This window comes from Modicisalibacter radicis (genome assembly GCF_900961225.1).
Lineage (GTDB): Bacteria > Pseudomonadota > Gammaproteobacteria > Pseudomonadales > Halomonadaceae > Modicisalibacter.
The window spans coordinates 1-57,414 of the sequence record NZ_CAAHFN010000044.1 but is presented as its reverse complement, the minus strand read 5'-3'; the positions used below and the strand labels follow the sequence as shown (position 1 = coordinate 57,414).

The following is a 57,414-nucleotide window of genomic DNA, read 5'->3' as shown; positions in this document are numbered from 1 at the left end:
CAGCCGGCCGGGGATGCGGGTCATCCACGGCGCCAGGCCGTTGAACATGTCCTCGGCGAGTCGCGAGCGAAACAGGATCTCGCCCATCCAGATGAACATCGGCAGCGCGGTCAACTCCCAGCTGTAGCTGGCGCTCCAGATGTTCGAGGCCATCACGTCGCCGGCGGGGATCGCGGTGAACTGGCTGATGCCCAGCCAGCCCAGCGCCATCAGCGAGAAGGCGACCCACACGCCGCTGCCCAGCAGCACGACCAGGGCGACGAGCAGTACCAGCACGAGGGTCAGCATGAATGGGGTTTCCGGTCGGTCATGGCGCTACTCGTGGCCGCGATCGTCGATGCGAAACGCCGACGGGCGGGTGACGGCGGTGCGCGCGGTGCTCAGCCAGGCCTCGAACAGCGCCAGGGCGAGCAGTGCGATGCCCGCCAGCATGGCGCTCTGCGGAATCCACAGCGGTACCGGCACCATGCCGTAGGAAACCTCGCCGAAGGCGATGCTGTCCTGGACCAGCACGATGACGTACCAGCCCCAGTAGAGGCACAGTCCGAGGGCGACGCTCAGGCACCAGAGTTCGACGAACACGCGTATCCGCGGCGGCAGTTGCCCGGTCACCAGGGTGACCCGGATATGCCCGCCGTGGACGTAGGTATAGGCGAGTCCCAGGAAGCTGGCGCCGACCAGCAGGAAGCCCGAGATCTCCGAAAGGCCGGGGATCGACAGGTTGAGCCCGCCGGCGCCGAGCGCCACGGACAGCTTGTCGATCAGCCGGCCGATCACCTGGAAGGCGATCATCGCGCCGATCACCCCCAGGCAGAGCGCCGCGGCGTAGCCGCCCAGGGTGTAGAGCGCCAAGAGCCGGAATCGCATGATTGACGCCTTACTGCTGCATCTGGCGATACGTTTCCAGGATCTGCGCGCCCTGTTCGCCGGCGCGATCCTGCCACTCCCGGGTCATGGTCTCGCCGACGTCCTTGAGCGTGGCGGCCAGCTCCTCGCTGGGTTCGCTGACGGTGATGCCGTTGTCGCGCAGCACCTGGAGGGCTTCATCGGTTTCCTCGCGGCTCATCTGCCAGCCGCGGGTCTCGGCGGCTTCGGCGGCATCGAGAACCGCCTGCCGGGTGGCCTCGTCGAGCCGCGAGAAGGCCTTGTCGCTGACGATCACCATGTTCTTGGGCAGCCACAGCTGGGTGTGGTTGAAATGGCCGAGGTAATCCCAGGCCTTGGTGTCGGCGCCGGTCGCCGGCGAGGTGACCATGGCGTCGACGCGCCCGGTGCTGAAGGCGGTGGGAATGTCCGGCACCTCGATCTGGGTGGGCACGGCGCCGACCAGCTGGGCGAGGCGCTCGCTGGACTTGTTGTAGGCGCGCATCTTGAGGTTGGCGAGGTCCTCGGCGGTCTCGATCTTCTCCTGGGTGTAGATGCCCTGGGGCGGCCACGGCACGGCGAACAGCAGGCGCAGCTGCTGCTTGGCCAGCTCGTCGGCGATGACCTCGCGGGAGGCTTCCCACAGCGTCTGGGCCTCCTCGTAACTCGAGGCCAGGTAGGGCACTGAATCGACCTCGTAGATCGGGTTCTCGTTGGCCAGCCGCGACATGATCAACTCGCCGATGGGCACGATGCCGCGACGCACCGAGTTCTTGATCTCGGGGTGCTCGATCAGCGAGCCGTTGGGGTGCACGGTGATGTCGAGTTCGCCGTCGGTGCGCTCGCGCACGTCGTCGGCGAACTCGCGGATGTTGACGGTATGAAAGGTCCGGTCGCCGTAGGGTGTGGGCATGTCCCACTCGGTGGCCGCCTGGGCGCTGCCGGCCAGACCCGGGGTGGCCGTCGTGGCGGCGATCAGGCCCGCCAGCGCGAGCGGGGCAGGGGCGAGGAGAGTCTGCAAGGCGAGTCTGACTGTCATGCGGGTGTCCTTTCGTCGATTGTTGTGTTGACGCTCGTTGTGCGTTGTCGGTCCACCGCGTTCTTTCGTTCGGTTGTCGCGCCGGTTGTCGGTGACGCGTCTGGTCTTGAGCATAGACGCTCGTCGCATCTTGCAGCGTGGTGGAGCATTCCGCGCCCCGTCAACGCAGTGGCGGCGTCGATTCGTATTTTGCCGGCCGGTTGCCGATAATGCGGGGACCGTTTCGCTAGGAGGTCTGCCATGCCCGCGCTGCGACTCAATGCCGATATGGGTGAAAGCTACGGTGCCTGGACGATGGGCGCCGACGATCGGCTCATGCCGCATGTCGATCTGGCCAACGTCGCCTGCGGCTTTCACGCCTCGGACCCGGACGTGATGCGCCGCACGGTCAGGCTGGCGGTGGCCAACCGGGTCGCGGTGGGGGCCCATCCGGCCTACCCGGATCTGCAGGGCTTCGGTCGCCGCTCGCTGGCCTGTTCGCCGGACGAGATCGAGAATCTGGTGCTCTACCAGCTCGGGGCGCTGGCGGCGATCTGCCGGGCCGAGGGCACGCGGCTGCACTACGTCAAGCCCCATGGCGCGCTGTATAACGACATGATGCGCGACGAGGCGCGTCTCGATGCGGTGCTGCGCGCGGTGGCGGCCTACGACGCCGGCCTGCCGGTGATGGTCATGGCGACCCGCGATCCCCGGCCCGCCAGGGATATGGCCGAGGCCCGTGGCGTGACGCTGTGGTTCGAGGCCTTCGCCGACCGCGCCTACGATGGCCAGGGGCGGCTGGTGTCGCGCCGCGAAGCCGGGGCGGTGCACCATGACCCCGACACGATCGTCGATCAGGCGCTGCGCATCGCGCGCGGCCAGCCGCTGACCGCCAGTGACGGCAGCGACCTGGTGCTCGAGGCGCAGACGCTGTGCGTGCACGGCGATAATCCCGAGTCGATTGCCGCCGTCAGGGCGATCCGCGATGCGCTCGGCGCCCGGGAGCCGCTGACATGACGGAGGGTTTGCCGCGACTGGAGTCGGCCGGGCTGGATGCCTGGCTGGTACGGCTGTTCGCGAGCATCGACGAGGCCAACATGCCCTGGATCACCGCGCTGATGCGTGATTGCGAAGTGGCCTTCGGCGCGGCGCTGATCGACCTGGTACCGTCGTACACCACCGTGCTGGTGCACTACGACGTGATGTGCCTGGATGGCCGCGAGGCTCGCGACAGGCTGGCCGGGGTGCTCCGCGGGCTGGCCCCCGACGGCGAGGGTGCCCTGGGCGAGGTCAAGGAGCTGCCGGTATGGTACGACGCGTCGGTGGGCCCCGAACTCGAGCGACTCCAGGCCGCGAGCGGGATGGAGCGCGAAGCGGTCGTCGCCGCGCATGGCGAGCCCGAATATCGTGTCTTTGCGCTGGGCTTCGCGCCCGGATTCGCGTTCCTGGGGCGGCTCGCCGAGGCGTTGGTGCTGCCGCGCCTGGACACTCCGCGCAAGCGGGTGCCGGCCGGTAGCGTGGGCGTCGCCAATCGCCAGACGTCGGCCTACCCGCGGGTCTCGCCGGGTGGCTGGAACCTGATCGGACGCACCTCGGCCCGGCTGTTCGATCGCCGGCGCGAGGGTTTCAGCCTGTTGCGGGTCGGCGATCGGGTGCGCTTCGTCGCCGTCGGCCGCGACGAATTCGAACGCCTGGGCGGCGATGTCTCGCCGCTCGTGGAACGGGATGCAGGTAAGCCATGAGCGAAACGACGGCTTTGCATGTCGAGCGCGCCGGCCCGTTGGCGCTGCTGCAGGATGCCGGGCGCTTCGGCGTGCGCCGGCTCGGCGTGACCCAGGGCGGTCCCGCCGACCTGCACGCCTGGGCCTGGGCCAATGCGCTGCTGGGCAATGGCTGGGGGGCGCCGGTCCTGGAGATCGCTCTGGGCGGCGGGCTGACCCTGGTCGCCGAGGACGACAGCACGCTGGCGCTGGCCGGGGCGGATCTTTCGGCGACCCTCGACGGCGAGCCGCTGGCACCGTGGCGGAGCTTTTCGCTCCGCGCCGGACAGTGCTTGGCGTTTGCCGCTCCCAGGGCCGGGCTGCGCGCCTACCTGGCCGCGCCGGGCGGTTTCCAGGCCGAGCCGGTACTGGGCAGCGTGGCGAGCGTGGTGCGCGAGGAACTCGGCGGCCTCGACGGTTACGGCCATGCGCTCGAGGCGGGCGATCGGCTGGAGTTCGTGGCGGCCCGGCGCACGCTGCGCGAGGTGCCCGTCGACCAGCGCCTCGATTACCCGGGCATGCCGTGGCTGGCGCTGATCCCCGGTGCCCAGGTCGGCGATTTCCCGGGCGAGAGCCTGTATCGCGCCTTCAACCAGACCTGGCGGGTCGACGAGCGGGCCGATCGCATGGGCGTGCGTCTCGCCGGCGCGCCGCTGGCCTGCGCAATCGACGGCATGATTTCGGAGGGCATTGCGCTGGGGGCGGTGCAGGTGCCGCCCGACGGCCAGCCGATCGTGCTGCTCAACGATCGCCAGACCATCGGCGGTTATCCACGGCTGGGGGCGTTGACGCCGCTGGCCTGCTCGCGGCTGGCGCAGTGCGCGCCGGGGCAGGCGGTCCGTTTCGTCGCGCAGTCCCGGGAACGCGCGCAGCGCGAGCATCGTCGCTTTCTGGCCAGCCTCGCGGAGGGCGCGCCATTCAGCCGCGGCGGGTAAACAACCGCCCCTGGTCGTCGATGTCCAGCTGACGTTGTCGCCCGGCGAGCAGCGAGCAGACCGCTGCTGCGCCGATGAAGCCCAGCAGCACCAGCGTCAAGAGTTCCATGCTGTCGCTGAACTCGATCAGGATGCCGACCAGCAGCGGGCCGGTGGCGGCGAGGCTGTAGCCGATGCCCTGGGCCATGCTGGAAAGCTGGCCGGCCAGTTGCGAATTGGCGCTGCGCAGTACGATCAGCGTCAGCGCCATGCTGAAGCTGCCGCCCTGACCGAGGCCGAGCAGCATCGCACCCCACCAGCGCCACTCCAGCGGCGCCTGCAGCAGGATGATGACGCCCGTCGCGGTACACGCCAGCAGGGCCAGGATGGTCGGACGCTGGTCGCGACCCAGCCGCGCCAGCCAGGGCGCGCCGAGCGCGGTGACCAGCTGGGCAATGACCGAAGCGGCGAGTAGCCAGCCGGCGGCGGCTTCGTCCATGCCACGCCGCTGCAGAAGCGTCGGCAGCCAGCCGAAGACGATATAGGCCAGCGCCGATTGGCTGCCCATGTAGCCGGTCACCTGCCAGGCCAGGGCCTGACGCGTGAGGCGCGGCCTCGGACCGCGCCGCGGCAATGCCGAGCGCTCCGGCCGGGGATGCGGCATCTGCAGGCGCCAGGCGAGCAGGGCAATGAAGGCCAGCGCGGCCCAGCTTCCCAGCGCCAGTCGCCAGCTGCCGAGCAGTTCGGCCAGGGGCACGCTGAAGCCGGCGCCCAGCGCACCTCCCAGGCACAGCGCCATGGTGTAGACGCCGGTGACCAGATCGGCGCCCTGGGCGAGTTCGCGCTTGACCAGTGCCGGCAGCAGCGTGCCGGCGATACCGATCGCCGCGCCGACCCCGAGCGTACCCAGGTACAGCGGTAGCGGGTGCGAGTTGGCACGCACGATCAGCGCGACGCCGAGCAGCAGCAATGCCACGCTGAGCGTGCGCTCGGCCCCCAGCAGCCGGGTCAGCCAGGGCGCCAGCGGGGCGAAAACACCCAGGCAGAGCACCGGCAGGGTGGTAAGCACGCCGATCGACAGTCCCGACAGCCCCAGGTCCTGCTGGATGCGGACCAGCATCGGCGCCATCGAGGACAGCGCCGGGCGGAGGTTGAGCGCGACCAGGATCATCAGCGCCAGAAAGGGCAGCAGCCGACGCCAGGCGAAAGTGTGGGACATGCGGTTCCTTAGCGAGAGCGATCGTTTCTGGAGCCTTGGTGCCCGGGCGGCGTGGGCCCGTCGCGCCGGATGGAGTCGAGTGACTCGAGCGCGAAATAGGGTGCCGGTGTATCGGACGCTTCGGCCTTGGCGCGTATGTCGCTGACGTCCTCGCTGCTGACCAGGCAAGGGTGGCCATCGACCTGGCTCGGCAGGGTGACCAGCCGTCCCTCATGCAGCCAGCAGCGTTGCGGCGTCCAGGCGACATGCCACTGGCGACCGCGCCAGTTGGCGTCACGATCGCTGTAGAGCTGGAAGTCGTCCTGCGGAATCAGCGCGGCGAACTGACCGGCATTGAGCAAGGCGCCGGTTTCCTTCATGCGCACGGCGCCCCGGTATTCACCGTCACGCAGTCGCTTCAGCAACTGCGCGGCATCGTCGGCTTCGACGGCGCCTTCGCCACAGAGATGCAGCAGCGCCTCGTCCGCCTCGTCGACTTGCTTGACGACCCAGATCTTTTGCCATTTCTTGTGCCGGCGTTTCAGCCAGTTGCCAAGAACCACGGGCTGTTCCCCTATCGGTTGCGCATGCCAGGTCGCGCTGCGCGTTAATAACCGTACGGATCGAGAGGCCCCCCGCTCCGGCGCTTGTCAGGGATTTTTGGCGCTTACGCGTCTTGTTGACGGGGCCTCATTCTACGCGCCCCAGCTGACTTTGCCACCCACCGCCTGTGGCTGGCGATGGCACAAGCCATCAGAGTTCGTGGCCGAGAATCACCTGGCAGATGGAGGCGAAATTGCGTGCTTCCGGCGGGCGGTCGAGGCTGATGCCCAGCGCCCGTCCGACATCGGCTGCCGAGACCATCCCGCGCAGACACTGGCCGTCCTGGCCTTCGGTATCGGTGATCAACAGATGCTGGTCGCCAAACGCCTTCAGGGCCTCGACCAGTTCGCCGACGGTGATGCGCTCCAGCTGATTCAGCGGCAGGGCATGCAGTTCCTGGCGCGGCGTCTGGACCATATCGACGGTAACCTCGGAGCGGTCGACCTGGTGTTGGTGCATCGCCATCGTCACCCGGCGTCCGCCGATCAGTTCCCGGGCCGTGACGACACCGGTCAGGTTGTTGCTGGCGTCGATGACGAACAGCAACCGCACGCCGCCCTGTTTCATCAGGTCCAGCGCGTGCGATATGGAGCTCGAGGCGCTGATGGTGAAGGCGCCGGTCTGCGAGAAATCGGTCAGCAGGGCGCGAGCCGGGCTGTCGACGTCAAGTCTGGAAACCGCCGTGGGACGGCGTATGGTGACCTTGCTGTCAAGGGTCTCCAGTTTCAGCGTCGGGCCGGCGAGGTTGGGTGAAGCTGTGGACATGGGGCTACTCCCTTGTTGTTTCGTACAGTGAATGGACGGCACCGGGGTGCTGTGAGTGACGCCAGCTCGAAGCCACGGTGTCGTCGGGACGGTCGTACTACTTCATGTGTTTGGCCAGGTCGCCGCGCACGCTGTCCAGGAAGGTGACGAATTGCGTGTCGCGATCATCGTCATGGCGGTCGATACGGCAACCCAGCGTCATGTCGCGTTGGACCAGGATTTCGTCGAAAATTTCCAGCGTCACTTTACTTGGTTTGCTCGGCGAGTCTTTCGCCGGATCGACGCTGCCCCCTTCCAGGGTGAAGCTTTCCAGCAGGGTGGCGCGTACCCGGGTGGTGCCGCCTTCGGCGAGCACGCGGCGTATGAATAGCCAGCCCTCGCACGTCAGCGAGGTGGTGTCGTCGCGCTGGCGGCGAAACAGCGTGCGGTAGCAGGCGCCTTCCTGAGCGCCCTTGTCGGCCATGCTGCGATAACCCTGCGTTACCCGGGATGCCATCGCGCCCGAGTCGGCGAGCTTGCGCAATGCCGCCGCATGCTCTCGCTCCAGTTGGTCCTGGCGCTGAAAGCGCTGCCAGCGGCGGTATTCGGCGATAACGGAGGTCGCGTCGTCCATCGGGTGTCCTTGGCTGAAATGTCTGCGATCGAGCGAGGCCGGGCTTGGCGATCGCCCGGTTCGGGCGCAAAATGAAGCGAGAAGGCCGACCATGATGACCCAGCGTGCCAGTCATGACCAGCCGGGGGAGCCTCGCCGGTAGCTGTCGAACTGACCCTAAAGTCCCGACGAAGTTCGCCGATACACTGAATAGATAGCCTAAACCCCGCCTTTTCGCTGAGTCGTGGGGCGGGCGGTACTGGTTAAATGGCGCAGACATCGGGGGACTACCATGGCGAGCATTTCATCACTGGGTATCGGTTCGGGATTGCCTCTCAACGACCTGCTGGATCAGCTTGAAAGTGCCGAGCGCAAGCAGCTCGAACCGATCACTATTCAGCAGTCCAGCTACAAGGCCAAGATTTCCGCCCTGGGCAAGCTCGAGTCGGCGCTGGACAAGCTCCAGCAGGCCTCCGCCAAGCTGACCGAGCCGGAGAGTTTTCAGGCCGTTTCGTCCAAGGTGACCGGCGAAGGGGTGACGGCCAGCGCGGAAACCAGTGCCGTGCCGGGCAGTTATGAGGTTAGCGTGTCGCAGCTGGCGCAGGCCCACTCCGTCGCCAGCGGTCAGGTGAGCGATACCACCAGTGCCCTGGGGGCGACCGGTTTCACCATCACCCAGACATCCAGCGACGGGGAAACCACCTCGATCGACCTGGCCTTGACGGGCGACGAGTCCCTGGAAGATCTGCGCGACAAGATCAACGAGCAGGACGGCGATGTCGCCGCGTCGATCATCAATGACGGCTCGGGCTACCGTCTCACGCTCAATGCCAAGGACACCGGTGCTGCCTCCGCGATGACGGTGGCAATGTCCGGGGCCGATGCGGCCACCAATGACAAGTTCACGTTTGATCCTGGTGCAGCTGCGGGTAGCACCACTCAGATGTCCGAGACCGTAACGGCACAGGACGCCGCCCTCAAGGTGAACGGCATATCCATCACCAGCGCTTCCAACTCGGTCGAGGAAGCCATTCAGGGGGTGACCCTGGACATTTCGGCCCTCGTCGATGAGGCCGAGCCTGCAACGGTCAAGGTGACCCGGGACGAAGCGGGCATCCAGGATACCGTGCAATCCTTCGTGGATGCCTACAACTCGCTGCAAAAGACCATCGACACGCTGTCCTCGTACGACAGTGACAGTGGCGCCGCCGGTACCCTGCTGGGCGACAGCACGCTGCGCAGCGTCGAGACCCAGCTTCGCCGGGTGATGAGCGACAGCGCCGGCGAGGGCACGTTCAGCATGCTCTCGGAGATCGGCGTCGAGCTGTCCCTGGAAGGCACCCTGGAGGTCGACGAGGACAAGCTGTCCGACGCCGTCAGCAATAACTTGTCGGGGCTGCAGCAGTTCTTCCAGGGTAGCGGCGAAGAGGGCGAGGGGCTGGCCGGCAAGCTGGATGGCGCGCTGAGCACGATGCTGGATGACAAGGGACTCATCGACTCCGCCACCACCGGCTATGAAGATCGTATCGATGCCTTGAAGGAGCGTTACACGCGCACCGAAGAAACCATCAATAACACCGTCGAGCGTTACCGCCAGCAGTTTGCCCAGATGGATACGCTGGTCTCCCAGATGAACTCCACCATGAGCTACCTGACCCAGCAATTCGACGCCATGGCAGCACAGACGTCGCAGTAACCGAACAGGGGATCGAGAAACGATGAGTACGATGCGTGGCGCAAATGCTTATGCGCGCATGGGGGTCGAGACCGGGGTCATGGCGGCCAGCCCTCACCAGTTGATCGTCATGCTGTTCGACGGAGCACAGGCGTCGCTGCGGGCGGCGCGGCTGCACTTGCAGCAGGGCAACATGGCCGAGAAGGGCAAGGCGCTCTCCAAGGCCATCGATATCGTCAACAATGGCCTGGCGGCGTCGCTGGACCCTGAAAAGGGCGGCGAGATAGCGGGTCAGCTGGCCTCGCTATACGATTACGTGGTGCGCCTGCTGTTGCAGGCCAACCTGCACAATGATGAGAAGCGAATCGATGAGGCCGCTCGGCTGCTCGATGATATTGGAACCGCCTGGCGTGAAATAGCGCCGGCGGCAAGGAGCTAACGACGCATGACGGCGGCTAGAGATGTGATTGCGGAATACGAGCGATTGTTGTTGCGCTCGACGCAGATGCTGGGGTTGGCGCGCGAAGGCGATTGGACGCGCCTGGTCGAGGAGGAGTCGGCCTATGTCGTGGCTGTGGAAAACCTCAAGGCGTGCGATGCCAATGGTCTGCTCGACGAACCGGGCATGACACGCAAGGCGGAACTGCTCGAGCGAATCCTCGAGCAGGATGTGGAGACGCGCCGTCGGCTCGAGGCGCGACGTGAGGAGCTCAGTGAATTGATCGGCAGCAATCGCCGCCAGTTCAACGCCAATCGTGCCTATCGCGCGAGCGCAACGGCGGTACCGATCGGCCAAGGGCGTAAGTGAGCGGCGTCGTCACTCCGATACTCGATACCCTGCTCCATCAAGTGCTGGGTAAGCGAAGCGATGTGCCGATCAACCGGGACATGCTCGAACCGGTAAGGCCGATGACGCCGGGTAGTGCCCCCCAGGCGTTGCAAAGCGATTCCCGGCTGGAGTCCGGGCGCGCGGGTGGCGCCCTGCTGCAACCCGCGTTCAAGGAAGGCGAGCCTCAGACCGCTCCCCGCCAGGCATTGACGCCGCCGCCGTCCTCGACGGCGACTCATTTCAGCCCCGCGGCACGCACCATCGCCGATATCCTCGTCAAGTTTCCCGCGCCGCCCTCGGTCATCGCCCCGGCCGGCCCCTTGCTGACAAAGCCGGACATGAGTCATGTGCCATTGGTGGCGTCGAGCCTGCAGAACAGCATCGAAAGCAGCGGTCTGTTCTATGAATCGCACCTTGCCCGCTGGTTTCGCGGCGAGCTGCCGAGCGCCGCGCTGATGCGCGAGCCGCAGATGCAGGCCCAGTTGCAAGGGGGGCTCATGACGGGTACCGGGCGCGAGTCGCGGGCTGACGCGCCGGCCCTGGCGCAGTCGCGCCTGGTGCCGACGACGACCCAGCGAGGAAGCGAGCAGGCGCCCTTGTTGCCGCCGCCGGCAGCGAGCACAGTCGCCGGCGGGCCTGGCACGCTGGCCAGGCCCGCTGGCGAAGCGGACGATGCGCTGCGGATGGCCTCCAATGCCGGGTTGGCGCAGGATGCGGCGGACAACATTCGCGCCAACGAATCCACCGAGGATGCGCTGCAGCGCGTGGTGCGTCACCAGCTCGAGTTGCTGGTGACGCCGACGCTGCGCTGGGAGGGCGATATCTGGTCGGGGCTGTTCATGGCCTTGACGCTGCAGTTGCCGGCCGGGCTTCAGGAGCGCGACGCCCAGGGCGGGCAGGGCGGCGATGAAGAGGACTTGCCTTGGCACAGCCGGCTCAGTCTGCGGCTTGCCAACCTCGGTGAGCTCGACGTCCAGCTGCATTTGCGCCAGCGCTCCCTGACGCTGACGATCCATGCCGATCAGGAAACCTCCCTGACGACCCTCAAGCGCTCGCAGGCGGCCTTCGAAGAGCGCTTGTACCAGTGTGGCTTCGAAAGCGTTCGGGTCAGCGTCCTGCCCGGCTCGAACGACCCCGCGAGCCATTCCGATTCCTGAGCGTGCCGGGAGGCCCCGATCATGAGTTACAAGCGAGATTCCGACGGCCGCCGTCAGGCCGTGGCACTGGCCTACCGGGAGGGCGACCAGGCCCCGCATGTCATCGCCAAGGGCTACGGTGAGTTGGCGGAGCGCATTGTCGCCGAGGCCAACCGCCAGGGTATTTTCGTGCATGACGCGCCGGAGCTGGTCGGTCTGCTGATGCAGATCGATCTCGACGAGCGGATTCCGCCGATGCTCTATCAGGTCATCGCCGAGTTGCTGGTCTGGGTCTACGAGCTCGACCAGGACGCTGTAGCGACCCGCCAAAATCGTTGAAAACGTTACACGATTTCAACGAAGCGCTACATCGAGACGCTTTACCTAGTTCCTTCATCACAAATGGCTCGCATTTCCTCACTAAATCGCTTGTACTAGCAAGTAGTTAACATTTAGTTACTTATCTAGTTACAAGCGCTCACCAAGTCTTAATATTCTACTCCGCGGATGTTGATGTTCGTCATAAAAACGCCTCACAATATGGTTACGATAAATGACGAATCGGCCGGTTAACGCTCGAGCCGATTCGATAAAAAGTCGATGGCCTAGACCTATCGACACTACGCAAACGCAGGGAATGTTCTATGACGATGCCAATCGACAGTCTCCTGAGCGACATTCAGGACACCAATCTCTCCTATCTGCTGCTGGTCCAGCGGTTGCTCAACGAGGACCGGGCCACCGCCATGTTCCGTCTCAAGCTCGACGAGGCGATGGCCGACTTGCTGGCCTCGCTGTCGGTCAAGCAACTCAGCCAGCTTGCCCGTTCCAACCAGCTGTTGTGCCGGCTGTGTTTCGACGAGCCCGAGCAGCTCACCCGACTCATCGAGGATCCGCGTGACCAGGGATTGGGTCAGATCCACGCTGCCTTGCTGATGGCTTCGTCATCGCAGCGGCAGGGTGCCTCCCCCGTTCGCATGAACCGGAGGTGAGTCATGGCTGACAAGAGCCTGGTTACAGAGATGCATCAGGTGCAGATGGCCATCGAACTGATCGAGCTCGGCGCCCGCCTGCAGGTCCTGGAAACCGAAACCGATCTGAGTCGTGCCCGACTGATCAAGCTCTACAAGGAAGTTCGCGGCATGTCGCCGCCCAAGGGCATGCTGCCGTTTTCCACCGACTGGTTCATCACCTGGCTGCCCAACATCCATTCATCGCTTTTCTATAATATTTATCAGCGCCTGATCGACGATCACGATTGCGAGCGCATGGGCGCTTTCGTGCGCGCCTTCCGCCTCTATCTGGAACAGCTTTCCCTGGAAAACGCCGAACCGGTTCTCGGGCTGACGCGTGCCTGGACGCTGGTGCGCTTCTTCGAAAGCGACCTGCTCGAACTTTGCGAGTGCACCAGTTGCCAGGCCAGCTTCGTGGTGCATGCGCATACGCCGGCGCAATCGTTCGTCTGCGGCATCTGTCAGCCGCCGTCGCGCGCCGGCAAGACGCGCAAGCGCCGTGAGGCGGCTAGCCATGCGGTGGCCAAGCAGGCGGACAGGCTGACCATCACGTCACTGGTCGAACTCGAGGAAGCGGCCGATAGACGCAGCGCCTGAGACCGGATTTTCTCGCCATCCCCTCAAGCTACCGGGGCCTCTGCCGATAACAGGTTAGAGGCCCCGGTTCTTTTCAGGCGAAGGAAGTTAATGTGTTAATTCCCCTTGGTTATCTTATTGTTGTCGGCTCCGTGTTCGGTGGCTACATGATGGTGGGCGGGCACCTGGGTGCGCTGTATCAGCCCGCCGAAATCGTGATGATCGCTGGCGCCGCCGTGGGGGCCTTCGTGGCCGCCAACAACGGCAAGGCGATCAAGGCGACCCTGCGGACCTTCTCCAAGCTCAAGCGTACTACCAAGTACAACAAGGCCATGTACATGGAATTGCTGGCCTTGCAGTACAAGCTGCTCTCCAAGGCGCGTCGCGACGGCATGCTGGCCATAGAGCGCGATATCGACGACCCGCAGAACAGCGCCTTGTTCGGTGAATACCCCAAGCTGCTCGGCGATCCGATGATCATGGCCTTTCTGACCGATTACCTGCGCTTGATGGTCAGCGGCAACATGGATCCCTTCGAGATCGATGCGCTCATGGAACATGAGATCGAAACCTTCCAGCACGAAGCCGAGATTCCCGCGCATGCCCTGCATGCCGTGGGCGACGGCCTGCCGGCGTTCGGTATCGTCGCTGCGGTGATGGGGGTGGTGCATGCGCTGGGCTCCGCCGACCAGGGCGCAGCCGAGATGGGCATCCTGATCGCTAACGCGCTGGTCGGGACCTTCCTGGGCATCCTGCTGGCCTACGGTTTCGTCAATCCGGTGGCCGGGCGGATCCTGCATCAGGTCACCGAAGCGGTGAAGATGCTGCAGTGCATCCGCGTCACGCTGATGGCCAGCCTCAATGGCTACGCGCCTCAGCTGGCGGTGGAGTTCGGACGCAAGGCGCTGTTCACCGCCGAGCGGCCGACCTTCACTGAACTGGAAGATCACGTTCGCTCGACCAAGAGCTCGACGGGTGGCTCATGAGTGACCATCGCCCAATCGTCGTCAAGCGCAAGAAGGTCAAGGCCGCGGGGCACCACGGCGGTTCCTGGAAGATCGCCTATGCGGACTTCATGACCGCCCTCATGGCGCTGTTCCTGGTGCTGTGGATTCTTTCCACCGCCAGCGAGTCGGAGCTGTCGAGCATCGCCGAATACTTTCGCACCCCCTTGCCGGTGGCCATGGCGGGCGGCGACAAGTCGACCGCCAGTACCAGCGCGATCCCCGGCGGCGGTCCCGATCCGACACACAGCGACGGCGAGCGTCAGCGCATCGACCAGCGGATCCAGACCCGGCCAAGCGATGAGCAACGTCGCCTGCTGGGGCTGGAGCGGCGTATCGAATCGGTGATCCAGAGCAAGCCGAAGTTGCGCGATCTTCGCTCGCAGTTGCGCATGGAACTGACGCCGGAAGGGCTGCGCATCCAGATCGTCGATACCGAGAAGCGGCCGATGTTCAAGCTGGGCAGCGATCAGGTCGAGGACTACATGCACGATATCCTGCAGGCGATCGCTCCGGTGCTCAACGAACTGCCCAACCGCATCAGCCTGAGCGGGCACACCGACAGCTTGCCGTATTTCGGCGGCGAGCAGGGTTACAGCAACTGGGAGCTGTCGGCCGATCGTGCCAATGCCTCCCGTCGGGAATTGGTGGAGGGCGGTCTGGACCCCGACAAGCTGTTGCGCGTGGCCGGCATGGGTTCGCGGGTGCCATTGAACGCCGAGGACACCACGGACCCGATCAATCGCCGCATCAGTATCGTGGTGCTCGATCGCCAGACCGCCGACGCCATCGAATTCCAGAGCGGCGCGCCCGCTGTGTCGTTGCCCGATACCGGGGAATCCATTCTGCCCGAAGAGCTGAATGTCGAGCCCGCCCTGAACCCGGCGTTGCGTGGCGCTGAACCAGCGCCCAATGCCCCTTGACCCGAGTGGATTAGAGCATGGATATCACTGATTTCTATGACACCTTTTTCGAAGAGGCCGAGGAGCTCCTGAGTGACATGGAGCGCCACCTCCTGGATTTGGATGTCGATGACCCGGACCCGGAACTGCTCAACGCGATCTTCCGCGCCGCGCATTCCATCAAGGGAGGGGCGGGAACCTTCGGCTTTGTCGTGCTGCAGGAAACCACCCATATCCTCGAGAACCTGCTTGACCATACCCGGCGGGGCGAGCTGACCCTGCGCCGGGACATCGTCGATACCTTTCTGGAAGCGAAGGACATGTTGCATGAACAGATGGACGCCTATCGCAATGGCGCCGAGCCCGATCCGGTGGCCTTCGAGCGTATCTGCAATACGCTGAAGCAGCTGGCACTCGATGAGCTGGGCAAGTCGATGGGCGAGCCCACCGAGCAAGCCGCGGCGACGCCGGAGCCCGAAGCGGCCGCCAGCGACGCCGACAGCGGAAAATCGCCTGCCGCGGAGGCTGGCGATGGCGGCGACGTGCTGCGCGTGTCGCTGCTTGACGTCGGCGAGAAGGATCGCCAGCTGCTGGTCGAGGAGCTGGGTCAGTTGGGCACGATCGTCTCCCAGCAGGGCGATGCCAAGCGCTACGAGGTCGACCTGACCGCCAGCGTCAGCGCCGAGGATATCGAGGCGGTGATGTGTTTCATCGTCGAGCCCGAGCAACTGGCCATCGAGCGTGTCGCCAGACCGGCCGCGAAGGCGGCGGAGGTGCAAGCGCCGGCCCAGTCCGAGCCGGCCGACCAGGCCGCCGCCAAGCCGGTCGAGGAGCAGCCCGTGGCGAAGCCGGCCACGGCCGGGTCCGGCGCGTCGACCGACAAGCCCGCAAAAGCCGCCGAGAACAAGGCCGCCGCGGCCAAGAACAAGGCCAGCGAGTCGAGCTCCATCCGGGTGCCGGTCGACAAGGTGGATCAGATCATCAATCTGGTCGGCGAGCTGATCATCACCCAGGCGATGCTCGACCAGACCGCCAGTGAAATCGACGGCGTGACCCACAGTTCACTGCACAACGGGCTCAACCTGCTGCAGCGCAACGCCCGCGACCTGCAGGAAGCGGTCATGTCGATCCGCATGATGCCCATGGATTATGTCTTCAGTCGTTTCCCGCGGCTGGTACGCGATCTGGCCGCCAAGCTCGGCAAGGACATCGAGCTCGTCACCGAGGGCAAGTCCACCGAGCTCGACAAGAGCCTGATCGAGCGCATCATCGACCCGCTTACCCACCTGGTGCGCAACAGCCTCGACCACGGCATCGAGATGCCCGACGCGCGCGAGGCGGCCGGCAAGCCGCGCGGTGGCAAGCTGACGCTCTCGGCGCAGCATCAGGGCGGCAATATCCTGATCGAGGTCATCGACGACGGCGCCGGGCTGTCGCGCAAGAAGATCCTCGCCAAGGCGGAAAGCAACGGTATCGCCGTCTCCGACAGCATGAGCGACGACGACGTCTGGCAGTTGATCTTCGCGCCGGGGTTCTCGACCGCCGACCAGGTCAGCGACGTTTCCGGGCGTGGCGTGGGCATGGACGTGGTCAAGCGGAACATTCAGGCGATGGGCGGTCATGTCGAGATCATGTCCCGGGAAGGCCACGGTACCACCACGCGTATCGTGCTGCCGTTGACCCTGGCGATCCTCGACGGCATGTCGATCAAGGTCGGCGAAGAAGTCTTCATCCTGCCCCTGGGCGCGGTGCTCGAGTCGCTGCAGCCGTCGCGCGACGAGCTGTACTCGATGGCCGGCGACGACCTGCTGCTCAAGGTGCGCGATGAATATCTGCCGGTGATCGCCCTGCATCACGTGCTCGACGTGGCCGATGCGCGGACCGACATCACCGAAAGCATCGTGGTGATCGTCCAGGGCGAGGGGCGGCGCTATGCCCTGGTCGTCGACGATCTGGTCGGTCAGCAGCAGGTCGTCGTCAAGAATCTGGAAACCAATTATCGCAAGGTGCCCGGGATTTCCGCGGCCACCATCCTCGGCGACGGCAGCGTCGCGTTGATCCTGGACATCGCCGATCTCCACCGTCTCAGCCGGCGCAAGAGCACACCGCGCTCCGCCGTCACCAACACGCCTATTCAAGAGGTGATTCCATCATGACCACCGTTCCCCAAACAGCCTCGCCGATCGACAAGGCCCAGGCCCTCGACGCCCATAGCCGCGAATTCCTGGTGTTCTCGCTGGGCAGCGAAGAGTATGCCGTGGACATTCTCAAGGTTCAGGAGATTCGTGGTTACGAAAACGTCACCCGCATCGCCAACGCGCCGGACTTCATCAAGGGCGTGACCAACCTGCGTGGCGTGATCGTGCCGATCGTCGATCTGCGCATCAAGTTCCACCTCGACAACGTCGAATACGGCGGTCAGACCGTGGTCATCGTGGTCAATGTCGGCGAACGCGTCGTCGGCATCGTGGTCGATGGCGTCTCCGACGTCATGACCCTGACGCCCGAGCAGATCAAGCCGGCCCCCGAGTTCGGGGTGACCCTGTCCTCGGATTACCTGAGCGGGCTCGGCAGTCTCGAGGATCGCATGCTGGTGCTGGTCGATATCGACAAGCTGCTCACCAGTGAGGAGATGGCTCTGGTCGATACCGTCAAGGCCAAGTAACCCCTCCAGGCCACCGGCGACGAGCGCCCGGGGCCGGAGCATGGGGCGAAGTTGTCCGCCGACCCCCGTCGCCATGGGCGACGGGGGTCTTGCGCGTGGGTGGCTTGCCGCTCACGGCATGCGGCAACTCCGGCCTGCCCCCCGGCGGGTAGGCAATGATCGTCCGCGCTATCAAGGATCTGCCGCGCCTGCCGATAGCCTCTAACAGGAGGGGCTCGGCGGTGAGCAGGGTATCGATCAGCCCGCTCGCCTATACAACAAGCTGCTCGAGCCGGAACGAGGCCTGGCCCGGGCCTCGACGTTGCCATTCGATCGCTCTATTAAAACGATAGAAGAAGCAGGGGAACCATGAAGCTACTCGATAACATGACCGTCAAGGTCAGCTGGCTGCTGGTGCTGTTGGTATTCAGCACCTTGCTGGTCGGCGTCAGTGCGCTGGGCTGGTATGCCGTGCAGTACAGCCAGCAGGCACTGGGCACGCTCAACCGTGTCAATGTCGAACAGCAGTCGACGCTCAACCGGGTCAACAGCCAGTTGCTCAATCTGCGCCTGACCATCAAGGACGAATACGCGCGGATGACCGGTTCGACCTGGGGATCGCAGGCTTCCCAACTGGAAGCGTTGCCGGCCAGGCTCGGCGAGGTGCGCGATACCTTCGCCAGCTTAAAGGCGATCCCGATACAGCCCGAGCATCAGGCCCTGATCGACCAGCTCGAGGCCGACTTCCATGCACTGGTCGACGAAGCGCTGGCACCTCAGGTGGCAGCACTGACCGACATGGATCTTGCCGCCTACAGTGAACATGCCGGGGCCTCGCAGGAACTCAGTGATGCGTTCTACGCCAGCTCCGTGGCTTTCTTCAGGACCGCCGAGGCCGAGGGCCGTTCGCTCTACGATGAATTTCACGACATGGCGGTGGCGCTCAAGATCGCCATCGGCGTCGCCCTGTCGCTCGCCCTGGCAATGATCCTGGTGGTGCTGTGGGGCATCACCAAGAACGTCATCCGCCCGCTGGAGCACATCGTCGATCATTTCGAGCGCATGGCCGAGGGCGATCTTTCCGCCCCGGTCGAACGCCGCGGCAACAACGAGATCGGCAAGCTGTACGCGGCGCTCTCGCGCATGCAGCAAGGCCTGTCGCGCACCGTGGGGAACGTGCGCCGCAGCAGTCAGTCGATCTATCGCGATTCGCAGAGCATAGCCAATGGCAACAACGACCTGTCGGCGCGTACCGAGCAGCAGGCCGCCTCGCTGGCCGAAACCGCCTCGAGCATGGAGCAGTTGACCTCGACCGTCGATCAGAACGCCGACAACGCGCGCCAGGCCAGTCAGCTCGCCGAGAGCGCGGCGCAGACCGCCGAGCGCGGCGGCAGCGTGGTCGGCGAGGTCGTCGACACCATGCGCGATATCAGCGGCAGTTCGCACAAGGTCGTCGACATCATCGACGTGATCGATTCGATCGCCTTCCAGACCAACATCCTCGCGCTCAATGCCTCGGTGGAAGCGGCCCGCGCCGGCGAGCAGGGGCGTGGCTTCGCGGTGGTCGCCGATGAGGTCCGCAACCTGGCCAGCCGCAGTGCCAGTGCCGCCAAGGAGATCCGCGGCTTGATCGAGGATTCGGTGGCGCGGGTCGATACCGGCTCCCAGCTGGTCGACCAGGCCGGCAACACCATGAACGACATCGTGACCGCGGTGAAGCGCGTCAACGACATCATGGAAGAGATCGCCGCGGCCTCGCAGGAGCAGAGCAACGGCATCGGCCAGACCAACCAGGCGATCAGCCAGATGGACCAGGTCACCCAGCAGAACGCCTCGCTGGTACAGGAGTCGGCGCGGGCCGCCACCACCCTGGCTCAGGAGGCCGACCGGCTGCGCGAGTCGGTGTCCCAGTTCCGGCTCGCCCAGGGGCAGGAGGAGGATGGGGAAACCAGACCGCACCAGGCCGATCACCGGACTCATGCGGTCGCCGGCGGGCAGGCCGCCTTGCCGGCGCGGCGTCAGGACAGTCCCGCACCCGCCAAGAGCGAGGAGCACGACTGGGAATCCTTCTGACCGCTAACGCGTAAACCACAGAATCGGACGACCAGAGCATAACGATAAGCGGCGGCCCGCCCGCCGCAACAACAACCTGCAGGGAAATACACATGCGCAACAATCAGCCCGTCAGCCAACGTGAATATGTGCTCGATGACGAGCACTACCTGATCTCGCGGACCGACCTCAAGGGTCGCATCACCTACGCCAACCCGGCCTTCGTCGAGGTCAGTGGCTTCAGCCGCGACGAACTGATCGGCTCGCCACACAGCCTGGTGCGTCACCCGGACATGCCCGAGGCGGCCTTCGCCAATCTCTGGGAAACCCTGGAAGCCGGCGAGTCGTGGCAGGGCCTGGTCAAGAACCGGTGCAAGAACGGCGATCACTACTGGGTCAACGCCAGCGTCACGCCGATTTTCGAGAACGGTGAGCTGCAGGGCTATGCCTCGGTGCGCGTCAAGGCCGACCCCGAGGCGTACGCCCATGCCGAGCGTGTCTACGCGCAGCTGCGCAGCGGCAAGGCGCGCGGCGTCAAGCTGGTGCGCGGGCAGATCGTCCAGCGCGGCCTGTGGGGGCGGTTGAAGCGCATCCAGTTGCGCTCGCTGCAGGGGCGCATGGTCAGCATCGTCGTCCTGGCCTTGCTGCTGCTGGCAGCGAGCGGCGGGCTGGGGCTGTACGGCCTCGACAAGGCCGGTGAACGAACCCAGTCGCTGCAGCGCGATGGGCTCGAGGACGTGGCGAGGCTCCAGCAGATCGACCAGCTGGCTACCCAGGGCTATCAGCTGCTCTCCAATTCCGATCGCATGGCGCTGATGGAAGCGCGCCTGGACTACGCCGAACGGCTCGAGCAGACCGCTGCGCGCATCGAGACCATCTGGGGCGAATTTACCGCCCGCGACGTCAACGACACCGAGCAGGCCGCCGCCTTCGGCGAGCAGCTCGACGCCTACCTGCAGCAGGGCCTGATGGGCATGGTGTCGGCGTTCAACGGCGCGGAGGCCTTCGATGCCTTCGTGGCGCTGCGCGACAATCTCGAGGCCCTGCAGGATCAGGGCGCCGCACTGTCGGCGCAGGTCAACGAGCTGATCCAGTCGAAGCAGGCCGCCGCCCTCGAGATGGCCCGGCAGGCGCAGGCCGAAAGAGATGACATGCTGCTCTTCCAGAGCGTGCTGCTGGCGACCGGCATGCTGCTGCTGGTGGTAATGGGCTTGCTCAGCGTGCGTGCGATCCGCCGGCCGCTCAATGAGTCGATGCAGTTCACCCAGCAGATTGCCGCCGGCAACCTGGGTGCCACCCTGCCCGAAAGGCGTAGCGGCGAGATGGGTCGTCTTATGGGCGCGCTGGATGTCATGCGCAAGAGCTTGTCGAGCATCGTCAAGGACGTCGATCACAGCGTGGGCATCGTGCGTCCGGCATCGCGGGACATCGCCGACGGCAACGAGGACTTGTCGTCGCGCACCGAGCAGCAGGCCGCCTCGCTGCAGGAAACCGCCTCGAGCATGGAACAGATGACCGCCACGGTGAAGCAGAACGCCTCCAACGCCCGCGAGGCCAGCGGTCTGTCCAGCAATGCCGCGAGCTCGGTACGCGAGAGCGGCGAGGTGATGGGCGACGTGGTCGACACCATGGGCCGGATCACCGACAGCTCGCGCAAGGTCTCCGAGATCATCGGGGTGATCGACTCGATCGCCTTCCAGACCAACATCCTGGCGCTCAACGCCTCGGTCGAGGCGGCGCGTGCCGGCGAGCAGGGGCGTGGTTTCGCGGTGGTTGCCAGCGAAGTCCGCAACCTCGCCGGCCGCAGTGCCGATGCCGCCCGCGAGATCCGCGCGCTGATCGACGGCTCCGCCCAGGAGATCGACAACGGCGCCGCGCTGGTCAAGCGCGCCGAGACCTCGATCGAGGGCGTGGTCGGTGCGGTGCTCAAGGTCAACGACATCATGGGCGAGATCGCCTCGGCGTCGGACGAGCAGACCGGCGGCATCGACCAGATCAACCAGGCGATCGCCCAGATGGACGAAGTGACCCAGCAGAATGCCGAGCGGGTGCAGAGTTCGGCACGCGCGGCGCAGAGTCTCGACGAGCAAGTGAGCAAGCTGGCCGATGCCGTTGCCGTGTTGCGCCTGGCGGGCAGCGGCAGGGAGAGCGTCGACCGGGCGACCCGTTTCAAGGCGGCTCAGGCGCGGCGCCAGATCGGGCAGTCAACGTCATCCTCGCCGGCTGCACCCAGCAAGCCTTCGTCATCATCCACCGTCGCCGACGAACAGGAATGGGCGGCCTTCTAGGCAAGGCAACAACAGTAATCGGTTCGCCTCGACGGTCATAATACTCAGCAGGAATATAAAAGATCATGCGCAACAACCAACCCGTGACCCAACGCGAGTATTCGCTGGATGACGAGCATTACCTGATCTCGAGGACCGATCTCAAGGGGCGTATCACCTATGTGAACCCGGCTTTCGCCGAGGTCAGCGGCTTTGCACGCGAGGAGCTGATCGGCTCGCCGCACAATCTGGTCCGTCACCCGGACATGCCCGAAGCGGCCTTCGCCAATCTCTGGGAAACGCTGGAAGCCGGCGAGTCGTGGCATGGCCTAGTCAAGAACCGGCGCAAGGACGGCGATTACTACTGGGTCAGCGCCAGTGTCACGCCGATCTACGAAGCGGGCGAAGTCCAGGGGTACGCCTCGGTACGTGTCAAGGCCGCCCCCGAAATGTGCGCCTACGCCGAGCGCGTCTATGCGCAGTTGCGTGCCGGCAAGGCTCGCGGGGTCAAGCTGGTGCGCGGGCAGATCGTGCGTCGTGGGCTGATCGGCTGGCTCGGCCGGGTGCGCCTGCGTTCGTTGCAGGGGCGCATGGCGACGATGATCGTGGTGTCGATGCTGCTGCTGGTCGCCAGCGGCGCACTGGGCTTCTACGGGTTGCAGACCGAGGCGGCGCGCCTCGATGCGGTCAATGACAACGGCCTCAAGGATGTCGCCCGCCTGCAGCGGGTCGAACAGTTGATGAATCGCAGTCGATCGCTGCTCGCCGATCCGGTGGGCAATCCGATGGCCGGTGGCCACGAGGAGGCGATCGTCAAGGTCGAGGAGATGGCTGCGGAGGTGAGGACGGTGTGGGACGCCTACATGGCCAGGGACATCAATCATGGCGACGAGGCGGCGACTTTCGCCGCGGGGCTCGAGAACTACGTCGAGGCGGGACTGCTGACGACCGCCCGGAGCCTGACCGACGGCGAGTATTATCAGGCCTTCATCGCCTACAACGACGTGCTCGAACCGGAAGCCGAGCGGCTGAGCGGTATCGTCAGCGGCCTGGTCTCGGCCAAGCAAGACACTGCCCAGGACCTGGTCGAGCGGGCACATGAGACTGAGAAACAGATCCTCACCGCCCAGTTGATCCTGGGCGTGACGGGGCTTTTGCTGCTGATCGTCATGGGGGCGCTGAGCATGCGTGCGATTCGCCGGCCGCTCGACGAGTCCAAGCGCTTCACCCTGCAGATTTCCGCCGGCAACCTGGCGGCGACGATGCCCAGCAATCGTAACGACGAAGTCGGCGAACTGATGGCCTCGCTGAACGTCATGCGGCTGAGCCTGTCGAGCATCGTCAAGGACGTCAATCACAGCGTGGGTATCGTGCGTCCGGCGTCGCGGGACATCGCCGACGGCAACGAGGACTTGTCGTCGCGCACCGAGCAGCAGGCCGCCTCGTTGCAGGAGACCGCCTCGAGCATGGAGCAGATGACCGCCACGGTGAAGCAGAACGCCTCCAACGCCCGCGAGGCCAGCGGTCTGTCCAGCAATGCCGCGAGCTCGGTGCGCGAGAGCGGCGAGGTGATGGGCGACGTGGTCGACACCATGGGCCGGATCACCGACAGCTCGCGCAAGGTCTCCGAGATCATCGGGGTGATCGACTCGATCGCCTTCCAGACCAACATCCTGGCGCTCAACGCCTCGGTCGAGGCGGCACGTGCCGGCGAGCAGGGCCGTGGCTTCGCGGTGGTTGCCAGCGAAGTCCGCAACCTCGCCGGGCGCAGTGCCGACGCCGCCCGCGAGATCCGCGCGCTGATCGACGGCTCCGCCCAGGAGATCGACAACGGCGCCGCGCTGGTCAAGCGCGCCGAGACCTCGATCGAGGGTGTGGTCGGTGCGGTGCTCAAGGTCAATGACATCATGGGCGAGATCGCCTCGGCGTCGGACGAGCAGACCGGCGGCATCGACCAGATCAACCAGGCGATCGCCCAGATGGACGAAGTGACCCAGCAGAACGCCGAGCGGGTGCAGAGTTCGGCACGCGCGGCGCAGAGTCTCGACGAGCAAGTGAGCAAGCTGGCCGATGCCGTTGCCGTGTTGCGCCTGGCGGGCAGCGGCAGGGAGAGCGTCGACCGGGCGACCCGTTTCAAGGCGGCCGAACACCGCCGCGAACTCAGCCATGTGACTTCGGAAACCGCCGCGACGTCGGCGAAGCCGGCAAGAACGCCAGCCGGCAGTGAATCCGAATGGGAGGCCTTTTGAACACCCGAGTGGACTATTCCGAAAGTATGAGTTCCGGCACCGCGGGCGCCTCCCTGGAGCGCGATCTGACGATGACCGACATGGACTTCGATCGCGTGCGCAAGCTGATCTACCAGCGCGCTGGCATCGTGTTGGCGGAGCACAAGCGCGAGATGGTCTACAGCCGCCTCGCGCGGCGCCTGCGTCACCACAAGCTGACGCTGTTCTCGGAGTACCTGGCGCGCCTCGAGCGTCACCCCGATTCCAAGGAGTGGGAAGCATTCACCAATGCGCTGACCACCAACCTGACGGCGTTCTTCCGTGAAGCGCACCACTTCCCGCTGCTCGCCAACCATGTCGCGGCCAGCACGGGCCCGGTGCGTGTCTGGTGCGCGGCGGCGTCGACCGGGGAGGAGCCGTACTCGATCGCCATGACGCTCCAGGAGACGCTGGGCGCGCGTGCCCGCGAGGCGCGGATCGTTGCCACCGACATCGATACCGAGGCGCTGGCCAAGGCGCGCGAGGCGGTCTATCCCCTCGAGCAGGTGCTCAAGCTGAGCGAGACGCGGCGCAAGCAGTTCTTCCTGCGCGGTGGCGGCGCGCGTGCCGGGCTGGCGCGGATTCGTCCCGAACTGACCGCCATGATCGAACTGCGCCAGCTCAATCTGTTGTCACCGAACTGGGGGCTGGATGGTGGCTTCGATGCGATCTTCTGCCGCAACATCATGATCTATTTCGACAAGCAGACCCAGGCGAAAATACTCGAGCGTTTCGTGCCATTGCTCAAGCCCAACGGGCTGCTGTTCGCCGGCCATTCCGAGAATTTTTCCTATATCAGCCAGGCATTCCGGTTGCGCGGCCAGACCGTCTACGAGTTGGCCTCGCAACCCTCAAGTCGTTCATCGGCAAGCCGATAACTTCAAGACTAACGCAATTTCCCGCGCGGTGCGTCCGCCCGGGAAAGGAGAGGAGAGAGCCCTTGAGCGCCCCCAAGATCAAGGTACTGTGTGTCGACGATTCAGCGCTGATCCGTGATCTGATGAGCGAGATCATCAACTCGCAATCGGACATGGAAGTGGTGGCGACCGCCCCCGACCCGCTGGTGGCACGGGACCTGATCAAACGCACCAACCCCGATGTCCTGACGCTGGATGTGGAAATGCCGCGCATGGATGGGCTCGACTTCCTCGAGCGGCTGATGCGACTGCGTCCGATGCCGGTGTTGATGGTATCGTCGCTCACCCAGGCGGGTTCCGAGATCACCCTGCGTGCGTTGGAACTGGGCGCCGTGGACTTCGTCTCCAAGCCGCAATTGGGCATTCGCAGCGGCATGCTCGATTACAGCGAGATGATCGCCGACAAGATTCGCGCCGCCGCACGGTCGCGACCGCGGGCCGCGCGGCGTCAGCAGGACGCGCCGGCAGAGCCGATCAAGGCGCCGTTCATTTCCAGTGAGAAGCTGATCATCATCGGCGCGTCCACCGGCGGCACCGAGGCGATCCGCCATGTGCTCGAGCCGCTGCCGGCCAATACCCCGGCGATTCTGATCACCCAGCACATGCCCGGCGGCTTCACCCGCTCGTTCGCCGAGCGGCTCGACCGCCTGTGCCGGATCAATGTCAAGGAAGCTGAGGATGGCGAGCGGGTGCTGCCTGGCCATGCCTACATCGCCCCCGGGGATCGTCACCTCAAGCTGGCGCGCAGCGGTGCCAACTATGTCGTGGCGCTCGACGACGGCGAGCCGGTCAATCGTCACCGCCCTTCGGTGGATGTGCTGTTCAACTCGGCCGCCAAGAACGCCGGCCGCAACGCGATCGGCGTGATCCTGACCGGCATGGGCAAGGACGGCGCCCTGGGATTGCTGGAAATGCGCAAGGCCGGCGCGCATACGCTGGCCCAGAGCGAGCCGACCTGCGTGGTCTACGGCATGCCCCGCGAGGCGGTCGCGGTGGGTGGCGCCGTCGAGATCGTCGACCTGGAGCAAATGGCGGGCAAGATCATGCAGCAAGTGGCCTCTTCGGGACGTGCCCAGCGTGTCTGATGTCCGTGCGAGCGCTGCAATGCCAACAACGCTGAAAACCGAGAGAGGTCTATGAAACGCCTGTTCGCCAATCTGTCCATAAGCTCGCTGTTGAGTATCGCCGTGGTGATCTTCGGCGTGCTGATCCTGGTCGTCGCCGCACTGGGCTACCGGGCCGATCGCATCAGCGAAGCGTCGATCGGTACGCTCAACCGGATCAACGTCGAGCAGCTCAACGAGATCGGCCGTGCCGAATCGTTGATGTTGTATAGCCGCATGCGCACCAATGATGTCGTGTCAGCACGCATGATGGGGCGTTTCGGCGAGGCCAAGGACTATCTCGGCGAGGCCCAGGGCTATCTGGAGCGGGCGCGGGCGCGTTTCACCAACTTCCAGACGGTGCCCAAGACGGCGGCAGGCACGGCTTATGTCACGCCCCTCGAAACCAGCATGACGGCATTGTTCGACAACCTCGACCAGCAGATGGCCGCGCTCGAGCAGCTCGACATGGAAACCTTCGATACGCTCAAGGCGCAAGAGAGTGACATCAGTGCGGCTTTCGATCAGGCCATGACCGACTTCGTGCATTACGCCGGCGACCGTGGCGACCAGATCATCGCCGGCTTTCACGCCGAGACCCGCCGCAGCGAGATGATCGGCCTGGGCGTGGTGATTTTCGCGCTGCTGCTGCTCGCCGCGCTGCGGCTGGGACTGGCGCGCCTGGTGGTCGGGCCGCTGCGCGAGGCGGTCGAGCACTTCCAGCGTATCGCCCAGGCGGACCTGTCCCACGAGATCAAGTCATCGACGCGCAACGAGATCGGCAAGCTGTTCGCCGCCATGCGCGACATGCAGCAGGGGCTTTCGAAAACCGTGCGCACGGTGCGCGACAGCAGTGGCTCGATTCACCTGGGTGCCCGCGAGATCGCCGGCGGTAACACCGACCTGTCCTCGCGTACCGACCAGCAGGCGGCCTCGATCGCCGAGACCGCGGCGAGCATGGAAGAGCTGACGGCGACCGTAAAGCAGAACGCCGACAATGCCCGCCAGGCCAGCACCCTGGCCAACGAGGCATCGTCGACGGCCGGCCGCGGCGGCGAGGTGGTCGACCAGGTGATCACCACCATGCAGGGGATCTCGGCGAGCTCCAAGCAGATCGCCGATATCACCGGGGTGATCGACTCGATCGCCTTCCAGACCAACATCCTCGCGCTCAACGCCTCGGTCGAGGCGGCGCGGGCCGGGGAGCAGGGCCGCGGTTTCGCGGTGGTCGCCGGTGAAGTCCGCAACCTGGCTAGCCGCAGCGCTTCGGCGGCCAAGGAGATCCGCGAACTGATCGACGGCTCGGTCACCCAGGTCAAGCAGGGCTCGACGCTGGTCGAGGAAGCCGGCACCACCATGCGCGATGTGGTTTCCGCGGTGCATCGGATGACCGACATCATGGATGAGATCTCGGCCGCCTCGCAGGAGCAGAGCGATGGCATCACCCAGGTCGGCACTGCTGTCTCGCAGATGGACGAGGTCACCCAGCAGAATGCGGCACTGGTCCAGCAGGCCGCCGCCGCGGCCGCCTCGCTGGAAGAACAGGCCGATCGTCTGGAGCGGGCCGTGTCGCTGTTTCGTCTGTCCGACGACACTCGTTCGCCCCAGGATGCCGCTACCGCCGCTTCGTCGCTGCCACAGACCGGCGCGACGGCCGGCCCGACACATGCCTCCCGCCGTCCCGCCAAGCCCGAGCCGTCGCTCGAGAGCGCAGACGACTGGGAAGAATTTTGACAACGTGTTGCCCAACCCGATCGAGATGAGGAAGCAAGATGGCCGACAAGAACATGAGCATTCTGGTGGTAGACGATTTTCCCACCATGCGCCGTATCGTACGTAGCCTGCTGAAGGAACTGGGCTACACCAACGTCGAGGAGGCCGAGGACGGCCAGGACGCGCTGGGCAAGTTGCGTGCCGGTGGTTTCGAATTCGTGGTCTCCGACTGGAACATGCCCAACCTGGATGGGCTCGAGATGCTCAAGCAGATCCGCGCCGACGATGCGCTCAAGTCGCTGCCGGTATTGATGGTGACTGCCGAAGCCAAGAAGGAAAACATCATTGCCGCTGCCCAGGCAGGCGCCAACGGCTATGTCGTCAAGCCCTTCACCGCGGCCACGCTGGAAGAAAAGCTCAACAAGATATTCGAGAAACTGGGCAAATAAGATCAATTTCGTGGAGGAGGGCAAGCAATGAGCGTTCAAGCGCAGCATGCCGGCACTCAGCAGGGGGAAGACCTGGTCCAGCGGATCGGGCAGGTGACGCGCATGCTGCGAGACAGCATGCGGGAACTGGGGCTGGACAAGGAGATCGAGAAGGCCGCCGAGGCGATTCCCGACGCACGCGACCGGTTGAGCTATGTGGCGACGATGACCGAGCAGGCGGCCGAGCGGGCGCTCAACGCCATCGACCGCGCGCAGCCGATACAGGACGCCCTGGAAAGTCGTGCCGAGGAGCTCGACACGCGCTGGGCGCAGTGGTTCGCCGAGCCCAAGGAGCTCGACGAGGCCAAGGAGCTGGTGACCGATACCCGTGCCTATCTGAGCGCGGTACCCGCGCAGACCCGGGCGACCAACGCCGAATTGCTCGAGATCATGATGGCCCAGGACTTTCAGGACCTGACCGGCCAGGTGATCAAGCGCATGATGGACATGATCAAGGAGATCGAAAACCAGCTCGTTCAGGTGTTGCTGGATAACGTGCCCGATAGCCAGGATCGTCAGGAACTGCGCAAGTCGTTGGTCAACGAGCGTGAAGCCTCGCTGCTCAACGGGCCGCAGATCAAGCCCGAGAGTGCCGACGTGGTCAGTGACCAGGGCCAGGTCGACGACCTGCTGGACTCGCTGGGCTTCTGATTCGGAAGGCGGCGTACGGCTGATGCCGGCGCTGCCTTGACGTAACCTTCCCGCACGCTTGCGCTTCCTGCAGCGCGACAATCGTGGATTAACGCCCGATTCGTCGCGCTTTTTGCGTGTTTGTTGACCGCCGCTGCCGCGCAGAATAAGCCTCGTTCGAATTTTGCCGAAAACTCGGCGCGGGGACCATGGCCGACGACAGCAGCAGCGACGAGGAAAAGACCGAAGACCCCACACCGCGACGCCAGGAAAAGGCCCGCGAGGAGGGGCAGGTCGCGCGCTCGCGCGAACTTTCCACCTTTCTGATGCTGCTCGGCGGTGTCATTGGCCTGTGGACGATGGGCGGCATGCTCTACGACCAGTTGGGTCTGGTCATGGAGCAGTCGTTCCTGTTCGACCGCGGCATCCTCTTCGACAGTGCGCGGATGATGGCGCATGTCTGGAAGCTCGGCAGCACCACGCTGTTCGCCCTGATTCCGTTGTTTCTGCTGCTGGCGGTCATCGCGCTCGTCGCCCCGGGGCTGCTCGGCGGCTGGCTGATTTCAGGCAAGTCGCTGCAACCCAAGTTTTCCAAGCTCAATCCTGCCAAGGGCTTGAAGCGGATGGTCTCGTCCCAGGCCCTGGCCGAGCTGGCCAAGGCGATTGCCAAGTCGCTGCTTACCGGCAGCGTGGCCTTCGTCTTTCTGTGGTACAAGCGCGACGAGTTTCTGGGGCTGATGAACCAGCCGATCCAGCAGGCGCTCTATCACGCCATGCAGCTGGCGGCGCTGTGTTGCGGCCTGATCGTGCTCTCGCTGGTGGTGGTGATCCTGATCGACGTGCCCTATCAGCTGTGGAGTCACAACAAGCAGCTGCGCATGACCAAGGACGAGATCAAAAAGGAACACAAGGAGTCCGAGGGCGACCCGCAGGTCAAGGGGCGCATCCGCCAGCAGCAGCAGGCGATGGCGCGCGGACGCATGATGAGCAAGGTTCCCGAGGCCGACGTGATCGTCACCAACCCCACGCACTATGCGGTGGCGCTGAGCTATCGCGACGGCGAGATGGGCGCCCCGCGAGTCGTCGCCAAGGGGGCCGATGCGGTGGCGGCGCGAATCCGCGAGATTGGCGACGAGTACCGTATTCCGCGGCTGGAAGCCCCGCCCCTGGCCCGGGCGCTGTATCGACATGTCGATCTCGACCGCGAGATCCCGGCCGATCTGTACACCGCGGTCGCCGAAGTCCTGGCGTGGGCGTTTCGCCTGCGTCAGGTGCGCCAGGAGGGGGGCGACGCACCCGAACCGCCGCGCGATATCCAGGTGCCCGTTGAAATGGCGGACAGCCCCAACGATGCCTCTTCCCACGAGGAAACGCGATGAACCTGATGAATTCCCTGGGCCAGAACTGGCTGGGCAACGTCCCCTTGAAGCTACTGGCCGGGCCGGTGCTGATCATCATGATCCTGTCGATGATGATCCTGCCGCTGCCGCCGTTCGCCCTGGATATGTTCTTCACTTTCAATATCGCCCTGGCGATCATGGTCCTGCTGGTCAGCATGTTCACCAGCAAGCCGCTGGATTTCGCGGCCTTTCCGGCGGTGCTGCTGTTCACCACGCTGCTGCGCCTGTCGCTCAACGTCGCCTCGACGCGGGTGGTGCTGATGGAGGGCGACGCCGGGGGCGACGCCGCGGGGAAGGTGATCGAGGCGTTCGGCGAGTTCCTGATCGGCGGCAACTTCGCGGTGGGCCTGGTGGTGTTCCTGATCCTGGTGATCATCAACTTCATGGTCATCACCAAGGGCGCGGGGCGTATCGCCGAGGTCGGCGCGCGCTTCACGCTGGATTCCATGCCCGGCAAGCAGATGGCCATCGATGCCGACCTCAACGCTGGCCTGATCGGCGAGGAGGACGCCAAGAAACGGCGCGGCGAGATCGCCCAGGAAGCCGATTTCTACGGCTCGATGGATGGTGCCAGCAAGTTCGTGCGCGGTGACGCCGTGGCCGGCTTGATCATCATGGTGGTCAACCTGATCGGCGGGCTGCTGATCGGCATGCTGCAGCACGACATGGCGTTCGCCGACGCCGCTCGCACCTATGCCCTGCTGACCATCGGCGACGGCCTGGTCGCGCAGATCCCGGCGCTGGTGATCTCGACGGCGGCGGGCGTCACCGTCTCGAGGGTCAACACCGAGCAGGATGTCGGTCAGCAGATGATGAGCCAGCTGTTCAACAATCCCCACGTGCTGATCCTGGCGGCGTGCGTGATGGGGTTGCTGGGACTGGTGCCGGGCATGCCCAACTTCGTGTTCCTGCTGTTCAGCGTGATCCTCGGTGCGCTGGCCTGGTGGATGATCCGCAAGCGCGAGGACAAGCTCGCCGAGGAGGTCGTCAACCGGGAACCGACAACGGCGCCCGAAGTCCCCGAAGCCAGTTGGGACGATGTCCAGCTGGTCGATACCCTGGGCCTCGAGGTCGGTCACCGGTTGATCCCGCTGGTCGACCACCGTCAGGATGGCGAACTGCTGGGGCGGATAAAGAGCGTGCGCAAGAAATTCGCCCAGGAGGTGGGCTTTTTGCCGCCGGTGGTGCATATCCGCGACAATCTGGAGCTCGGCCCCAACCATTACGTGATCACCCTCAAGGGGGTCGAGGTCGGGCGCGCCGAAGCCTACCCCGGCAAGTGGCTGGCGATCGATCCGGGGCAGGTCTCCGGTCATCTCGAGGGCGCGATGACCGAGGATCCGGCGTTCGGCCTGCCGGCGGTGTGGATCGAAGGCGGCCAGCGCGAACAGGCACAGATCTATGGCTACACGGTGGTCGACGCCGGGACGGTGGTGGCGACGCATCTCAACCATCTGCTGCACGAGCACTCCGGCGACATGCTGGGGCGCCACGAAACGCAGCAGTTGCTCGACAAGCTGGGCGAGGACAACAAGGCGCTGGTCGAGGACGTGGTGCCCAAGCTGGTGTCGCTGACGACCCTGCAGCGCCTGTTGCAGAACCTGCTCGAGGAGGAGGTCTCGATTCGCGACATGCGCACCATCCTCGATACCCTGGCCGAACATGCCACGCCGCAGAGCGATGTCCATGAACTGACCTCGGTGGTGCGCATGGCCCTGGGACGGGCGATCACCCAGCAGTGGTTCCCGGGCAGCAGCGAATTGCATGTGATTGGCCTCGACGCCAACCTGGAGCAGGTGCTCAGCCAGGCGATGAACGGCGGCGGGGCGATCGAGCCCGGACTGGCCGACACCCTGATGCAGCAGACCGAGGCCGGTCTGGCCCGCCAGGAAGCGCTGGGCGAGCCCACCGTGCTGGTCGTGACGCCGTCGCTGCGCCCGCTGCTGGCGCGCTTCCTGCGCCGCCGCCTGCGCCACCTGGTGGTGATGTCGCAGGCCGAGATCCCCGATGACCGTACGATTCGAGTAACGACGCTGGTCGGAGGCCGTTGATGAGCGTTAGACGTTTTATAGGCGCCAATAGCCGCGACGCGATGCGCCAGGTGCGCGCGGCGCTGGGCGAGGACGCCCTGATACTGGCCAATCGCCGTGTCGACGCCGGGGTCGAGATACTGGCCCTGGCGGAAGAGCCGGGCCCGGCGGATGCCCTGCCGGTCGAGCGGCGAAGCGCGACCAGCGAGCCGCAGGCCGGCGCGGCGCGCAGTGCCGCTCGCGCCTATGCGCCGGTGCCGCCCCCCGTGCCGACGCGTCCGGCGTCGCCCGCCGCGCCCCCGTCGCCCGTGGGCGGCCAGGACGGCGAGCGGACGGACGACTTCGCCGCCTTCAGTGCGCGCCTGCTCGACGAGATGCAGGACCTGCGCTCGCTGATTGCCGATCGTCAGCCCCGTCAGGAAGCCGCACCGAGCGAAGAGGACAACCGCCATCGGCTCAACCGCCGGCTGCAGAACGCCGGCTTCGGCAATGCCCTGGCCCGGGAACTGCTCGATGCGCTGCCCGGCGAGCTGGTCCAGGGCGATCCCCTGCAGGCCGCCGCCTGGCTTCAGCGCCAGCTCAGCGGGCGTCTCGACGTGCTCGAGGACGAAGCCGGGCTACTCGACCAGGGCGGGGTGTTCGCGCTGCTCGGCCCGACCGGGATCGGCAAGACCACCACCACCGCCAAGCTGGCCGCGCGCTACGTGATGCGTCACGGTGCCGGCGGGGTGGCGCTGATCACCACCGACAGTTATCGCATCGGCGCTCACGAACAGCTGCGCATCTATGCCCGGCTACTGGGTGCCGAGGTCCATGCGCTGGCCAACGACGCGCCGCTCGGCGAATTGCTGACGAAGCTCGAGGACAAGCGTCTGGTGATCATCGATACCGTGGGCATGAGCCAGCGCGACCAGCGGCTGGTCGGCCAGGTGGCGATGCTCGGCGAATCGACCCAGGGTGCGCCCCGGGCGGTCCGGCGTTTGCTGCTGCTCAATGCGGCCAGCCATGGCGAGACCCTCGACGAGGTGGTGGAAACCTACCAGCGAGCGTCGCTCGCCGCCGGAGCGCCGCTCTACGGGGCGATCCTGACCAAGGTCGACGAGGCGCCGAGGCTTGGCGCGGTACTCGATATCGCCATCCGCCATGGGTTGCGCCTGCATTACGTCTCGCAGGGGCAGCAGGTGCCCGAGGACCTGCAGCTCGCCGATCGCCGGGTGCTGGTCGAGCAGGCCCTGGCGGTGGCCGACGACTCGGCCTTCAGCGGCGATCCGCTGGAGTGGCAGCAGTCGCCGTCCCCCCAGCGCTGGAAGACCTTGTCGCGCGGCCTGTTCGGCCAGGGGCGCAACCTGGCGGCGCTGTTCGGCCGTCTGCGCGAGCGGGTCGGCGGTTTCGCCCAGCTCGAAACGGCCTGGCACTGGCTGGGCTATCCGATTGAGGCGCAGCAGCAGCGGTTGCCGCGCCTGCAGGCGGCCTGGCGAGGCGAGGGCGCCGAAAGCGAGGCGTTCGGCGGCGAGTCGCCGCATGGCCTGCTGTGGCCGCGCAGTGCGGCGGTCAAGGGCACCGACTGGTACTTGCCTGCCGTGCCGCTCAACGGCGAAGGGCTGGCCCAGACGCTGCCCTGGGCGGTGCACCATCAGCCGGCCGGCGAGGCCGAGAAGCTGCGTCACGCCACCCATTGGCTGGGCTTGCAGACGCAGTGGCTGCCCCGTTGCCCGACGGCGGTGGTTCGCCACGAGCTCGATGCGGCAGGGGTGCGCTGGGTCGCCATGGCCCAGGCCAATACCCGGGTCAGCGTCGATGGCGTGCGCCACGGCCTGGCGGCGCTGCAGGCCCAGGCCACGTCCGACGCGAGCCGCACATGCCGTTACCGCGGCCGCAATGCCCGGCTGCAGAGTGCGCGGCTGCGCGTCTCCCTCGATGCGCCGGATTCACTGACGGCCTGGTTCGTCACCCTGACCGACCTGGACAACGGCCGGGTCCTGGGACGTCGCTATTGGCTGGCGCCCTCCGTCGATTCCGCGAGCTGCCTCGCGGCCTTTGCCGCCCAGCTGGCCCACGAGGAACTGCCGCTGCTGGCCCGTCGTGCCTGGCAGTGGCTGGCCTCCTCGCAGGTGTCGCGCGTGGATGACGAGCTGCGGGTATGGATCGCCACCGCGCTGGCGTCGCTGGCGGTCCGGCTCGATCAGGAACAGGCCGACTGGGCGGTGGACGTGCGCGGTCAGTTGCTGAACATGCTCGGCAGCGCCCGCAAGCGCAGCGCCCAGGCGCTGCTCGAGGCGCTGTGGTACCTATTCACCGCCCGTGATGCCTTCCTGCTGGCGAGCGGGCAGATGCAGGATGACAGGGAACAGCCGTGAGCCAGATCGATCAAGCGGCCGGCCTGCGTCGCTGGGCGGAGGCCGAACTCGGCGCTGAAACCGCCGGTGAGGATGCCACGCCGGCACCCGCCGCACCGGTGGCCACGTCGCGGGTGTTGATGGTCCTCGGGCTGGCGGGAGGCGAAAATGCCGCGACGCAAGCGGTGCACGACGCCCTGCAGCGCTGGCACGTTCAGGGCCAGCGGTGGGTGGGTACCCCGGAAGCCTGGCGCCTGGTGCCGGTCAGCGTCGAGAGCCCTTATCTTCCCACCTTGCTGGGCCAGCAGGCGCACTGGGCGTTGTGGGTAGGCGACGATGGCGACGGCTTTCGGCGCGCCTATCGCACGCTCAAGCGTCTCGCCCAGCGCGGCGGACCCAAGCGGCTGCTGCTGGTGCATCCGCCGTTGGCGTCACGGGCCGGGTTGTTGAGCAATCTTCAGCAGGCAGCCGCCGAGTTCCTGGGGTTCGAGTTGTGGGTCGTGCCGGTACCGCGACGTGCACGGCGCGTCGCAAGGGAGGATCGGGCATGAACGCTCGGCTCGCGGCGCGGTGCGCTCTGCGAGGCTTGGCCGGCGCCGCGCTGGCCAGCGCGCTCTTTCCGGCATGGGCGGGGGCCGCCGGCAGTTGGGTCGACGAAGCGCCGAGCGTCAGGCTGTTCACGCCGGGGCGCGAGGTCGTCTCGCAACCCTTCAAGCCGCCTGCGCCGCTGGCGAGCGGCGAGGTCACTTCCATCAGCTGGCGCTTTGAGCCGCCGCCGGGCGCACCGCGGCTGGAGGCCCGGTTATGCCATCCGCAGCGCTGCCAGCGGTTGCTTGCGCCGCGCGGGAAAAGTGACTTCCTGGCCGGGTTGAGCGCCGCGGGGCCCTTCGTGTTGCGCTTTCGCCTGCCCGAAGCGACACGCCCGTCGGCGCCGCTGCGGGTCGAAGGGTTGCAGCTGATCGTCAATTACCGGTGAGGCATAAAGCCTCGCTAAAAGCTTGAATAACCTGCCACCAGAGGGGGTATTCATCGCTTGGTAAGAGGCGGGGGAGCGTAATAATTCCATCATCGGCAGCCGGTCCGGCGCTGCCATGGTCACACAGGTCCCAGACGCGGAATGTATACGGCACAAGGTAAAATCGATCAGCATGCTTTGCTCGACCAGTATTTGCCGGTGGTCAGGCGCCAGGCCCTGGCGTTGCAGGTGCGACTGCCGGCGAGTGTCGATCTCGATGACTTGATCCAGGCTGGCATGGTGGGCCTGCTCGATGCGCTGGGGCGTTACAATGCCGACCAGGGCGCGAGCTTCACCACCTACGCCAGCCAACGCATACGCGGATCGATGATCGACGAACTGCGCAGTCGCGACTGGGTGCCGCGCAGCGTGCGACGCAACGCGCGCGCGATCGACGAGGCCACCCGTCGCCTCGAGCAGCGGCTCGGGCGTCCCGCCGAGGAGCGCGAGATCGCCGATCACCTGTCGCTGAGCCTCGGCGAGTATCATCAGCGCCTGGCGGACACCAACGGGGGGCACTTGCTCGGCTTCGAGGACCTCGTCGAGGAGGGCGGCGAGCCGGAGGCGGGTGAAGCGGCGCCGAAGTCACCGTTCGATGCGCTGGCCAGTGGCGATCAACGCGCGCGCCTGGTCGCGGCCATCGACAAGCTGCCGGAACGCGAGAAGTTGTTGCTGGGGTTGTACTACCAGGAAGAGCTCAATCTCAAGGAGATCGGCGCGGTGCTCGGCGTCAGCGAATCGCGGGTCTGCCAGCTGCACAGCCAGGCGGTGGCCCGGCTGCGCGGCCAGCTGACTGCCGACGACGAGTGATCGCCGGCGGGCGCCGCTAGTCGCCCGTGCCCCGTGCGCGCAGCCGACGGATCTGCGTGGCGAAATCGGCTGCCACCTTGTCCCAGCTTGCCCCCAGCGCGCGCACCAGCGCCGGATACCCATCCTCGGCGAGCGGGGTGCTGGCCGAGAAGTCCCGCTCGAGGAGCAGTTCACCCTCCGCCCCCCGCAACTGCCAGTAGCCGCTGGCGATGCCCACCCCCGTATAGTGCCCCTGGAACTGCTCGACGTTGACCTGCAGGCGTAGGGCGTCGGGAGAGCCGCCGCCCACGAGTATGCGGGTGTCGGGAAGTTCGGCGGCGAGCCGCTGACGCAGGCCGCGAGCAAGCTGCCGGCCGAGGGCCTCGGCCCATTGATGGTTGCTGGCCTGTCGCAGGCGAATCGCATCGGGCTGCAGCACGATGCCCGGCTCGTCGAGATAACCGGCTACCGTCAGCCGGTCGATGACCACGCTGTAATCGGCCATCGTCGCGGTGTCTTCCGAGGCCCCCATGCCCACTGCAGCGCCGCTCGCCGGAGACGGCAGCGTGTAGCGCTCGGTGGTCTGGGGCGTGCCGGCGCATCCTCCGGCGGCGAGCAGTGCGATGCTCGCCGCGGCCAGCCAAAGTCTTGGTGTCATTCCTTTTCCTCCTGGAGCAGCCAAGCCCCTGCCATCGGGTTCAGCGCTCGGGTGCCCGGGGTACCGGATCGGGGCCTTGGCGGCGGTCGAAGATCAACGCATTGGGATTCTCGTTGAGCGTTTCGGCCAGCGGCTGCAGCTGGCGTACCAGTTTGTCGATGCTCTGCAGCGTATCGTTGAGTTCGCGGTACGCCGGTGAGTCGGGCGAAAGGCCCTCGAGGGTCTGGCGCAGCTGCTTCAGCGATTCGTTGATACTGCCGGGTATCTCCCGCGTCGCCGGATCGTTGAGCATGGCCCTGAGCGCTTCGGCGCTCGTGCGGACTTCCTCGAGGGTGGCCTGCGAGGTGGCCATGGTGCGATCGAGCTTGTCGAGAATCGGCTCGACCTGCAACTCATTGAGCTTGTCGAGCAGATTGGAGACCTTCTGTTCGATCTGGGCGAAGCCACCCGAGGTCGTGGGGAAGACGGTACGCTTCTCGAAGGTTTCGGGGGTGTATTCGCCGGCCAGCTCCCTGTCGAAGTTGAGATCGACGAACAGGGCCCCGGTCAGCAGGTTGCCGGCCTTGAGCGAGGCACGCAGACCGTAGTCGAACATGCTGGTGAAGCGTTGTTGCCACTCCTCGAGATCCACGGGCTGGTCATCGAGGGTCAGTCGCTGCGGCTCGATGCGGATCAGCACCGGGATCGCGAAGCGCTGGCGGGTGTCCGGCTGCGGCGCGGTGAAGCGCCAGGGCACGCTGACCACCGTGCCGACACGCACGCCGCGGTATTCGACGGGTGAACCCTTCGACAGGCCGCGCACGGTGTCGTCGACCAGCAGTACGTATTCGAGATTGCGGTCGTAGGTGCCCTGCAGGGCGTCTTCCTCGTTGGCATAAAGGGTATAGGTACTGTCCGCCTCGGCCTTGGGCCCCGGTGGGATGTCTTCGGGAATGCCGAAGGTCACGCCGCCGCCGACCACGGCTTCCAGCGATTCGAGCTGGACGCTGACGCCCTCCGAGTTGAGCTTGACGTCGATCCCCGAGGCCGACCAGAAGCGCGTCGCTTCGGTGATCAGCACGTCATAGGGTGACTCGATGAACAGGCGATGATGCATCTCGCGATCTTCCGGATCGAACGAGGCATCCTCGACCCGGCCCACGGTGAAGCCCTGGTAGGTGACCGGGTCGCCGACCCGCAGCGAGCTGCCCAGCTGGCTGACCAGGTTGATGCGCACGCCCTTGGCGCCGGGCGGTGCGACCGGGGGCTGGTCGAGCACCGTGAAGTGATATTGCGACTGCTCGCTCTGGCCGGGTTGTAGCTGGATGTACGCCCCGGACAGCACGGTATTCAGCCCGCTGATTCCTTCGCGGCCGATACGCGGCTTGACGACCCAGAAGCGGCTGCCGGTATTGAGCATGCGCTCGGCGTCTTCGCTCATGCGGGCGGAAACCACGGTATGCGAGAGATCGTCCGACAGGCGTACGCTCTCGACCCGCCCGACCTCGACGTTGCGCGTCTTGATCAGTGTCTTGCCGGCTTCGATGCCTTCGGCGGTGGGCATCTCCAGGGTGATCTCGGGGCCACGCCGACTGACGTTGTCGTAGACCAGCCACAGACCGATCAATACCGCCACCAGCGGTACGATCCAGATCGGGGAGATGCGCGATTGCACATGACGTTGGGCGCGATGCGCTTCAGGCATGACGGGAGTCCTTGGCGGGAGCGGGCGGCTGCCACAGCAGGCGCGGATCGAAGGTGAGGGCGGCGAGCATGGTCAGCACCACCACGGCGGCGAAGGCCAGCGAGGCCGGTCCCGGGGTGATCGACATCAGCGCCCCGGCGCGGATCAGCGCGACCAGGATTGCCACCACGAAGACGTCGACCATCGACCAGCGGCCGATGAATTCGGTCAACCGGTAGAGACGTGTTCGCACGGTGCGATGATAGCCGGCACTGTGTCGCACGGCGATGCATAGCCAGCCGAGTGCGAGCAACTTGCCGACCGGCACCAGGATGCTGGCGATGAAGATCACCGTGGCGACCGGGTAGGAACCCATCTGCCAGAGCTGGACCACGCCACTGATGATCGTCGAAGGATTGTCCTCGCCCAGGTGCGTGGTGGTCATGATCGGGAAGATATTGGCCGGCAGGTACATCACTGTCGCCGCGACCAGCAGCGCCCAGGTCCGTTGCAGGCTGCGAGGCGCGCGGGCATGCAGCGCCTCGCCGCAGCGCCGGCAGCGCCCGCGTCCTTGCGCATCGAGGGTATTGACCAGACCGCAGGTTGGACAGCCGGCCAGGCCCTGCTCGGCGGCCGGGGCCCCGGTGCGGCTATGCTCGGGGGCGAGCGGCTCGCCGGCCAGCGAAAACCACATCCAGTCGCTGTCGATCGATTGCGTGGTCAGCAACAGCAGGATGGCGAACAGGCAGAAGGCCCAGAACGAGACGCCCAGGCTGACTTCGGCCAGCCCGGCTACCTTGATCAGGCTGACCAGCGCACCGATGATGAACACATCGGCCATCATCCACGGGTGCAGGTGGCTCAGCGAGCGTGCGATACCGCGGCTGAAAGGCAGCGGTTCGCGACTCAGCAGGCCGACCTGCAGCCAGGCGACACAGACCAGGTAGAGCCCCGGCAGCACGGCGACGCTCAGCGCCACGCAGATCGCCACCAGTGGCTGATGGAAGCCGACCAGGCTGCTGACGGTCTGGGCCAGTTCGATGCGATTGCCGATGCCGCTGACTTCGAAGCTGATGAAGGGAAAGGACAGCGCCACGAGCAGCGCGACCAACGCCGCCAGCGCCAGCGCCAGGCTGCGCTGTGCCGGTCGGTTGTGGCGCTGGGCGAGGATGTGGCCGCAACGTGGGCAGTCCGCCTTCTGCCCCGGGCGCAGCGGCGGCAGCGCCACCAGCCAGTCGCACTCGTGGCAGGCGCGCAGGCGGCGCCGGCTCTGGCGTGGTGCGCCGTTGCCGGTGTCCGGAAGCGTGTCGGGCGGTTGTGTCTCGGCGGTCACCGGGGCATCGTCCTTTGGTGATCAGGGAACTCATCCATGGGCATCAGTGTAACCGCTTAGTGTCCATGGTCGAACAGCGTTCATGCCACGCCCGCGAAGCAGCGCCGCCGCAGGAGCTGAATGCTCCAGGCGATAGGGTCGGGGCGAGCGCTGGTCCCGTTCGGACAACTCGGGCATCATGCCGCCGGACACTCCCGGACTGGCCGAGCGAGCGGAGTCATACGTTAGCAAAAGGAGGTGAATTTGTTACTAGCGATCGGAGCTGTCGTGCTGGGGCTGCTGTTGCTGGTATGGAGTGCCGACCGTTTCGTCGACGGCGCGGCGGCCACGGCGGGGCACCTGGGCCTGCCATCACTGCTGATCGGCATCCTGGTGATCGGTTTCGGCACCTCGGCGCCGGAGATGATGGTCTCGGTGCTGGCTGCCTGGCAGGGCAATCCCGGGCTGGCGCTGGGCAATGCCTACGGCTCCAACATAACCAATATCGGGCTGATCCTCGGCCTCGTGGCGCTGCTCAGTCCACTGACGGTTCATTCGCAGGTCATCAGGCAAGAGCTGCCGCTGCTGGGCGGGGCCACCCTGATTTCCGGTTGGCTGCTGCTCGACGCTCAGGTCTCGCGTCTCGATGGGGTGGTGCTGCTGGTACTGCTGGTGCTGGTCATGGGCTTCAGCATCTGGCGTGCCCGCGGTGGCGCGACCGATGCGCTGGGGGTGAGCGCCGAGGCCTCGCTCGCCGAGCATCCGATGACGCTGCGTGCAGGGATCCTGTGGACGGTCGTCGGCCTGATGGTGCTGATCGTCAGTTCGCGGCTGCTGGTCTGGGGCGCGGTGCAGATCGCCCAGGCCTTCGGCGTCAGCGACCTGGTCATCGGCCTGACGGTGGTCGCCGTGGGTACGTCGCTGCCCGAACTGGCCTCGTCGATCAGCGCACTGCGCAAGAACGAACACGACCTGGTGCTGGGCAACGTGGTGGGGTCTAACCTGTTCAACTCGCTTGCCGTGGTAGGGCTGGCCGGCGCGATCACGCCGATCGACGCCGAGGCCGCGGTGATACTGCGCGACTGGCCGGTGGTGGCGGTGCTGACGCTTGCGGTGCTGGTCTTCGGTATCGGCTGGCGGGGCCGCCAGGGGCGGATCAACCGTTTCGAGGGCGGTGCACTGCTGCTCGTCTACCTGGCCTACAATGCCTATCTGATCAGCAGCGAAATGGTCTGACTGCCCGCTTCGCTGCCGCGACAATCACCTTGCGGTTCTCCTTGCGTCGGGCCCGGTGCCCGGCGCAACCCCGCGCAGCCTCCTGTCCACATTGCCCGTTTCCGCTCCCGTCCCGGCTCCTGTTCTGCGGCAACTGGCCGCGCCCGATAAGGCTACAAGAGGGCCTTTCGCCGTGCGTATCATGAGGCTATCCCCGGGCCATGGTCATCGCTCAAGGCTCGCAATGACAGGTGACTTGGCTAACCTGTGATGAGTCGCTTCATGCGGCGGCCGACTAGGGGTCTAGGTCTACGGGGATCCTGAGATGCCGCATCGACGGCGATCCTGATTTCGTATGTTTAGGAGTGGACATGGAACTCGATCCGGTCTTCCTGTCGCGATTGCAATTCGCGTTTGTCGTAACCTTTCACGCCATCTTTCCGGTCTTCACTATCGGCCTGGCATCCTATCTGGCGTTGCTCTACGGACTGCTGGTCAGGACAGGCAACCCGGCCTGGGAGCGGCTGGCCGAATTCTGGACCAAGGTCTTCGCGATCGTCTTCGGCATGGGGGTGGTGTCGGGCATCGTCATGGCCTTCCAGTTCGGCACCAACTGGAGCAACTTCTCCCAGGCGACCTCTAATTTCATCGGCCCGATGCTCAGTTACGAGGTGGTCACGGCGTTCTTCCTCGAGGCCGGGTTCCTCGGCGTGCTGCTGTTCGGGCGGGAGCGTGTATCGCCCAGAGTGCATCTGTTCGCGGCGATCATGGTCGCCCTGGGGACCTTCATCTCGGCGTTCTGGATTCTTTCCACCAACAGCTGGATGCAGACGCCCGCCGGCTACGAGATGCGTGACGGCATGGTCCACGTGACTTCCTGGATCGAGGCGATTTTCAACCCTTCATTCCCGTATCGCTTCATGCACATGGCGCTGGCGTCGTTCTTGACCGGCGGTTTCGTGGTCTGCGGGGTCAGCGCCTGGTACCTGCTGCGCGGCCACGATGTCGAAGCCAACCGCAAGGCACTGTCGATGTCGCTCTGGCTGCTGCTGTTCGCAACCCCGGCCCAGGCGATCATCGGTGACTTTCATGGCGTCAATACCCTCGAGCACCAGCCGACCAAGGTGGCGGCGATGGAGGGGAACTGGGAGCGCGATGCCGGGGTGCCGTTGCTGCTCTTCGCCTGGCCGGATCAGGAGGGCGCGACCAACCACTTCGAGATAGGGATTCCCCATGCCGCGAGCCTGATCCTCACCCACGATCCCAACGGCGTGGTGCCCGGACTCACCGATGTGCCCGCCGACCAGCGCCCCCCGGTCTGGATCACCTTCTTCTCGTTCCGCGTCATGGTCGGGCTGGGCGTGCTGATGATCGCCTTCGCGGTCGCCGGCTTGCTGCTGCGTCGCGGTGATCGTGTCTATCACAATCGCTTCTTCCTGCAGGGACTGCGCCTGATGACCGTCTCGCCGTTCATCGCCGTGACCGCTGGCTGGTTCGTGACCGAAGTGGGGCGTGCCCCATGGCTGATCTATGGCGTGATGACCCAGGCCGAGGCGGTGACACCGTCGCTGTCGGGCTGGATGGCGCTGACCACGCTGATCGGCTACATCCTGGTCTACGCCGTGGTGTTCATCGCCGGTGTCTACTACCTGGGACGGGTGATCCGCCAGGGCATGGTCGAGGGCGACGTACAGGACGTACAGGACGTCACCCGCGCCATGCGCCCGATGTCGGCCTCCCACGTGCCGTTCGACGACGGTCAGTACCAACCCCCCAATGCCGATTCCAGGAGCTGAACCATGCTGGGAAATCTCGATCTTTCGCTGATCTGGGCCGCGATCATCGCCTTCGGCGTCATCATGTACGTGCTGATGGACGGCTTCGATCTGGGCGTGGGCCTGCTCTTTCCGTTCGCCCCCGACGAAGAGGCGCGCGACGTGATGATGAATTCCGTGGCGCCGATCTGGGATGGCAACGAAACCTGGCTGGTGCTCGGCGGCGCCGGGCTGATCGGCGCCTTTCCGCTGGTCTACACGATTCTGCTGCCGGCGCTCTATCTCGGCGTGTTCCTGATGCTGGCGGGACTGATCTTTCGCGGCATCGCCTTCGAGTTCCGCTTCAAGGCGCGTAGTGCCAAGAAGTGGTGGAACATCGCCTTCGCCGGCGGGTCGGCGGTCGCCACCTTCGCTCAGGGCGCGGTGGTCGGCGCCTACATCCAGGGTTTCGAGACCCAGGACCGGGTCTACACCGGCGGCGCCTTCGACTGGCTGACGCCGTTCTCGGTGCTGACCGGCCTGGGCATGCTGGCCGGCTTTGCACTGCTCGGCGCGACCTGGGTGGCGATGAAGACCGAGGGCTACATCCAGCGCTGGGCGCGTGGTCTGGTGGTCAAGCTGCTGTTGGCGGTACTCGCGGTGTTCGTCGTGGTCAGCCTGTGGACGCCCTTCATCAACGCCAGTGTCCGGGAGCGTTGGTTCGACCATCTGGAGATCATCTGGTTGCTGCCGGCGCTGGCACTGGGCTGTGCCGCGCTGATCGGGTGGGGCGTCAAGCGCGAGCGCGACATCCTGCCTTTTTTGGCCACCATGGGGCTGTTCATTTTCACCTACCTGGGCTTGCTGGTGAGTCGCTGGCCCTACGTGGTGCCGCCGGACTACACCCTCTGGGACGCCGCCTCGGCCCCCGAGTCGCAGCTGTTCCTGCTGGTGGGGGTGCTGTTCGTGATCCCGATCGTGCTGGGCTACACCGCCTGGTCCTACTGGGTGTTCCGCGGCAAGGTGCGCCTCGGCGAGGGCTATCATTGAGCGGGCCGCCGGGCAGGGCGGCATGCTAGATCCGCAGCTCGACAACCGCCGCTGGCTTCGCGACCTGGCCGGTGACGCCCGGGGCTGGTTACGCCTGGCGGGTGCGGCCGGCATCCTGGCCGGCCTGTGCACGATCGTCCAGATGGGCCTGCTGGCCTGGCTGGTCGACCGGCTGGTTACCCAGGCCTCGCCGCCTGCCGCGCTGAGCGAGGCGTTCGTCGGGCTGATCGGCGTGCTGATTCTGCGCGCGGCGGCACAGTGGGTTCAGGAGCGCGCTGGCGCCGAGGCCAGCCTGCGCATCCGCGCCCGGGTGCGCGGCGAGCTGCTCGATCATCTTGCCGCGCTGGGCCCGGTGCGACTCGGCGATCGTCATTCGGCGGGGCTCGGCCAGCAGCTCGTCGAGCAGGTCGAGGCGCTGGATGGCTACTTCGCCCGCTTCCTGCCGCAGATGCGCCTGACGCTGGTGCTGCCGCTGGTGATCCTGGCGGTGGTGGCCTCGCTCGACTGGCTGGCGGCGGCGCTGCTGCTGCTGGCGGCGCCGCTGATTCCGCTGTTCATGGCGCTGGTGGGGATGGGGGCCGAACGGCTCAATCGCGAGCAGTTCGTCGCCGTGACCCGGCTGGCCGGGCACTTTCTCGACCGGGTGCGCGGCGTGACCACGCTGCAACTGTTCAACCGGACCGCCGACAGCATCGACGAAGTGCATGCAGCCGCCGACGAGTATCGTCGCCGCAGCCTGCGCACGCTGCGTCTGGCGTTCCTGTCGTCGGCGGTGCTCGAATTCTTCGCTTCGGTGGCGATCGCCATGGTGGCGATCTACATCGGCTTCGGCCTGCTCGGCTACATCGCCTTCGGACCCGCCGATGCGTTGACACTGTTCAGCGGTTTGTTTGTGCTGTTGCTGGCGCCGGAGTTCTTCCAGCCGCTGCGGACGCTGTCGCAGCATTATCATGATCGTGCCGCCGCGCTGGGGGCCGCCGAGGGTCTGCTCGAGCTGCTCGGGGAGCCGGTGCCGGACGGCAGCGGTCGCATGGCTGCGGCGTCATCCGACGAGCCGCGTCCGGCCGAGCCGCGTCCGGCCGATTCCCTTCCGTCAGACGCGCGTGGCACGGCTGTCACGTTGCGCCGGGTGACGATCGCCCATCCGGGCCGGGGCCGGGTACTGGGGCCGCTCGATCTCGAGATCGCCGCCGGCGAGTGCGTCGCGCTGGTCGGACCCTCGGGCAGCGGCAAGTCGAGCCTGCTGCAGCTGTTGGCCGGCTTCATCGATGCCGAAAGCGGCGAACTGGCGATCGAACACGCCCCCCCTGTCGCCTGGATGGACCAGCGCCCGTGGCTCGTTCAGGGCACGCTGGCCGACAACCTGCGCCTGGCGGCGCCGCAGGCCAGCGATGCCGAACTCTGGGCGGCCGTGCGGCGTGCCGGCCTGGACGAGGTCGTCGATGGCTTGTCGGCGGGGCTGGCGACGCCGCTCGGCGAACGCGGCTACGGTCTTTCCGGCGGGCAGGCCCAGCGCCTGGCGCTGGCGCGGGTGTTTCTCTCCCGCGCGCCGCTGGTGCTGCTCGACGAACCCACGGCGAGTCTCGACGGCGAAACCCAGTCGCTGGTCATCGAGGGACTGCGCGAACTGATCGCCAGCGGCGCCACGGTCGTCGTCGCGACGCATCAGCAGGCGCTGATGCGCTTGGCCCATCGACGAATCGAACTGACGAACCACGCCCGACGACAGGAGGTTGGCCATGACGCCCCGGTCTGAGCCTTCGTTACGCGATGATTTCGCGCCTTGGCTGCGGCGTCTGGGCCGCCGCAGCCGGCGCTTGAGCGCCGGCGCGCTGCTGATGGCGCTGACTGTTGCCTCGGGCATCGGCCTGCTGGCGCTGTCGGGCTGGTTCATCACCGCCACGGCGGTCACCGGTGCGCTGCTTGCCGCCGGGGCGATGGCCACGCTGGACGTCTACGTGCCGGGCGCGGGCATCCGGCTGTTCGCGGTGACCCGCACGGTGGCGCGCTACTGCGAGCGGCTCTACAACCACGACACGGTGTTGCGGGTGTTGGCCGAACTGCGCGCCGGGATGTTCTCGGTGCTCACCCGGCTCGACGGGCAGACGCTGTCGCAACTGCGTGCCTCGGAATGGCTCAACCGGCTGACCGCCGATATCGACGCCCTCGATGGGCTGTATCTGCGCCTGCTGGCGCCGCCGCTGGTGGCGGCACTGGCGATCGGCGGTGTCGGGGCACTGCTGGCCTGGTTCGCGCCGGGCATCGCGCTGGCGGTGGTGGTTCCGCTGGGCGTGCTGTGGCTGTGGCTGGTATTCGGCCAGGCATGGCTCGGCATGGCCCCGGCCCGGCGCCGGGTGGCCAGCCAGGACCGCCTGCGCGGGCGAATCATCGAGCAGATCCAGGGGCTGGCCGAATTGCGCTGCTACGGTACGCTGGCCAGCCACCGTCGCGCGCTGGCCGGGGAGGAGACGACGCTCTATGCCGACCAGCGCCGCCTCGCCAGTCGGCAGGCGCTGGGCAGCGCGCTGGTCAACCTGGTGGTCGGCGGGTGCGTGGTGCTGGCGCTGTGGCTCGCGGCGCACGCCGAGGTCGATGGGCGCATCAGTGCGGCGGTGATGGTGATGATGCCGCTCGCCGTGCTCGCCCTCAACGAAGCGCTGGGTGGGCTGCCCCAGGCTTTCACCCAGTTGGGCGCGACCCGGGCCGCGGCGCGGCGCCTCAACGAGCTGGCGGGCCGTCAGGGCACGCTGCGCGAAGCCGACGCGCCGCACGCAGCGCCGGCGGACAAGCCGGCGATCGCTCTCGAGGCGGTCAGCGTGCGCTACCCGGCGACCCTGGCCCCGGCGCTGGAGGCGCTGACGCTGCGCCTCGCGCCCGGCGAGCGGCTGGCCGTGCTGGGCGCGTCGGGAGCCGGCAAGTCGACGCTCGGCCAGCTGCTGGTTCGCCAACTCGACCCGACGGCGGGAGCGGTGACGTTCAATGGCATCGATCTGCGCGACATCGCCTTGAGCGAACTGCGTGCCCGGGTCGGCTACCTGACCCAGCACAGCGAGCTGTTCCAGGCCAGTCTGGCGGACAATCTGCGCCTGGGCGACCCCGCCGCGGACGAGACGGCGCTCTGGCGCGTGCTGGAGATCGTCGACCTGGCCGACTGGGCCCGTGACCTGCCCGAGGGGCTGGAGACCTGGGTCGGGGAGTCGGGGCGCCAGGTCTCGGGTGGCCAGGCACGCCGTATCGCACTGGCGCGGGTGGTGCTCAAGGAGCCGCAGCTGGTGATCCTCGATGAGCCCTTCAGCGGCCTCGATGCGGCGACGGCGGCGCGTATCGCCGCGCGGCTCGACTGCTGGCTGCAAGGCCGAAGCGTGGTGTTTCTGGCTCACGCCGTCGACGGCTTGCCGGGGGTCGCGCGTACGCTCGAGCTGCTCGCCGGCCGGCCGCGCGAATGACTTTGCGCAAACGGTCGACTCGGGCAAGATGAGCCATCGACTTTTTCGGGAGCCCATCATGCGCGATTGGTTGAAAGCACTACCCAAGGCCGAGTTGCATCTGCACATCGAGGGGGCACTGGAGCCCGAGTTGATGTTCGAACTGGCGGCCCGCAACGACGTGGTGCTGGCCTACCACTCGGTCGAGGCGGTGCGCGCCGCCTATGCCTTCGACGACCTGCAGTCGTTTCTCGATCTTTACTACCAGGGCATGGCGGTGTTGCGTACGGTCGATGATTTCGACGATCTGGCGATGGCCTATTTTCGCCGCGCCCATGCCGAGGGCGTCGTCCATGTCGAGTTGTCCTTCGACCCTCAGGCCCATCTGGGGCGCGGCGTGAGCCTCGCCACCCAGATCGAGGGGCTGCGCCGGGCGATGCGCCGCGCCGCCCGCGAACTCGACCTGTCGAGCGCGTTGATCATGAGTTTCCTGCGCGACCGCCCGGCGGAAGAGGCGATGCAGGTGCTGGAGCAGGCCAACTCCTACCTCGAGCTGATCGACGCCGTGGGGCTGGACAGCGCGGAGCGCGGCAATCCGCCCGGGCAGTTCGCCGAGGTCTTCGCCCGGGCGCGGGACCTGGGCCTGGCGCGGGTCGCCCATGCCGGCGAGGAGGGGCCCGCCAGCTATATCAGCGAAGCGTTGGATCGCCTCGACATCGGGCGTGTCGATCATGGTGTGCGCTGTCTCGAGGATCCGTTGCTGGTCGCCCGGCTGCGCGAGGCGCAGATTCCGTTGACCGTCTGCCCGCTGTCCAACGTGCGGCTCAAGGTGGTCGAGGCGATGGTCGACCATCCGCTGCCGGCGCTGCTCGACGCCGGGCTCAAGCTGACCGTCAATTCCGACGATCCGGCGTATTTCGGCGGGGGCGTGCTCGACAACTACCTGGCCTGCCACGAGGCGTTCGGTTGGGACCGCGAGCAACTCAAGGCGCTGGCCCGCAATGCCATCGAAGTGGCCTACATGGAAGATGCGCGCCGCCTCGATCTGCTGACCCGCATCGACGCGCTCTAGGCTGGGCGGTGTCCTATCCGTGCTGTCATCTCGCTGCGTTTCGACGCAACGGGCCCGCCAATCGGCGGGCCCGTTGCGTAATGACACCTGCTAGCGCTGTTCGGAAACCTCGCTGGTCACGCCCTTGTGGGCGATTTCGTCGGCGACATCGTCGTGTCGTTCGGCACTCGTCGAACCGGGCATCAGCAGCGTGCAGACGATGGCGGTCAGCCCACCGGTGGTGATCGGCGACGCGAAGACTTTCTGCGCCAGGGCCGGCAGCCCCGAGAGTATCTCGGGCACCAGCAGCACGCCGAGCCCGGTGCCCAGCGAGGTGGCGATGGTCATCAGCGTCTTGCGATCCATTGTCTGGTCGCTGAGGATGCGGATCCCCGAGACCGCGATCAGGCCGAACATCAGCGTGGTGGCCGCGCCGAGCACCGGGCGCGGGATCTGCTGCAGCAACTGGCCGAGCGCGGGAATCAGGCCCAGTACGATGAGGATGCCACCGACATACCAGCCCACATGGCGACTGGCGATCCCGGTCAGCTGAACCACGCCGGTATTCTGGCTGAAGGTGGTGTTGGGAAAGGTGTTGAACAGCGCGGCGAGCGCCGAGTTGACGCCGTCGGCCATCACCCCGCCGCGAATGCGCCGGCGATAGAGCGGGCCGTCGGTGGGCTCGCCCGAGGCGCGCGAGGTACCGGTCAGGTCGCCGATCGTCTCGATGGCGGTAATCAGGAAGATGAACGCCACCGGAATGAACGCGGCGATATCGAAGTCGAGCCCGTAGCGCAGCGGTTGCGGCAGCGTCAGCCAGCGGCTCTCGCCCAGATCGGGCACGCCCATCTGGCCGCTGAGTGCCGCGGCGACGCACCCCACCACCAGGCCGATGAAGATCGAGCCGATGCGCCACCAGGCGTGGCGAGACAGCTGGCAGGCCAGCACGCTGACGATCACCAGCGTCGCCAGGCCCAGGTTGGCGAGACTGCCGAAATCCTCGGCGCCGAAGCCGCCGGCCATGTCGGTGACGCCGACCTTGATCAGCGACAGGCCGATCAGGATCACCACGATGCCGGTCACGGTCGGCGTGATGATGCGTTTGAGCTGGGGCAGGATACCGCCCAGCACGACCTCGATCAGACTGCCGGCCAGGCACACGCCGAACAGCGTGGCGAGTACCTCTTCGTTGCTCGCGCCGCCTTCCCGGGCGGCCTGTCCGGCAATGATCAAGGCCCCCACGAACGAAAAGCTGGTGCCCTGGATGCTCAACAGGCCCGAGCCCAGCGGGCCGATACGTTGCGATTGCAACAGCGTGGCGAGCCCGGAGACGAACAGCGCCATGCTGATCAGGTAGGGGATGAAACTTTCCAGGCCGAGCGCGCCGGCGATGATCATGCTCGGGGCGATGATGCCGACGAAGCTGGCGAGGACGTGTTGCAGTCCGGCGAGTAGCGCCTTGGGCGGCGCGGGACGCTCTTCCAGGCGAAAAAGCGGCGTGTCGATGGACATGGCGACTCCGGCGTGAGGTTATCGTCTGTATACGCGACCGTTCACGATACTGGAGTTCTTGTATGCAATAAGCCGGCCAGGCTGGCGCGAAGATGCCGGCGTTTCCCGGCGCCCGTGTCGGCAGGGCGCAGACAAGCAGGCAGGGAAGGACGAAGCGTGCGTCCGAATGTCATTTGCCGGTTATTGGTGCAGGCGTGAACGCGTCATGCATCACGTCGATGCACGCAGCGGCCATTGGCCCAGGTGGCATGCACGGCCCGGTCGTCGCCCAGGATCATCAGCGCGAAAAGCCGTTCGGCCAGCGTTTCGGTGCGTGCGGTGCGTCGCGAGAGCAGCGGCGTCGCCTGCGGGTCGAGGACCACCAGGTCCGCCTCGCCGCCTTCGTGGAAACGCCCGATATATTCATCGAGATGCAGGGCGCGGGCGTTGCCCAGCGTCAGCCGATAGAACCCCTGCCAGGCGGTGAGCGGCTGGTCGAGCAACTGGCCGACCTGGTAGGCCGCCTTGAGCGTGGCGAAGCCCGACAGGTCGGTGCCGGCGCCCACGTCGCTGGCCAGCGAAACCGCCAGCCCGGCCTCGCGGCAGGCATGACGGTCGAAGAGCCCGCTGCCCAGGTACAGGTTCGAGGTGGGGCAGAAGGCCACGTTGGCGCCCGCCGCGGCGAGCCGGCGGCGTTCGTCCATCGACAGATGGATGCCGTGGGCGAAGGTGCTGCGCGGGCCGACCAGACCGTGGCGCTCATAGACGTCGAGATAATCGCGGGCCTCGGGGAACAGCTCGGCGACCCACTCGACTTCGCCGCGATTCTCGGAAAGATGGGTCTGCAGGTGGATGTCCGACGCGTTGCGCAACACACCACCGAGGGCATCGAGTTGCTCGCGGGTCGAGGTCGGCGCGAAGCGCGGGGTCAGCGAATAGCTCAGCCGGTCCCTGCCGTGCCAGTCGGCGATCAGCCGTTCGCTGTCGTCGACGCCGCCCCGGGCGGTGTCGGTCAACGCCTGCGGCGCGTGGCGATCCATCAGCACCTTGCCGGCGAGCATGCGCAGGCCGCGGCGCCTGGCCGCGGTAAAGAAACTATCCACCGAGCCGGGGTGCGAGGTGCAGAACACCTGGGCGGTGGTGGTGCCGACCCGCAGCGTCTCGTCGAGGAAGGCCTCGGCGACGTTGTCGGCGTGGGCGCGCTCGGCGAAGCGGCACTCCTCGGGGAAGGTGTATTCATTGAGCCAGTCGAGCAGCTGCCGGCCATAGGAAGCCATGATGTCGAGCTGCACGTAGTGCACGTGGCTGTCGATGAAGCCGGGCATCATCAGCTTGTCGCGATAGTCGACGTGGGTGATGCCGGCGGGCAGGCGCGGGGCGATCTCGGCGTAGGCGCCGACCGCGCGGATTCGCCCGTCTTCCAGCCACAGCGCGCCATCCTCGATGTGCAGCACGCTGCCGGCGGCCGGAGTGTCGTCTTCGCCGGGGTCGTCGTTGAAACTCAGCAGGGGGCCGCGCAGTAGTCGGGCATCGCTCATCAAGGGTCTCCGGAGGAAGTGGCGGAAGAGGAGGTGGCGGTCGGGCCGCTCGCAAAGACCTCGCGCAACTGGCGTGGCTCGATGCCGCGTTGCGCGTGTCGTGCGCCGGCCGGCTTGAGCGCCAGCAGCTCGGCGGCCACGGCCAGGGCGATCTCGTAGGGGCGCTTGCCATGCGCGCCGGGCAGGCCGATCGGGCAGCGTACCCGGGCCAGCGCGGCCTCGTCATGGCCGGCGGCGGCCAGCCGGCGGCGAAAGCTCGCCCATTTGCTGGGCGAGCCGATCAGGCCGATGGAGGCGATAGCGTCGCGACCCAGCAGCGCATCGATCAGCGCGCGGTCCTCGCCGTGGTCATGGGTCATCACCAGCACGTGGCCGCTGGCCGGCAGTGAGGCGACGTCACTCGCCGGGTTCGTGCTGCGCCGGCAGGTCAGGCGCGGCTGCCCGGTGGCCCAGGCGGGAAAGGCGTCATCGCGGCTGTCGAACCAGAGCAGGCGCCAGGGCAGCGGGGCGAGCAGTCGCACCAGGCCCTGGCCGACATGCCCCGCGCCGAATACCGCGACCGTCATCTCGGCGCCGGCGAAGACCTCGATCAACACATGCACGTAGCCGCCGCAGCACTGCCCCGAGCGTGCGCCCAGCGGGAAGGCCTCGAGCCGCGGACCGCCGGTCTCGCCATCGCCTGGTGAATCGCCCAGCGCCTGGCGGGCGGCATCGATCACCTGGTATTCGAAGCCGCCGCCGCCCAGCGTGTCGTGGACGGTATCGGCGGTGATCACCATCTTGGCGCCGGGCTCGCGCGGCGTGGAGCCGGCCGCGCCGACCACGCTGGCCAATGCATGGGGCTCGCCGGTCTGCTGCAGGCGATGCAATGCCTCGTGCCAGCTCATGCCGTAGAGCCGTTCACCGAGCGACGCAGGGTTTCCGCCGCCATCAGTACCCGCTCCGGGGTGGCCGGCGTGTCCAGGCGTGGCGACTGGTGATAGTCGCTCAAGCTGGACAGCGCATCGCGCAGTGCCGACCACACCGAGATGCCCAGCATGAAGGGCGGCTCGCCGACCGCCTTGGAGCGGTAGATGCTGGCCTGCGAGTTGGGGTGACCCTCGAGCAGCTCGACGTTGAACACCGGCGGCAGGTCGCCATAGGTGGGAATCTTGTAGGTCGCCGGACCGTCGCTGAGCAGGCGGCCCCGGTCGTCCCACTTGAGTTCCTCGCTGGTCAGCCAGCCCATCGCCTGGATGAAGCCGCCCTCGACCTGGCCGATGTCGATCGCCGGGTTCAGCGAATCGCCGACATCGTGAAGGATGTCGACGCGCTCGACGCGGTACTCGCCGGATAGCGTGTCGACCGCGACCTCGGCGACCGCCGCGCCGTAGGCGAAGTAGTAGAAGGGTCGACCGCTGCCGCTGTCGCGGTCGTAATGAATCAGCGGCGTGGCGTAGAAGCCGTTGGCCGACAGCGAGATGCGCGCCAGGTAGGCGGCCTGGACCAGCTCGCCCCAGGCGATGCGTCGGCTGCTTTCGCCATGCCCGGCGAGCAGCTCGCCGCCTTCCAGGCGCAGGCCTTCACGGTCGAGCTGGTAATGCTCGGCAGCGAAGTCGAACAACCGCTCGCGCACCCGGCTCGCCGCGTCGCGGGCGGCCATGCCGTTGAGGTCGGCGCCGCTGGAGGCGGCGGTGGGCGAGGTGTTGGGCACCTTGTCGGTGCGCGTGGCGGTGATCCGCACGCGGGTCATGTCGAGGCCCAGTTCGCGGGCCACCACCTGGCAGATCTTGGTATGCAGGCCCTGGCCCATCTCGGTGCCGCCGTGATTGATCATCACGCTGCCGTCGGTATAGACGTGCAGCAGCGCGCCGGCCTGGTTCAAGTGCTTGGCGGTGAACGAGATGCCGAACTTCACCGGGGTCAGTGCCAGGCCCTTCCTGACGACCGGGCTGGCGGCGTTGTGCGTGCGGATCGCCTGGCGGCGTGCCCAGTAGTCGCTGCTGACCTCGAGACGCTCGACGATCTCGCTCAGCAGCGGATACTGGTCGACCCGCTGTCCGTAGTGGGTGACGTCGCGTCCGGCGCGATAGAAGTTGCGCTTGCGTATGGTCAGCGGGTCCTCGCCGAGATGGCGGGCGATGTCGTCCATCGCCGCCTCGACGATCATCATCCCCTGGGGGCCGCCGAAGCCGCGGAAGGCGGTGTTCGAGGCGGTATGGGTGCGCGCGCGGTGGCCGGTAACGCGAGCCGCGCCCAACGAGTAGGCGTTGTCGGCGTGGAACATCGCGCGATCGACGATCGCCTCGGAGAGATCAGGCGAATAACCGCAATCGCCGATCACGGTGATCTCGCCGCCGGACAGCACACCCGCGGCGTCGAAGCCCAGCCGGTAGCGATTGTGGAACGGATGTCGCTTGCCGGTGGTGCGGGTGTCCTCGGCGCGTGGCAGGCGCAGCCGGGCGGCGCGACCGGTGCGCCGGGCGATCAGCGCGGCGATGCACGCCCACGGCGAGGCCTGGGTTTCCTTGCCGCCGAAGCCGCCGCCCATGCGCCGGGTCTCCACCGTCACGGCGTGGAAGGGCACGTCGAGTACCTCGGCGACCAGCTTCTGGGTCTCGCTGGGGTGCTGGTTCGAGGTGTAGACGACCACGCCCTCGTCCTCGCTGGGCGTGACCAGGCAGGCCTGACCCTCGAGGTAGAAGTGCTCCTGACCACCGACGAACTGTTCGCCTTCGAGGACGTGCTCGGCCTCGCTCAGCGCCCGTTGCCAGTCGCCGCTCTGCTGGACGTGAGTGGGCCGCACCACGTCGCCGCGCTCGGCAGCTTTGAGCGGATCGAGACTCGCCGGCTGCTCGTCGATCTCGACCACCGCGGCCTTGACCGCCAGGCGCGCTGCCTTGTGGCTGATTGCAGCGACGGCGAACAGCGTCTGCCCGGCGTAACTGATCTCGTCGTCGGCGAACAGCGGATCGCCGGGGAACACCGGGCCGATATCGGTATGCCCGGGAATGTCCACCGCGGTGATCACGTCGACCACCCCGGGGGCGCGCTTGACCGCCTCCAGGTCGAGCCGGGTCAGACGGCCATGGGCCACCGGCGAGAAGCCCAGCGCGATATGCAGGGCGTCGGCGGGGGCCGGCAGGTCGTCGATGTAGGCGGCGCGCCCGGTGACGTGCTTGATGGCGCTCTCGTGGCGATGCGAGGCGGCCGCCGAGGTGCCCGGTCGAGGGTCGCGGGCCAGCGGGCCGTCGCCCTTGTTGCGCGAGCGCTGCGTCTCGCGGGCGCGCTGCGAGGAGCGGGAAACGTCAGTGAGCGTACGCATCGATCGACACCTCCGCGGTGGTGGATTCGAGCCCCAGGCGCAGCCGTTCGAGCAGGTTGGCGGCGACCGTCAGCCGGTATTCGCTCGAGCCGCGCACGTCGCTGAGCGGCTGGAAGTCGTCGCGCAGCGCGGCCTTGGCAGCGCCGAAGGCGGCGACGGTGGGCGCCTGACCCTCGAGTGCCGCCTCGGCGGGCTCGCAGCGGCGGGGAATCGCCGCCATACCGCCGAACGCCAGGTGAACGTCGCGCAGCACGCCCTTCTCGAGTCGCCAGGCGAAGGCGGCGAGTACCGCGGAAATATCGTCCTCGCGGCGCTTGGCGATCTTCCAGACCTTGAGGTGCTGGAGCTCGCTCCGCCGCGGCAGGAAGATCGCGCGCAGAAACTCGCCGTCGTCGAGCGCGATTTGCTTGTAGTCGAGGAAGAAGTCGCCGACCGGCAGCTCGCGGGGGCCGGCCGGGCCGTCGATGGCGAGACGGGCATCGAGCGCCAGCAGTACCGGCGGGGTGTCGCCGATCGGCGAGGCATTGGCGACATTGCCGCCCAGCGTGGCGCGGTTGCGGATCTGCATCGAGGCGAAACGCTGCATGAGATGGGCGAAGGCCGGGAAGTGTTCGGCGAACAACGGCTCGAGCCGCGAGTAGGTCACCGCCGCGCCGATCCACCAGCCCTCGGTGGTCTCCTCGATGCGCTGGAGTTCGGCGACCCGGCGTACATCGATCAGGTCCGTGAGGGGCTTGAGCTGCTGAGTGACCTCGAGCCACAGGTCGGTGGCACCGGCGACCAGCCGCGATTGCGGCCGCTGGCGGCGCAACTCGCGCAGCGTGTCCAGGTCGTCGGGCGTCGCATAGTGTCCTTCACGGCCATCGGGGACCGGCGGGCGCCGGGTCGCGTCACGGGCGAGGGCGGCCACGTCGCCGGCCAGCGTGGGATCGTCGGCCCAGCTTGGTTGCGTATCGGGATAATCATGCATGCGCAGCGCCGCGTCGCGAATCGGCCGGTAGCCGGTGCAGCGGCACAGGTTGCCACCGAGTGCCGCTTCCAGGCGCTCGGGGGTCAGGGGCGCCGGCGTGCGGCGCTGGGCTTCGTGCAGGGTGAACAGCGACATCACGATGCCGGGGGTACAGAAACCGCACTGGCTGGCATGGCAATCGACCATGGCCGCCTGCACCGGATGCAGGGCATCGCCGCGAGCCAGGCCCTCGACCGTCGCCAGGTGGCTGCCGTCGAGCTGATGGGCCGGGACGATGCAGGCGTTGGCGCTGTGATAGGCCAGCTCGCCGTCGGCGTCGGGTTCGCCGATCGCCACCGTGCAGGCGCCGCAATCGCCCGAGGCGCAACCCTCCTTGATACCGGTCTGGCCCAGCGGGCCGCGCAGCAGCTCGAGGACGCTGGTATCGGCTCCGATATCGACGCACTGTCGGCGCCGGCCATTGAGATAGAATTCGATCATCGTGAGGCTCGTTATTGTCGCTGTTCGAACCGGGGATCAACCGGCGGGTGTGGATTGACCGAATGGTCAGGTTCAGCGTCGCGCATTCTCATGGCTTCTGCAAGCGGCCCTGCAAGCGCCAAGCAAGCGTCATGCCGTCCGCCGGCAAGCGCGGCGAGCTCGGACGAGGCGGGCGTTGAGTCGCGGGTCCAGCTAGGGCAAGCTTGTTCCTCCCCTGCAGGCAGAGCGGTCAGATGACGACAACCACCACGCCGGACGTCACGCGTGTCAGGCTGCGCAATCAGCGGGTCATTCTCGAAGCGGCGGAATGGGTCTTCGCCAGGCACGGCTACCGCGGAGCGAGCATCCAGGCGATCGCCGAGGCAGCCGGGTTGCCCAAGTCCAACGTGCTCTATTATGCCGGCAGCAAGCGCGAACTCTACGTGGCCCTGCTCGAGCGCATGATGAGCCGCTGGAACGCCATGCTCGACGATATCAGCGTCGACGACGAGCCCGCCGAGGTCATCGAGGGCTTCATCCGCAGCAAGATGGCGCTGACACGCAGTCATCCCCAGGGCTCGCGGTTGTTCGCCGCAGAGATCCTGCAGGGCGCGCCGTTCCTGCAGGAGTACCTGCGTGGCGAGTTGCGCGACTGGGTCGAATCGCGCGCCCGGGTTTTCGAGCAGTGGGCGCAGCGCGGACTGATGGATGCGGTCGATCCGGTGTGGTTGATCTTCCTGGTCTGGTCGGCGACCCAGCACTACGCCGACTTCGAGGCTCAGGTGCTGGGGATCACCGACCGCAGCTCGCTGGCTGACGATGACTATCGGTCGATCACCGACTTTCTGTGCCGGGTCATTCTCAAGGGGTGCGGGGTCGTTTCGCGTCGATAATGGCCTAGATACCATCTCTCCTAACCGGTCACAAACGTCTCATTAAGCGGCTTGTGGCCGGTATTCGGTTTGCGTCTTGAGGACTCCGTAGGCGATGTGGATCAGCTTGCGCATCGCCGCCCCCAAGGCCG

At 66.4% G+C, this 57,414-nt stretch carries 50 protein-coding genes (1 of these 50 only partly in view); 35 read left to right on the top strand and 15 right to left on the bottom strand.

Going from position 1 to position 57,414, the window contains the following annotated elements; all coding sequences use genetic code 11:
• The 3 genes in view from HR9077_RS02505 to HR9077_RS02495 are tightly spaced (at most 27 nt apart) and all read right to left on the bottom strand, a layout consistent with a single transcriptional unit that may run on beyond the window.
• Positions 1–288, bottom strand: partial view of a TRAP transporter large permease gene (locus HR9077_RS02505; RefSeq protein WP_136064797.1) — the start only. It extends 1,011 nt beyond the left edge of the window; 288 of the gene's 1,299 nt are visible here — the first part of the coding sequence; it begins with the start codon at positions 286–288; its stop codon lies beyond the left edge, outside the window.
• Between the two features lie 27 nt (positions 289–315).
• The gene (locus HR9077_RS02500) at positions 316–867 is read right to left on the bottom strand and encodes a TRAP transporter small permease (RefSeq protein WP_136064795.1); all 552 of its coding nucleotides are present in this window, start codon (positions 865–867) and stop codon (positions 316–318) included.
• Positions 868–877: 10 nt separating this feature from the next.
• Entirely contained in the window at positions 878–1,903 is a 1,026-nt protein-coding gene (locus tag HR9077_RS02495; RefSeq protein WP_136064793.1) for a TRAP transporter substrate-binding protein, read from the bottom strand.
• Positions 1,904–2,143: 240 nt separating this feature from the next.
• Between HR9077_RS02495 and HR9077_RS02490 the strand changes: the two genes are divergently transcribed.
• The 3 genes from HR9077_RS02490 to HR9077_RS02480 are packed head-to-tail and all read left to right on the top strand — an operon-like array spanning position 2,144 to position 4,577.
• A complete protein-coding gene (locus tag HR9077_RS02490) occupies positions 2,144–2,899 on the top strand; it encodes a 5-oxoprolinase subunit PxpA (RefSeq protein ID WP_136064791.1) in 756 nt (251 codons plus the stop codon).
• Positions 2,896–3,624 carry a 5-oxoprolinase subunit B family protein gene (locus HR9077_RS02485; RefSeq protein ID WP_136064789.1) on the top strand — a complete coding sequence of 243 codons (729 nt, stop codon included), beginning with the start codon at positions 2,896–2,898 and terminating at the stop codon, positions 3,622–3,624. Before HR9077_RS02490 ends, HR9077_RS02485 begins: the two co-directional genes overlap by 4 nt.
• Positions 3,621–4,577, top strand: a complete 957-nt coding sequence (locus HR9077_RS02480) for a 5-oxoprolinase subunit C family protein (RefSeq protein ID WP_136064787.1) — start codon at positions 3,621–3,623, stop codon at positions 4,575–4,577. Before HR9077_RS02485 ends, HR9077_RS02480 begins: the two co-directional genes overlap by 4 nt.
• On the opposite strand, the gene HR9077_RS02475 is transcribed toward HR9077_RS02480, so the two are convergent.
• From HR9077_RS02475 to HR9077_RS02460, 4 genes are all read right to left on the bottom strand, one after another.
• Positions 4,561–5,775: an MFS transporter gene (locus HR9077_RS02475; protein WP_136064785.1), complete on the bottom strand. Its 1,215-nt coding sequence runs from the start codon at positions 5,773–5,775 to the stop codon at positions 4,561–4,563. The two genes, HR9077_RS02480 and HR9077_RS02475, sit on opposite strands and share 17 nt — an antisense overlap.
• Before the next feature lie 8 nt (positions 5,776–5,783).
• Positions 5,784–6,317, bottom strand: coding sequence for a hypothetical protein (locus HR9077_RS02470; protein ID WP_136064783.1), 534 nt, complete (start codon positions 6,315–6,317; stop codon positions 5,784–5,786).
• A 190-nt stretch (positions 6,318–6,507) separates the two neighbouring features.
• Positions 6,508–7,122 (bottom strand): CBS domain-containing protein, encoded by a 615-nt coding sequence (locus HR9077_RS02465; protein ID WP_136064781.1) that lies wholly within the window; start codon positions 7,120–7,122, stop codon positions 6,508–6,510.
• 97 nt (positions 7,123–7,219) lie between these two features.
• Positions 7,220–7,735, bottom strand: a complete 516-nt coding sequence (locus tag HR9077_RS02460) for a hypothetical protein (protein ID WP_136064780.1) — start codon at positions 7,733–7,735, stop codon at positions 7,220–7,222.
• A 271-nt stretch (positions 7,736–8,006) separates the two neighbouring features.
• Here HR9077_RS02460 and fliD point away from each other — a divergent pair, with 271 nt between their 5' ends.
• The 25 genes from fliD (at position 8,007) to HR9077_RS02335 (ending at position 36,521) form a co-directional block, all read left to right on the top strand.
• Complete coding sequence (gene fliD / locus HR9077_RS02455; RefSeq protein WP_136064779.1) at positions 8,007–9,410, top strand: flagellar filament capping protein FliD; 1,404 nt, start codon at positions 8,007–8,009, stop codon at positions 9,408–9,410.
• A gap of 22 nt (positions 9,411–9,432) precedes the next feature.
• The gene (gene fliS / locus HR9077_RS02450; RefSeq protein ID WP_210725838.1) at positions 9,433–9,828 is read left to right on the top strand and encodes a flagellar export chaperone FliS; all 396 of its coding nucleotides are present in this window, start codon (positions 9,433–9,435) and stop codon (positions 9,826–9,828) included.
• A gap of 6 nt (positions 9,829–9,834) precedes the next feature.
• Positions 9,835–10,197 carry a flagellar protein FliT gene (gene fliT, locus HR9077_RS02445; RefSeq protein ID WP_136064778.1) on the top strand — a complete coding sequence of 121 codons (363 nt, stop codon included), beginning with the start codon at positions 9,835–9,837 and terminating at the stop codon, positions 10,195–10,197.
• Positions 10,194–11,375: a flagellar hook-length control protein FliK gene (gene fliK, locus HR9077_RS02440; RefSeq protein ID WP_136064777.1), complete on the top strand. Its 1,182-nt coding sequence runs from the start codon at positions 10,194–10,196 to the stop codon at positions 11,373–11,375. Before fliT ends, fliK begins: the two co-directional genes overlap by 4 nt.
• A gap of 21 nt (positions 11,376–11,396) precedes the next feature.
• Complete coding sequence (locus HR9077_RS02435; protein WP_136064775.1) at positions 11,397–11,693, top strand: EscU/YscU/HrcU family type III secretion system export apparatus switch protein; 297 nt, start codon at positions 11,397–11,399, stop codon at positions 11,691–11,693.
• 311 nt (positions 11,694–12,004) lie between these two features.
• Entirely contained in the window at positions 12,005–12,346 is a 342-nt protein-coding gene (gene flhD / locus HR9077_RS02430) for a flagellar transcriptional regulator FlhD (protein WP_136064921.1), read from the top strand.
• Between the two features lie 3 nt (positions 12,347–12,349).
• A complete protein-coding gene (gene flhC / locus HR9077_RS02425; protein WP_136064773.1) occupies positions 12,350–12,964 on the top strand; it encodes a flagellar transcriptional regulator FlhC in 615 nt (204 codons plus the stop codon).
• A gap of 92 nt (positions 12,965–13,056) precedes the next feature.
• Entirely contained in the window at positions 13,057–13,929 is an 873-nt protein-coding gene (gene motA / locus HR9077_RS02420; RefSeq protein WP_136064768.1) for a flagellar motor stator protein MotA, read from the top strand.
• Positions 13,926–14,870: a flagellar motor protein MotB gene (gene motB / locus HR9077_RS02415; RefSeq protein ID WP_136064766.1), complete on the top strand. Its 945-nt coding sequence runs from the start codon at positions 13,926–13,928 to the stop codon at positions 14,868–14,870. Before motA ends, motB begins: the two co-directional genes overlap by 4 nt.
• Before the next feature lie 17 nt (positions 14,871–14,887).
• Positions 14,888–17,005, top strand: a complete 2,118-nt coding sequence (gene cheA, locus HR9077_RS02410; protein ID WP_136064764.1) for a chemotaxis protein CheA — start codon at positions 14,888–14,890, stop codon at positions 17,003–17,005.
• Positions 17,002–17,514 (top strand): chemotaxis protein CheW, encoded by a 513-nt coding sequence (cheW, locus tag HR9077_RS02405; RefSeq protein ID WP_136064762.1) that lies wholly within the window; start codon positions 17,002–17,004, stop codon positions 17,512–17,514. The genes cheA and cheW overlap by 4 nt, the downstream gene beginning before the upstream one ends.
• Positions 17,515–17,862: 348 nt before the next feature.
• Complete coding sequence (locus HR9077_RS22290) at positions 17,863–19,566, top strand: methyl-accepting chemotaxis protein (RefSeq protein WP_136064760.1); 1,704 nt, start codon at positions 17,863–17,865, stop codon at positions 19,564–19,566.
• A gap of 92 nt (positions 19,567–19,658) precedes the next feature.
• A complete protein-coding gene (locus tag HR9077_RS02395) occupies positions 19,659–21,833 on the top strand; it encodes a methyl-accepting chemotaxis protein (RefSeq protein ID WP_136064758.1) in 2,175 nt (724 codons plus the stop codon).
• A gap of 65 nt (positions 21,834–21,898) precedes the next feature.
• Positions 21,899–24,061 (top strand): methyl-accepting chemotaxis protein, encoded by a 2,163-nt coding sequence (locus tag HR9077_RS02390; RefSeq protein WP_136064756.1) that lies wholly within the window; start codon positions 21,899–21,901, stop codon positions 24,059–24,061.
• Positions 24,062–24,087: 26 nt separating this feature from the next.
• On the top strand, positions 24,088–24,957 hold the full coding sequence (locus HR9077_RS02385; protein ID WP_136064754.1) for a CheR family methyltransferase: 870 nt from the start codon (positions 24,088–24,090) through the stop codon (positions 24,955–24,957).
• A 62-nt stretch (positions 24,958–25,019) separates the two neighbouring features.
• Positions 25,020–26,081 carry a protein-glutamate methylesterase/protein-glutamine glutaminase gene (locus HR9077_RS02380; protein WP_136064752.1) on the top strand — a complete coding sequence of 354 codons (1,062 nt, stop codon included), beginning with the start codon at positions 25,020–25,022 and terminating at the stop codon, positions 26,079–26,081.
• Between the two features lie 51 nt (positions 26,082–26,132).
• On the top strand, positions 26,133–27,833 hold the full coding sequence (locus HR9077_RS02375) for a methyl-accepting chemotaxis protein (protein WP_136064750.1): 1,701 nt from the start codon (positions 26,133–26,135) through the stop codon (positions 27,831–27,833).
• 38 nt (positions 27,834–27,871) lie between these two features.
• Positions 27,872–28,261 carry a chemotaxis response regulator CheY gene (cheY, locus tag HR9077_RS02370; RefSeq protein WP_031383213.1) on the top strand — a complete coding sequence of 130 codons (390 nt, stop codon included), beginning with the start codon at positions 27,872–27,874 and terminating at the stop codon, positions 28,259–28,261.
• Positions 28,262–28,288: 27 nt separating this feature from the next.
• Positions 28,289–28,951, top strand: coding sequence for a protein phosphatase CheZ (cheZ, locus tag HR9077_RS02365; RefSeq protein ID WP_136064748.1), 663 nt, complete (start codon positions 28,289–28,291; stop codon positions 28,949–28,951).
• Positions 28,952–29,139: 188 nt separating this feature from the next.
• Positions 29,140–30,309 (top strand): flagellar biosynthesis protein FlhB, encoded by a 1,170-nt coding sequence (gene flhB / locus HR9077_RS02360; RefSeq protein ID WP_136064746.1) that lies wholly within the window; start codon positions 29,140–29,142, stop codon positions 30,307–30,309.
• Positions 30,306–32,381 (top strand): flagellar biosynthesis protein FlhA, encoded by a 2,076-nt coding sequence (gene flhA, locus HR9077_RS02355; protein ID WP_136064743.1) that lies wholly within the window; start codon positions 30,306–30,308, stop codon positions 32,379–32,381. The genes flhB and flhA overlap by 4 nt, the downstream gene beginning before the upstream one ends.
• Positions 32,381–34,717 (top strand): flagellar biosynthesis protein FlhF, encoded by a 2,337-nt coding sequence (gene flhF / locus HR9077_RS02350; protein WP_136064741.1) that lies wholly within the window; start codon positions 32,381–32,383, stop codon positions 34,715–34,717. Before flhA ends, flhF begins: the two co-directional genes overlap by 1 nt.
• Positions 34,714–35,247, top strand: a complete 534-nt coding sequence (locus HR9077_RS02345) for a hypothetical protein (protein ID WP_136064739.1) — start codon at positions 34,714–34,716, stop codon at positions 35,245–35,247. Before flhF ends, HR9077_RS02345 begins: the two co-directional genes overlap by 4 nt.
• On the top strand, positions 35,244–35,672 hold the full coding sequence (locus HR9077_RS02340; protein ID WP_136064738.1) for a flagellar protein FlhE: 429 nt from the start codon (positions 35,244–35,246) through the stop codon (positions 35,670–35,672). Before HR9077_RS02345 ends, HR9077_RS02340 begins: the two co-directional genes overlap by 4 nt.
• 141 nt (positions 35,673–35,813) lie before the next feature.
• Positions 35,814–36,521, top strand: a complete 708-nt coding sequence (locus tag HR9077_RS02335; RefSeq protein WP_136064736.1) for an RNA polymerase sigma factor FliA — start codon at positions 35,814–35,816, stop codon at positions 36,519–36,521.
• A 16-nt stretch (positions 36,522–36,537) separates the two neighbouring features.
• On the opposite strand, the gene HR9077_RS02330 is transcribed toward HR9077_RS02335, so the two are convergent.
• From HR9077_RS02330 to HR9077_RS02320, 3 genes are read right to left on the bottom strand one after another with little or no spacing between them, the layout of a single operon-like run.
• On the bottom strand, positions 36,538–37,158 hold the full coding sequence (locus tag HR9077_RS02330) for a PqiC family protein (RefSeq protein WP_136064734.1): 621 nt from the start codon (positions 37,156–37,158) through the stop codon (positions 36,538–36,540).
• A 40-nt stretch (positions 37,159–37,198) separates the two neighbouring features.
• A complete protein-coding gene (pqiB, locus tag HR9077_RS02325) occupies positions 37,199–38,842 on the bottom strand; it encodes an intermembrane transport protein PqiB (protein ID WP_136064732.1) in 1,644 nt (547 codons plus the stop codon).
• Positions 38,835–40,154, bottom strand: coding sequence for a paraquat-inducible protein A (locus HR9077_RS02320; RefSeq protein ID WP_136064730.1), 1,320 nt, complete (start codon positions 40,152–40,154; stop codon positions 38,835–38,837). Before HR9077_RS02320 ends, pqiB begins: the two co-directional genes overlap by 8 nt.
• Positions 40,155–40,397: 243 nt before the next feature.
• Here HR9077_RS02320 and HR9077_RS02315 point away from each other — a divergent pair, with 243 nt between their 5' ends.
• From HR9077_RS02315 to HR9077_RS02290, 6 genes are all read left to right on the top strand, one after another.
• Entirely contained in the window at positions 40,398–41,369 is a 972-nt protein-coding gene (locus tag HR9077_RS02315) for a calcium/sodium antiporter (protein WP_136064729.1), read from the top strand.
• Between the two features lie 350 nt (positions 41,370–41,719).
• A complete protein-coding gene (locus HR9077_RS02310) occupies positions 41,720–43,144 on the top strand; it encodes a cytochrome ubiquinol oxidase subunit I (RefSeq protein ID WP_136064727.1) in 1,425 nt (474 codons plus the stop codon).
• Between the two features lie 6 nt (positions 43,145–43,150).
• Positions 43,151–44,152, top strand: a complete 1,002-nt coding sequence (cydB, locus tag HR9077_RS02305) for a cytochrome d ubiquinol oxidase subunit II (RefSeq protein ID WP_280178399.1) — start codon at positions 43,151–43,153, stop codon at positions 44,150–44,152.
• Positions 44,153–44,174: 22 nt separating this feature from the next.
• Entirely contained in the window at positions 44,175–45,908 is a 1,734-nt protein-coding gene (gene cydD / locus HR9077_RS02300) for a thiol reductant ABC exporter subunit CydD (RefSeq protein WP_136064723.1), read from the top strand.
• Entirely contained in the window at positions 45,892–47,598 is a 1,707-nt protein-coding gene (gene cydC, locus HR9077_RS02295; protein WP_136064722.1) for a thiol reductant ABC exporter subunit CydC, read from the top strand. Before cydD ends, cydC begins: the two co-directional genes overlap by 17 nt.
• Positions 47,599–47,656: 58 nt before the next feature.
• A complete protein-coding gene (locus HR9077_RS02290; RefSeq protein WP_136064720.1) occupies positions 47,657–48,649 on the top strand; it encodes an adenosine deaminase in 993 nt (330 codons plus the stop codon).
• A gap of 90 nt (positions 48,650–48,739) precedes the next feature.
• Here HR9077_RS02290 and HR9077_RS02285 read toward each other — a convergent pair whose 3' ends face one another.
• From HR9077_RS02285 to xdhA, 5 genes are all read right to left on the bottom strand, one after another.
• Positions 48,740–50,140 carry a uracil-xanthine permease family protein gene (locus HR9077_RS02285; RefSeq protein ID WP_136064718.1) on the bottom strand — a complete coding sequence of 467 codons (1,401 nt, stop codon included), beginning with the start codon at positions 50,138–50,140 and terminating at the stop codon, positions 48,740–48,742.
• Between the two features lie 203 nt (positions 50,141–50,343).
• Positions 50,344–51,657, bottom strand: a complete 1,314-nt coding sequence (guaD, locus tag HR9077_RS02280) for a guanine deaminase (protein ID WP_136064716.1) — start codon at positions 51,655–51,657, stop codon at positions 50,344–50,346.
• Positions 51,657–52,544, bottom strand: a complete 888-nt coding sequence (gene xdhC, locus HR9077_RS02275) for a xanthine dehydrogenase accessory protein XdhC (protein ID WP_136064713.1) — start codon at positions 52,542–52,544, stop codon at positions 51,657–51,659. The genes guaD and xdhC overlap by 1 nt, the downstream gene beginning before the upstream one ends.
• A complete protein-coding gene (xdhB, locus tag HR9077_RS02270) occupies positions 52,541–54,961 on the bottom strand; it encodes a xanthine dehydrogenase molybdopterin binding subunit (protein ID WP_136064711.1) in 2,421 nt (806 codons plus the stop codon). Before xdhB ends, xdhC begins: the two co-directional genes overlap by 4 nt.
• The gene (xdhA, locus tag HR9077_RS02265; protein WP_136064709.1) at positions 54,945–56,411 is read right to left on the bottom strand and encodes a xanthine dehydrogenase small subunit; all 1,467 of its coding nucleotides are present in this window, start codon (positions 56,409–56,411) and stop codon (positions 54,945–54,947) included. The genes xdhB and xdhA overlap by 17 nt, the downstream gene beginning before the upstream one ends.
• A gap of 233 nt (positions 56,412–56,644) precedes the next feature.
• On the opposite strand from xdhA, the gene HR9077_RS02260 reads away from it, so the two are divergent.
• The gene (locus HR9077_RS02260) at positions 56,645–57,283 is read left to right on the top strand and encodes a TetR/AcrR family transcriptional regulator (protein ID WP_136064707.1); all 639 of its coding nucleotides are present in this window, start codon (positions 56,645–56,647) and stop codon (positions 57,281–57,283) included.
• The last annotated feature ends 131 nt before the right edge of the window (positions 57,284–57,414 follow it).

Excerpts from the sequence above, each read along its gene's own strand:
- HR9077_RS02500 (WP_136064795.1), bottom strand. The coding sequence starts at position 867 with ATGCGATTCCGGCTCTTGGCGCTCTACACCCTGGGCGGCTACGCCGCG.
- HR9077_RS02495 (WP_136064793.1), bottom strand. The coding sequence starts at position 1,903 with ATGACAGTCAGACTCGCCTTGCAGACTCTCCTCGCCCCTGCCCCGCTC.
- HR9077_RS02490 (WP_136064791.1), top strand. The coding sequence starts at position 2,144 with ATGCCCGCGCTGCGACTCAATGCCGATATGGGTGAAAGCTACGGTGCC.
- HR9077_RS02485 (WP_136064789.1), top strand. The coding sequence starts at position 2,896 with ATGACGGAGGGTTTGCCGCGACTGGAGTCGGCCGGGCTGGATGCCTGG.
- HR9077_RS02480 (WP_136064787.1), top strand. The coding sequence starts at position 3,621 with ATGAGCGAAACGACGGCTTTGCATGTCGAGCGCGCCGGCCCGTTGGCG.
- HR9077_RS02475 (WP_136064785.1), bottom strand. The coding sequence starts at position 5,775 with ATGTCCCACACTTTCGCCTGGCGTCGGCTGCTGCCCTTTCTGGCGCTG.
- HR9077_RS02465 (WP_136064781.1), bottom strand. The coding sequence starts at position 7,122 with ATGTCCACAGCTTCACCCAACCTCGCCGGCCCGACGCTGAAACTGGAG.
- HR9077_RS02460 (WP_136064780.1), bottom strand. The coding sequence starts at position 7,735 with ATGGACGACGCGACCTCCGTTATCGCCGAATACCGCCGCTGGCAGCGC.
- fliD (WP_136064779.1), top strand. The coding sequence starts at position 8,007 with ATGGCGAGCATTTCATCACTGGGTATCGGTTCGGGATTGCCTCTCAAC.
- fliS (WP_210725838.1), top strand. The coding sequence starts at position 9,433 with ATGAGTACGATGCGTGGCGCAAATGCTTATGCGCGCATGGGGGTCGAG.
- fliT (WP_136064778.1), top strand. The coding sequence starts at position 9,835 with ATGACGGCGGCTAGAGATGTGATTGCGGAATACGAGCGATTGTTGTTG.
- HR9077_RS02435 (WP_136064775.1), top strand. The coding sequence starts at position 11,397 with ATGAGTTACAAGCGAGATTCCGACGGCCGCCGTCAGGCCGTGGCACTG.
- flhD (WP_136064921.1), top strand. The coding sequence starts at position 12,005 with ATGCCAATCGACAGTCTCCTGAGCGACATTCAGGACACCAATCTCTCC.
- flhC (WP_136064773.1), top strand. The coding sequence starts at position 12,350 with ATGGCTGACAAGAGCCTGGTTACAGAGATGCATCAGGTGCAGATGGCC.
- motB (WP_136064766.1), top strand. The coding sequence starts at position 13,926 with ATGAGTGACCATCGCCCAATCGTCGTCAAGCGCAAGAAGGTCAAGGCC.
- cheA (WP_136064764.1), top strand. The coding sequence starts at position 14,888 with ATGGATATCACTGATTTCTATGACACCTTTTTCGAAGAGGCCGAGGAG.
- cheW (WP_136064762.1), top strand. The coding sequence starts at position 17,002 with ATGACCACCGTTCCCCAAACAGCCTCGCCGATCGACAAGGCCCAGGCC.
- HR9077_RS22290 (WP_136064760.1), top strand. The coding sequence starts at position 17,863 with ATGAAGCTACTCGATAACATGACCGTCAAGGTCAGCTGGCTGCTGGTG.
- HR9077_RS02395 (WP_136064758.1), top strand. The coding sequence starts at position 19,659 with ATGCGCAACAATCAGCCCGTCAGCCAACGTGAATATGTGCTCGATGAC.
- HR9077_RS02390 (WP_136064756.1), top strand. The coding sequence starts at position 21,899 with ATGCGCAACAACCAACCCGTGACCCAACGCGAGTATTCGCTGGATGAC.
- HR9077_RS02385 (WP_136064754.1), top strand. The coding sequence starts at position 24,088 with ATGAGTTCCGGCACCGCGGGCGCCTCCCTGGAGCGCGATCTGACGATG.
- HR9077_RS02375 (WP_136064750.1), top strand. The coding sequence starts at position 26,133 with ATGAAACGCCTGTTCGCCAATCTGTCCATAAGCTCGCTGTTGAGTATC.
- cheY (WP_031383213.1), top strand. The coding sequence starts at position 27,872 with ATGGCCGACAAGAACATGAGCATTCTGGTGGTAGACGATTTTCCCACC.
- cheZ (WP_136064748.1), top strand. The coding sequence starts at position 28,289 with ATGAGCGTTCAAGCGCAGCATGCCGGCACTCAGCAGGGGGAAGACCTG.
- flhB (WP_136064746.1), top strand. The coding sequence starts at position 29,140 with ATGGCCGACGACAGCAGCAGCGACGAGGAAAAGACCGAAGACCCCACA.
- flhA (WP_136064743.1), top strand. The coding sequence starts at position 30,306 with ATGAACCTGATGAATTCCCTGGGCCAGAACTGGCTGGGCAACGTCCCC.
- flhF (WP_136064741.1), top strand. The coding sequence starts at position 32,381 with ATGAGCGTTAGACGTTTTATAGGCGCCAATAGCCGCGACGCGATGCGC.
- HR9077_RS02340 (WP_136064738.1), top strand. The coding sequence starts at position 35,244 with ATGAACGCTCGGCTCGCGGCGCGGTGCGCTCTGCGAGGCTTGGCCGGC.
- HR9077_RS02335 (WP_136064736.1), top strand. The coding sequence starts at position 35,814 with ATGTATACGGCACAAGGTAAAATCGATCAGCATGCTTTGCTCGACCAG.
- HR9077_RS02330 (WP_136064734.1), bottom strand. The coding sequence starts at position 37,158 with ATGACACCAAGACTTTGGCTGGCCGCGGCGAGCATCGCACTGCTCGCC.
- pqiB (WP_136064732.1), bottom strand. The coding sequence starts at position 38,842 with ATGCCTGAAGCGCATCGCGCCCAACGTCATGTGCAATCGCGCATCTCC.
- HR9077_RS02310 (WP_136064727.1), top strand. The coding sequence starts at position 41,720 with ATGGAACTCGATCCGGTCTTCCTGTCGCGATTGCAATTCGCGTTTGTC.
- cydD (WP_136064723.1), top strand. The coding sequence starts at position 44,175 with ATGCTAGATCCGCAGCTCGACAACCGCCGCTGGCTTCGCGACCTGGCC.
- cydC (WP_136064722.1), top strand. The coding sequence starts at position 45,892 with ATGACGCCCCGGTCTGAGCCTTCGTTACGCGATGATTTCGCGCCTTGG.
- HR9077_RS02290 (WP_136064720.1), top strand. The coding sequence starts at position 47,657 with ATGCGCGATTGGTTGAAAGCACTACCCAAGGCCGAGTTGCATCTGCAC.
- HR9077_RS02285 (WP_136064718.1), bottom strand. The coding sequence starts at position 50,140 with ATGTCCATCGACACGCCGCTTTTTCGCCTGGAAGAGCGTCCCGCGCCG.
- guaD (WP_136064716.1), bottom strand. The coding sequence starts at position 51,657 with ATGAGCGATGCCCGACTACTGCGCGGCCCCCTGCTGAGTTTCAACGAC.
- xdhC (WP_136064713.1), bottom strand. The coding sequence starts at position 52,544 with ATGAGCTGGCACGAGGCATTGCATCGCCTGCAGCAGACCGGCGAGCCC.
- xdhB (WP_136064711.1), bottom strand. The coding sequence starts at position 54,961 with ATGCGTACGCTCACTGACGTTTCCCGCTCCTCGCAGCGCGCCCGCGAG.
- xdhA (WP_136064709.1), bottom strand. The coding sequence starts at position 56,411 with ATGATCGAATTCTATCTCAATGGCCGGCGCCGACAGTGCGTCGATATC.
- HR9077_RS02260 (WP_136064707.1), top strand. The coding sequence starts at position 56,645 with ATGACGACAACCACCACGCCGGACGTCACGCGTGTCAGGCTGCGCAAT.